The organism is Paraburkholderia sabiae, from assembly GCF_030412785.1.
In the GTDB taxonomy this organism is placed as follows: domain Bacteria; phylum Pseudomonadota; class Gammaproteobacteria; order Burkholderiales; family Burkholderiaceae; genus Paraburkholderia; species Paraburkholderia sabiae.
In genome coordinates this window covers 5,168,901-5,226,571 of sequence record NZ_CP125295.1, presented here as the reverse complement: position 1 = coordinate 5,226,571, position 57,671 = coordinate 5,168,901, and the positions used below count along the sequence as shown (strand labels likewise).

The window sequence follows — 57,671 nt, the reverse complement described above, 5'->3', positions numbered from 1 at the left end:
CTGATCGACGAAACGCCCGATGCGCCGCATACGCTCGCGCGTCTCGCGCAATTGTGCGGCCTGTCCGATTTCTACTTTTTGCGCACATTCGAGCGCGTCACGGGCGTGACGCCGCATCAATACGTGCTGCGCGCGCGGCTGCGTCACGCGGCGTTAGGTCTCGTCGATGAAGACGTGAAGATTGTCGATATCGCGCTCGATAGCGGCTTTAACGATGTGTCCAATTTCAATCACGCATTTCGCGCCGAATTCGGCATGAGCCCGCGCGCGTGGCGCACGCAGCGCGGCGCACGCCGTCGCGCGGTGCGCAACGCATGAGCCGGCACGTGCACCGCCTGCGCGCGGCGGCCATGTTGCCGCTGATCGTCTGCGCATGCGGCGCGGCGTCCATGCATGCGCAGGAACGCGTGGCGACCGACGACATTCCGCCGTCGACGATCGAGCGCGACGTCCATCTGTTCGTCGTGCAGAAGGACGGCTCGATCGAGGAGCACGACGACACGATCCTGCGCGCGAACACGACGAGCGGTGTCGACGATATCGCGCAACGCTACGTGTGGTTCAACAAGGACATCGAGCAGGTGCAGCTGCTCGCGGCGGAGACGATCGATCGCGACGGCGTCGCGCATCCTGTCGGGCCGGACGGCATCCGCGACGTGCAGGAGCCGCGCTCGGCGGGCGCGCCGACGTTTCAGGACGGCGTGCTGCGCACGGTGATCTTTCCGGGCGTCGAACCGGGATCGCGCGTGCATCTCGCGTTTCGCAAGACGCGCTCGATACCGCTGCAAGGCGGCACGTTTGCGTATTTCGTCGAGCCCACGCGCGGTCCTGTCGATATGCAGCAGCTGATTTTCGATCTGCCCGCCGACGTACCGCTTTATGCCGACGCACGCGGCTATGTCGCGTTGCCGCCCGTTACGGAGAATGGTCGCACGCGCTACACGTTCGAGTATCGGCATGGACCGTATGCGCCCATCGAAGCGGGGGCAGTCGGCTACGCGACGTGGGGCGACCGGCTGATGGTATCGACGACGCGCGATTTCGCGTCGTTTGCCGAGCGTTATCGCACGGCGGCGCAGGATCCGACGTGGCGCGATCCGGCGATCGCGCAGTTTGCGCAGGCGCTGACGGCGCACACCGACGACCCGCGCGAGAAGGCGCAGATTCTGTACGACTGGGTGCGCATGAACATCCGCTACGTCGCGCTGTTTCTCGGCGAGACGGCGGCTGTGCCGCACAAGGCCAGCGATATTCTGCGCAACCGTTATGGCGACTGCAAGGATCACGTCGCGCTGTTCGGCGCGATGCTCGCGGCCGTCGGCATCGACAGTCAGGCCGTGCTGCTCAATCTCGGGCCCATCTATACGCTGCCCGACGTGCCGGGCTACGGCGCAAGCGCGATCAATCACGCGATCACGTGGATTCCGTCGCTGAACCTGTACGCGGACACGACGGCGGGCGGTATCGGCTTCGGCTATCTGCCACCGAGCGCGATGGACCGTCCCGTGCTGCTCGTCGATGACGGCGTGCTCGCGCGCACGCCTCCCACTCAGGAGCGCGGCCGCAATGCGCGGCTGGCGATCGATATCGACGGGACGGGGACGGCGGCGTTCACGTATCGTGTGGAAGACGTGGGTGTGCCGGCTGAACTCGAGCGCAACGTGTTCCGACGTGCGACGCGGCAGCGCTGGCAGCAGATTGCCGCCGACCGGTTGCGGCAGACGGGGTTGCATGGGATTGCCCGGATGCAGCCGGGCGAGTTGACTTCGACTTCAGGGCCGTTTGCGATTGCGATGCAGGGGACGTTGGAGCATTTCACGTGGCCTGACGGGACGACCGCGTTGCCTGCGTTGACGAGTTTGTCGGGGGGGATTGCCACGCAGGTGCAGGCGTGGCTCGCTGAGCCGCAGCGGACGCAGCCGTGGGTTTGTATCGGGGGCGATTTCGATGAGACTTCGCAGATTACGCTACCCGATACCGTTCGCGTTACCGATATGCCTGTGGATGCTGTTGTGAAGGATCGGTTTTTTGACTATGCGTCGCATTATGTGTTTGATCCTTCTACTCGTGTTTTGCAGATTACGCGGCGGCTTCGCGCGCGGTTTGGGCATCAGGTTTGTAGCGTTGATGAGTTTGCGCAGGCGCAGGGTTCTCTTGTTCGGATTGAGCGCGATGCGTTGGCGCAGATCGTTGTGCGGGCTGGTTCTGCACGGTGACCTTTTTTTTCGCTGGCATCCGCGAATTCGTATCCGTGCTTCTTGCGTTGCCCCTGTGCGGGGCGGCACCTACTTTTCTTTGCAGCGGCAAAGAAAAGTAGGCAAAAGAAAGCCGCTTTTGAACCTCCGGTGCCCGCCAGGATAACGCTACGGCACACGGTCTTTGAGCTGTCGCGCAGCGACGCAAACACTCCGTAGAAAGCCCGCAGTCAGGCGCACGCGGCGCGAAAGATGACATCCACCTGGGGCACATTCGGTCAGCACGTTTTTTTGCCTTTGCCGTCGGTCTGATTACGGCGGTATGTGCTCCAAACTGTATGGGTTTTTCGCGCCGTGCGCGGTTGACTGCGGGCTTTCTACAGAGTGCGGACGTTGCTGCGCGATGGCTCAACTGCGGCATGCTGAAGCGCCATCCTGCCCGGCACCGGAGGTACAAAAGCGGCTTTCTTTTGCCTACTTTTCTTTGCCGCTGTGTAAAGACTGGAGACATAGCTGACAGGTGTACAGGGACATGGTTGACACTTTCGGGTAATCAAACGCCCGGATTCAACCATGCCCTGGGAAGCAAAAAACACCATGAATCTCCGCGAAGAATTCGTCAGCCTGGCCGCCACACAGGCTCTGTCATTCAGCGAGCTATGCCGGCGCTACCGGATCAGCCGCCAGACCGGCTACAAGTGGCTGGACCGTCACAAGGCCGAAGGCCCCGGCGGGCTGGCCGACCGCTCCCGACGCCCGCACCACAGCCCCCTGCGCTCACCTGAACACATCGAAGCGCGGGTGCTGGAACTGCGTCGCGAACATGGCTGGGGCGGACGCAAGATCGAACGGCGCCTGAAGGATCTGGGCGAGACTGAGGTGCCCGCGCCCGCCACGATCACCGAAATCCTGCGCCGCCACGGGCTCATCGATGAACAGGCGTCGCAGCAGCGCCAGCACTGGCAGCGCTTCGAGCACGCGCATCCGAACCTGCTGTGGCAGATGGACTTCAAGGGCGACGTCCAGACGCTGAAGGATGGGCGCTGCATGCCGCTGACGGTCATCGACGATCACTCGCGCTACAACCTCGTGCTCAGCGCCTGCTCGCGTACGACCACACAGGTCGTGCAGGCCGCGCTTGAGCGCGCGTTCCGCTGCTACGGGCTGCCTGCGCGCATCAACACCGACAACGGCGCGCCGTGGGGCTCGCCCAGCGCGCCGGGGCAGCTCACCGAACTCGCGGTCTGGCTGATCCGGCTGGGCATCCTGGTGAGCTACAGCCGGCCGTATCACCCGCAGACCAATGGCAAGGACGAACGGTTTCACCGCACGCTGAAGGCCGAAGTGCTGGACCGGCAGGCCTTCAGCACACATGCGCACATGCAGCAGGCACTGGATCGCTGGCGGCACGTGTACAACGTCGAACGTCCGCACGAGGCACTCGGGATGGCCACGCCCATTACCCGCTACGCGTGCAGCCTGCGCGCGATGCCCGGGCGGGTGCCCGAGCCCGAATACGGCTGTGGCGATGAAGTCTTACGGGTCAATGCCAGCGGCGTGGTGCGCCTGCGCGGCCAGAAACTGAAGCTGTCGATCGCGCTCAAGGGGCTGCAGGTAGCAGCCCGCATGAGCGAGAAGGAAGACGGGGTGATCGAGATCTGGTTCGCCCATCAGCGGGTCGCCAAACTTGACCTGAAGGCACCCAAACCCTGACCATCAGGTGTCAACGATGTCCCCGTACATGTGTCAACCATGTCTCCAGTCTGTACACCGCTGCAAAGAAAAGTAGGTGCCGCCCCGCACAGGGGCAACGCATGAAGCACCGCTACGAACTCGCGGATGCCAGCAAAACCACAAGGCAACTAAAAAGTCACTGCTCGCCCTGCATCCGCAGGATTTCATCCCTCAGCCGCAGCAACGGTTCCTTAACCTCTTCCTCGGCCCACGTATCGAGATCATCAATAGCCCGCTGACACCCATCAAGCACAACATCGAGATCAACAGGCACCCCATTCGCGATAGCGAACTGAATCGTCTCAGCAAACTGCTGACACTCATCCTCGCCATACGAGATATCGAGGTTATCGCCGATCACAACAGCGATATTGCTGCGCGCCTTATCGTCAGGCGTGACCATATCGATAATGCCTCGCGCGACAGCAGGCGAGTAATAAAGCGCGATATCGAGCCATTGCGCGGCGTCGAAGTCCGCTTCGCCGAATTGCGCTTCGAAGAATTCGATCGCTTCCTGCTCATGCGTCTCGTCTGCGTCGACGCTGATGCACAACTCTTCAAACTGCTCTTCACGTTCGCTGCGGATAGTGCCGTCCATCAATGCCTCTCTTGCCAGTGCCAGTAAAAATGCCGCGCAAAATACGCGCGGCAGGCATTATAGGACGTCGGGCTGACAGCGGCGCGCGACGCGCCGATCAAGCCGATTCCACCACCCACGCATCGAACCAGTCCCGCGGTCGCGCAATGTCGTCCTGCGCGGCGACGATCTCGAGTTCATAACGCCCCGCATCCCACGTCGCGCGCACGACGGCGTTGACGGCCGCGAGCGTGTGCTCGAACGCGCTGCGCACGGAATCGCCGAGCAACGTCCGGGCCACGAACACCGCGCTCGTCATGTCGCCGACACCCACCGGCTGACGCGCGAACGGATACAGCGGACGCTGTCCCATCCACGCTTCGCGCTGCGTCACGACGAGCATGTTGAAGCGGTCCGCGAGGCTGTTGCGATCGAGCAGATGCTTGACGAGCACCATCTTCGGTCCGCGTTCCATCAACTCGCGACACGCGGCGACAGCTTCCTCGACGGTCTCGATCTCGCGCCCGACCAGCCGTTGCAATTCGCTGTGATTCGGACACATCACGTCGGACACTTCGGGCATCGTCCGCACGAGAAATTCCTGGATCCCTGGCTCGACGCGGCAGCCCGTCGCGGTGCCCATCACGGGGTCGCAGATGTAACGCGCGTGCGGATTCGCGGCCTTCACGGCGCGCACGATTTCGATCACGGCCTGCGCCTGCTCGGGTGTGCCGAGGTAGCCCGACAGCACGGCGTCGCAGCGCGGCAGCATGCCGATCGCGCCGATGCCTTCGACGAGCGCGAGCATCTGCGACGCGTCGATCGCGCTGCCTTCCCAATGCCCATACTGCGTATGGTTCGAGAACTGCACCGTGTTGAGCGGCCACACGTTGACGCCGAGGCGCCGCATCGGAAACTCCGATGCGCCGTTGCCTGCGTGCCCGAATACGACGTGCGACTGGATGCTCAGAACGTTTTTCATGTCGAACCGATACGGCGCGGGAAGGGCGCCAGGAAAGAATGCGAAACGGATGCGCGCTTTTCGTGTGCGCTTTCGTTGGAACGCTGTGCCTGTCAGCGCGGCGCTTCGTGCACCGCTTTGGCGCGATGCGCGGCGGCTTGCCCGCCGGACGCATCACACTTGGTTCATCACAAGATACATGAGTTTTTGCGCCGCGGAACCGATCCGGCCCCGCCGTGTTGCGTCGAACCATCAAAGCGCACGCCGTCGATGCGCAGGATCAAGGGCGCGCAAGCCTGATCACACCAGCTCGCGATACAGCGCGAGATAGCGTTCCGCCGACGTGCCCCAGCCGAAGTCCTGCCGCATTGCGCGGCGCTGCGCGGCCTTCCAGTCGGTGCGCCGCGCGTACAGCGCAAACGCGCGGCGGATCGCGGCCGTCAGCGCTTCGGGTTCGAAGCGCTCGAACACGAAGCCCGTCGCGAGATCGTCGGCGATGTTTTCGAGCGATGCATCGACGACGGTATCGGCAAGGCCGCCGACGCGATGCACGAGCGGCAGCGAGCCATACGCGAGCGCATAAAGCTGCGTCAGCCCGCACGGCTCGAAGCGCGATGGCACGGCGATCACGTCGCTGCCCGCGACGATCTGATGCGCAAGCGTTTCGTCGAAACCGAGTTCGACGGCGACGCTCTCGGGATGCGACTGCGCGACGCGCTGCAAGCCGTTTTCAAGCGCCGGGTCGCCCGTGCCGAACACGACCAGCTGCCCGCCGCGCTTGATGATGTCGGGCAGCGCAGCGAGCAGCAGATCGAGGCCCTTCTGTTCCGTCAGCCGGCTCACCACGCCGAACAGCAGCGCATCGCTCTTCGGCGCGAGATGGAAGCGCTCCTGCAGCGCCGTTTTGCACGCACGCTTGCCGGCAAGACGCGTGTCGGTGTAGCGGCCGGCGATCAACTGATCGGTGGATGGCTGCCATACCGAGTAATCGACGCCGTTCAGAATGCCCGACAGATCGTGCGAACGCTGGCTCAGCAGTCCGTCGAGTCCACCGCCTTGCGCGAGCGTCTGGATTTCGCGTGCGTACGTCGGGCTCACCGTCGTGATGCGGTCACTGTAGAAGAGGCCTGCCTTCAGAAACGACATCTGTCCGTAGAACTCGACGCCGCTCATGTGGAAGAAGTCGGCGGGCAGGCCCAGCTGGCCGAACTGATGCGCGGGAAAGATGCCCTGGTAGGCGAGGTTATGGACCGTGAAGATCGTGCGCGCGGGCGGCTTGCCGTGCTCGCGCGCGGCCGCTTTCAGATAGGCGGGCGCGAGACCCGCGTGCCAGTCGTGTGCATGGACGATCTGCGGCGCCCACGCAGGGTCGAGATGCAGGGCGAGCTGCGCCGCTGTCCAGCCGAGCATCGCGAAGCGCTGCGCGTTGTCGCCGTACGGCACGTGCTCGGCGTCGAGATACGGATTGCCGCTGCGGTCATACAGCGATTCCGCGCGGATCACATACACGATGAGTCCGTTGGCGGCCAGCGTGCCGCGCTCCAGCGTGACGTCCGACGCGCCGAAGCGATCGCCGATCCGCGCCACCGGCTGCAGGTCCGACAGCCCGCCGACCACGGCGGGAAAGCCGGGCAGCAGCACGCGGACATCGGCGCCCAGTTCGATCAGCGCGGGCGGCAGCGCGCCCACGACGTCGGCGAGACCGCCCGTTTTCAGAAGGGGATACAGCTCGCTTGCGACATGCAGCGCGCGGATCGTCATGAGCCTCAGTCCTGTCGGTTAACTGCCGGTTATGGGTTGCCGCGGGTGGCGTGGCGTCCGCGTGTCGGGACGCATGGACCGTACAGAAGGCGCGCGGGCGGGCAACGCGTTTCCGCGCCCGCCGCGCTCTGCTTTAGCGTTTTCGTGCGCAGCCGTCCGCTAGCGCGCCGTCTGCCGCTTGAGCGCTTCCGCCGTCACCAGCACCACGCCGCTGTCCGTCCGATAGAAGCGTTCGCCGTCGCGCACCGGGTCTTCGCCGATCACGGTGCCGTCGGGAATCTGGCAGCCGCGGTCGATCACGACCTTGCGCAGGCGGCAACTCGCGCCGATCGTCACCTGCGGCAACAAGACTGCCTCAGCGATGTTACAGAACGAATTCACGACCACATTCGACGACAGCACCGAGCGCGAAATCTGCGAGCCGGAAATCACGCAGCCGCCGCACGCGATCAGATTGGTGCCCGAGCCTTGCAGCCCGTTCAGGTCGCGCACGAACTTGGCGGGCGGCAACTGTTCCTGATGCGTCCAGATCGGCCAGTTGCGGTCGTAGAGATCGAGCGCGGGAATCGTGGACGCGAGATCGAGATTTGCGGCCCAGTACGCGTCGATCGTGCCGACGTCGCGCCAGTACGGCTCGACGCTCGGATCCGACGACACGCACGACATGCTGAACGGATGCGCAATCGCATGTCCCGACGTGACCACGCGCGGAATGATGTCCTTGCCGAAGTCGTGATCGGTCGCGACGCTGGTGATGTTGTCTTCGAGCAGCGAGTACAGGTAATCGGCGCTGAACACGTAGATGCCCATGCTCGCGAGCGCGATGTCGGGGCGGCCGGGCATCGCGGGCGGATCGGCGGGTTTTTCGACGAAACCTGTCACGCGCCGCTGTTCGTCCACGTGCATCACGCCGAACGCGACGGCCTCCATGCGCGGCACCTCGATGCAACCGACCGTGCAATCCGCCTTCGACTCGACGTGATCCATCACCATCCGCGTGTAGTCCATCTTATAGATGTGGTCGCCCGCCAGCACGACGACGTATTTCGGGCGGATCGAACGGATGATGTCGAGGTTCTGGAACACGGCGTCGGCCGTGCCGCGATACCAGTGCGCGCCTTCGACGCGCTGCTGCGCCGGCCACAGGTCGATGAACTCGTTGAACTCGCCGCGCAGGAAGCCCCAGCCGCGCTGCACGTGCCGCAGCAGCGAGTGAGCCTTGTATTGCGTGACGACGGCGATGCGCCGGATGCCTGAATTCAGGCAGTTGGACAGTGCGAAATCGATGATCCGGTACTTGCCGCCGAAGTGCACGGCGGGCTTCACGCGCTTGTTCGTGAGCGGGCCGAGGCGCGTGCCGCGCCCGCCCGCGAGGACGATGGCGAGCGTGGTGTGTTGCAGATCGTTGAGGCTTGCCGGCGTATCCATGTGCGTCTCCATGTTATGGGTGAGCCCTGGTGGAAGCTTTCTTCGCCCCGGCGTTCGATTTTTGTCTGACGCTGTTCTTGTTATCGTTTTTTGTTGTGTGCGACGGCCTGATTTTCGTTCGGGCTGGAACCCGTCATGCACGTCGGATGCCAGCCAGCGGTTAGTCTGACCCATGCGCCACGCGCGCGCAACATGCCGCGTTCGCCATGCCACACTCGCGCGGGTGGCCGACGCATCGGGCCGCGCGCGCCAGGTAGAAAAGGGTGCTTCGCGGGGCATGACAGGACGCCGGCGGGCAATTTATGCCAGACGGTTGACCGATTGAAACGCCTGTTTGGCGTCCGCGTGCGCCCGTCGTCCGGGACCATTGCAAGCGGCGCTGCAAACCCGTCGCGACGCGGGCATCATGACGGGCCTGCCTGCTTCCATTGCCAGTCAACCCAACTGCTCATGAAACTGACATTGCGTTCATCGCTCGTTGCCGTTTCCCTTTCTGCCTGCGTCGCGTTGTCGGGCATCGATGCCCGCGCCGCCGTTGCTGCTAGTTCCGTCAGTTCTTCCGCGCCTTCGGCCGCACCCGCCGACGACGGTCCCGCCTATGGGCCGGAGTTGCAGGGCTTCAACTATCCGGCGCCCGTGCATCAGTTCGAGTTCAACTCGCAAGGCGAGGCGCTGCATATGGCTTACATGGACATTGCGCCTGAGCATCCGAACGGTCGCACGGTCGTGTTGCTGCACGGCAAGAATTTTTGCGGCGCGACATGGGAAGGTTCGATCGAACGATTGTCGGCGGCGGGGTATCGCGTGATCGCGCCGGATCAGATCGGCTTTTGCAAGTCGAGCAAGCCGCAGCGTTACCAGTTCAGCTTTCAGCAGCTCGCGCGCAACACGCATGCGCTGCTCGAATCGATCGGCGTGAAGAATGCGACGATCGTCGGTCATTCGACGGGCGGCATGCTCGCGGTCCGCTATGCGCTGATGTACCCGGGCGAGACTCAGCAGCTGGTGCTCGTCAATCCCATCGGACTCGAGGACTGGAAGGCGAAGGGCGTGCCGTCGCTGTCCGTCGACCAGTGGTACGAGCGCGAGCTGAAGACGACGGCGGACGGCATCCGCCGCTACGAGCAGGCGACCTACTATTCGGGCCAGTGGCGCAGCGATTTCGAGCCGTGGGTGCAGATGCTCGCGGGGATGTATCGCGGGCCGGGCAAGAAGGAAGTCGCGTGGGACTCGGCGCTGCTGTACGACATGATCTATACGCAGCCCGTCGTCTACGAACTCGGCTTGCTGAAGATGCCGACGTTGCTCTTGATCGGCGACAAGGATACGACGGCGATCGGCAAGGACGCTGCGCCGCCCGAGGTGCGCGCGAAGATCGGCCACTATCCGGAACTCGCGAAGCTGACGAAGCAGGCGATTCCGCACGCGACGCTCGTCGAGTTCGCCGAGCTTGGCCACGCGCCGCAGATGCAGGATCCCGTGGCGTTTCACAAGGCGTTGCTCGACGGGCTGGCGGCTTTGCCCGCGAGCCATTGATCGCGGGCAAAGCCGCCTGCTTCACGCGCGGGCGTGTTAGCTATCGAGCCTCAGCCGTTGGCAAGCTCGTCCCGCACCTGCGCGCCGATTTCGAACGAACGCAGCCGCGCCGCGTGATCGTAGATCTGCGCGGTCAGCATCAGCTCGCTCGCGCCCGTCTGCTCGATGATCGTGCGCAGGCCGTCGCGCACCGTCTCGCGATCGCCGACGACCGAGCAGGCCAGCGAATGCCGCACGCTGCTCATTTCCATCTCCGATGCCGCGACCTGATCGACGGGCGGCTGCAACTGCCCCGGCGTGCCCCGCCGCAGATTGATGAACTGCTGCTGCAGCGACGTGAAAAGGCGCTGCGCTTCGGCATCGGTATCGGCGGCAAAGAGGTTCACGCCGACCATCGCGTAGGGCTTCTCGAGCGTTTCCGAAGGGCGGAACTGCGCGCGATACACGTGCAGCGCCTGCATCATGTAGTCGGGTGCGAAGTGCGACGCGAACGCGAACGGCAGGCCGAGCGCCGCCGCCAGTTGCGCGCTGAACAGGCTCGACCCGAGCAGCCACAGCGGCACGTTCAGACCGGCGCCCGGCACGGCGCGCACGCGCTGACCCGGCACGGGATCGCCGAAATAGCGCTGCAACTCGACGACGTCGTCGGGAAACGAATCGGCGCTGCCGTGCAGGTCGCGGCGCAGTGCGCGCGCCGTGGTCTGGTCGGTGCCGGGTGCGCGGCCGAGGCCGAGATCGATCCGGCCCGGATACAGCGACGCGAGCGTGCCGAACTGCTCGGCGATCACGAGCGGCGCGTGATTCGGCAGCATCACGCCGCCCGAGCCGACGCGGATCGTCTTCGTGCCGCCCGCGACGTGCCCGATCACCACCGACGTCGCCGCACTCGCGATGCCCGTCATGTTGTGATGCTCGGCGAGCCAGTAGCGCTTGTAGCCCCATTGCTCGGCGTGCTGCGCGAGATCGAGCGTATTGCGAAACGCATCGGATGCGGTCGCGCCGGCCGTGATGGGGGAAAGATCGAGGACCGAAAAAGGAATCATGGCAAAAGATGTGCGGCCAACCATCGCCGTTTGCAAGGCGACATGCGGACCGTCTGGCGTGCGGAAAGTGGCGATTGTGCCAAAGGGCTTCCGTTCGTGCTGGCGGTCTGTTCATGTCCCTGACGGCAGCAGGGTTGGACGCTGCTGAATATGAACCAGGCGCGAATGTCGATGCAGAAATAGCCCCTGAAAACAGGGGCAAAATGCGTCGAAACGTGCTCCAGACGTATGCGGTGCGTGTGCCGTCGCACGGACGTTCGCGCGCGAACGCATTAACGTGCAAGCGTCGCCGCCATCGATGCGGATCTGCGCGACGCATATCCGTCCGACGAAGCGGCGGCCTCCACGGACCTCGACGCCGGTCGGCCCGTCACGTCACGCGTAGGTCGGCTACGCAGCGTACACCCGGACGAACCGGGTCGACCGGGTCAGCCGGGCGCAACGATGCAGCCCGTTGCGTCCGCGCGCCCGATTCGTCAGCCGATTCGGTGTAAACGCGCTCTCGCGCAATCGCCGGGCTGACGCTAGATTGTTTGCACTTGCGAGATAGTCGAGGGGCCAGCGGCTGCCGTCATGGCGGCCTATAGCGGTGAAAATTGCGTCGGCCAGAAGCACACGTGGCTTCTGGCCGAAACGCTAGCGGTTCTGGCGGCATGCGTTCGCATGGCCGTTTTCAGCAGGGCTCTCCCATTCCCGGTTTCTTCCTTGCACGCGAAATCTCGCGTAGCAATTCTTTAACTTTCCACACACATCTGCACGGCGTTCGTTCGCGAACGGGCCGCCGCGCGGGTTATGCTTGGTGTCGTTCATACGTTTGTGTTCCGCATGTCATCGAAGATGATTATCCGCACCTCGTTGCGCAACATGATGCTTTCCGTGGCCGTGGTGGGCGCGCTGTCCGCGCTCGCCGGCTGCGACGACCAGCAGAGCGACCAAGCCGTGCAAAAGCTCAAGGAATTTTTTAACGCCGTCAAACCGGATGCGCTGCTTCTGAAGGGCCTCACGCCCGGCGTCACCACAGAAGCGCAGATCCGCGACCAGATGGGCAAGCCCGAAACGGAGCGCACGTTCACCGACGGCTCGAAGCGCTTCGAATATCCGCGCGGCCCGCAGGGCCTCAACACGTACATGGTCGACATCGGACCCGACGGCACGCTGCAGTCGATCACACAGGTGCTGACGGCCGCGAACTTCGCGAAGATCCGCGTCGGCATGACGGAAGACGAAGTGCGGCGTCTGCTCGGCAAGCCGGGCGAAGTGGCCGTCTATCCGCTGAAGCCCGAAACGGTGTGGAGCTGGAAGTGGCGCGAAGGCGGTGTCACGCAAGAGGGCTTCTTCAACGTGCATTTCGACGTCAATCACATCGTCTACACGACCTCGCGCTCGGACGTGATCCGCGGGCATTGACGGCAGACTGACGAGGCGGGGGCGGGCAGGCGAGGGCGCACAGCACGTAAAACGAAAGCCCATTTCGCGTGTCCAACCATAAAACGCCTGTAAATAAAGGGGGAAAACAACAATGGCCATACGTCGGCGCTACAAGCGCATCGGCCTCGTGCTCGGCGGGGGAGCCGCGCGCGGCTGGGCGCACATCGGCGCGATTCGCGCGCTGCACGACGCGGGCATCAAGCCGGATATCGTCGCGGGCACGTCGATCGGCGCGCTGGTCGGTGCCGTCTATGCGAACGGCGATCTCGACTGGCTCGAAGAGTGGGTCACGCGGCTCACGTGGCAGTCGGTCGTGCGTCTGCTCGATCTGCGTCTTTCGGGCGGATTGCTCGGTGGCAAGAAAGTCATCCAGGTGTTTGCGAACCGCTTCAACGGCCGTTCGATCAGCGAGTTGCAGATGCCGTTCGCGGCCGTCGCGACGGAACTCGATTCCGGCCGCGAAACCTGGTTGCAGGATGGCGGCGTGGTGGATGCCGTGCGCGCGTCGATTGCGATTCCGGGCATTTTCACGCCGGTACTGCACGAGGGCGTGTGGCTCGTCGACGGCGGGCTGTCGAACCCTGTGCCCGTGTCGGCTGCGCGCGGCATGCGAGCCGACTGCGTGATCGCCGTCGATCTGAACAACGACATTCTCAACGGCCGTGATTTCGGCGGCGCGGTCGTCGACTTGCCGCCGATGCCGACGGAAGAACTCGTCGAAGCCGCCGTCGAAGGCGAGGCGCTGCCGCTCGATACCGAGGCGCCGCCGCCCGCCATCGCGACGCCTGCGCCGCCGATGCTGTTACGGCGCAACGGCAAGCCCTTCCCGAACTGGCTGCAGCCTTCGCCCGAAGAGTTGTCGCGCGATGTGCGCGTGCCGCCCGCGCCGAGCGCGCGCGTGCCATCCATGCTCAGTTCGATCGCGCAAAGCATCGACATCATGCAGGTGCGGATCACGCGCAGCCGTCTCGCGGGCGAGCCCGCCGACATTCTGATCCAGCCGCGCCTGGGCGGCATGGGCATCTTCGATTTTCACCGCGCGGGGCCCGCCATTGAAGAAGGGCGCGCGGCCGTCGAAGCGATGCTGCCCGCGATCCGCGCGTGCCTCGGCACCGAATGATCGCCGCGGCTTGAGGGCGCTCAGCCCTCGCTACGCTTCGCCGCGATAATGCGACACACGCGCTTGCCGGAACTCGCGCTCGTCGTGTCGTCGATGAACAGGATCACGCAATCGGTGAGGGCATCCGTGATCAGCGCGGGCTCGAACGCCGAGTAAAGGCGTCCGTCCGGCTGACGTGCGTCCGCGCCCTCCGTCACGCGCCACGACAGATACAGCATGCCGTTCGGCCGCAGGATGCGCACGAGGTTGTCGATCGCATCCGTCATCGAGTCGACGGGCAGATGCATCAGCACGGTTTCGCAGATCACGTTGTCGAACTGCTCGTCGATCTCGGCGAGCGACGGCAGCGTCGCCGTGCGAAACGCAATCTGCGGATAGAGCCGCCGCGCTTCGTCGAGCAAACCTTCCGACGCATCGAAACCCGTCACGCGATACCCATGCTCCGCGAGCCACGCGGCATCGCGCCCATTGCCGCAACCGATATCGGCCGTCTTGCCCGTCGGCAGCAGATGCGCTTCCCACAGCGCGTACATGTCGTCGGGCGGCGGCTGGTCGAGCCATTCGCGCGAATAGCGGGCGGCGTCGCGCGTGTAGGCGTCGAGCGTCGAGGCGTCGGGGTGAAGTGGCATGCGGCGATCCTGTGTGCAGAAGCGTCGTGTGGCGGAAGGGGATACCCAGTCTAACGCGTGAGTCATCGCGACGGCTTTTGCGGGGTCGTGCCTGACAGCATCGGGCGCCTGTGTCTTTCAGGGAAAGCCCCAATCGGCGCGGGTTTGCGGGCATGCCGACGGCTTGGCGCGTCTATCGAAAAAGCGACCCGAAACTTGCGAATTCGCGGCAGCCGCATCGCGTGTGCCATGCGCTTACAAACGGACAGACAAGCGGACAGCGCTTGAAACTGCGGGCGTCCAACGCGTGCGCCGCCATGCTATCGCGCATGTTGCATTGCACAAGAATCGCATGACCGCGTTTGAGCAAATCATTTTCGCTTGCGAGTATCCGCGCCATGCCGCTGCGGGTGCGGCTTCCGATCAACCTTCGCGCTTCGCTTCGACAGGAGACACACGTGTTCCTCTATGGCTTTGGCCCGGTGCTCCTCGACGGCACGATCAAGACGATCGAGCTGTCGGTTCTTTCGCTGGCGACGGCCGTCGTGCTCGGGCTGATCGGCGCGGCGGCGAAGCTGTCGTTCAACCGGCCGTTGCGCGCGATCGCGACGGGCTATACGACGCTGATCCGCTCGGTGCCCGATCTCGTGCTGATGCTGCTGCTGTTCTACAGCATTCAGATCGCCGTCAACAATCTGACCGACGCGCTCGACCTGCCGCAGTTCGACATCGATCCGTTCATCGCGGGCGTGCTGACGCTCGGCTTCATTTACGGCGCGTATTTCACCGAGACGTTTCGCGGCGCGTTTCTCGCTGTGCCGCGCGGCCAGCTCGAAGCGGGCGCCGCGTATGGGATGAGCGGCGCGCGCGTGTTCGCGCGCATCCTGTTTCCGCAGATGATGCGCTTCGCGCTGCCGGGCATCGGCAACAACTGGCAGGTGCTGGTGAAGGCGACGGCGCTCGTGTCGATCATCGGTCTCGCCGATGTCGTCAAGGCCGCGCAGGACGCAGGCAAGAGCACGTTCAACATGTTCTTCTTCATTCTCGTTGCCGCGCTGATCTATCTCGCGATCACGACCGTATCGAATCTCGTGCTGATCTGGCTGGAGAAGCGCTATTCGATTGGCGTGCGGCACGCCGAACTCTAACTCGCGCAGCATTCAGGCCATTCAGGCATTACGCAGGAGACGACGCTCATGATCGACATCCTCAACCAGTTCTGGAAAGCGTTCCTCTATTGGGACGGCCAGCGCATCTCTGGCCTTGCCGTGACGCTGTGGCTGCTGGTCGCCTCGATCGGCATCGGCTTCGTGACATCGATTCCGCTTGCCGTGGCGCGCGTATCGAAGAAGCGCTGGCTGTCGACGCCCGTGCGGCTCTACACCTACGTTTTTCGCGGCACGCCGCTGTACGTGCAGTTGCTGTTGATCTACACGGGCATCTACAGCCTTGAATTCGTGCGCTCGCATGCATTGCTCGATTCGTTCTTCCGCAGCGGCTTTCACTGCGCGATTCTTGCGTTTGCATTGAACACCTGCGCGTACACGACGGAGATCTTCGCGGGCGCGATTCGCGCGACGCCGCATGGCGAAGTCGAAGCCGCGCGTGCCTACGGGATGAGCTGGTTCACGATGTACAGGCGGATTGTGATACCGTCCGCGCTGCGCCGCGCGCTGCCGTTGTACAGTAACGAAGTGATCCTGATGCTGCACGCGACTACCGTTGCCTTCACGGCGACCGTGCCCGACGTGCTGAAGGTCGCGCGCGATGCGAACTCGGCGACCTACCGCTCGTTCGAGGCATTCGGCCTCGCGGCACTGATCTATCTTGTTGTATCGTTCGCGCTGGTTGCGCTGTTCCGGCGCGCCGAGCGTCACTGGCTCGCGTATCTGGCCGTGCGCCGCTGATTTTCACGCTTCGTTGCGCTACGTTGAGTAGCGTGCCGCAGCGCAATGAAGCATCGATCGCAGCAGCACGACTGCACCTCAGCATCCGTTTCACCCGTCTTCACTCTGGGAGAGCATCTTGCTCCACACGACTCAAATGGAAGCCTGCAAGCTCGCCGTGCAGGACATCCACAAGCGCTATGGCGACAACGAAGTGCTGAAGGGCGTCTCGCTGAATGCCAACAAGGGCGACGTGATCAGCATCATCGGTGCGAGCGGGTCGGGCAAGAGTACGTTCCTGCGCTGCATCAACTTTCTGGAGCGGCCGAACGCCGGGCAGATCGTCGTCGACGGCGAAGCGGTGCGTACGAAGACCGACCGCCACGGCAATTTCGAAGTCGCGGATCACAAGCAGTTGCAGCGCATCCGCACGAAGCTCGCGATGGTGTTTCAGCACTTCAACCTGTGGGCGCACATGAACGTGCTGGAGAACGTGGTCGAGGCGCCGATCCACGTGCTCGGCCTGCCGCGCAAGGAAGCGGAAGACCGCGCGCGCGAGTATCTGGAGAAGGTCGGCCTCGCGCCGCGTCTGGAGAAACAGTATCCGTCGCATCTGTCGGGCGGTCAGCAGCAGCGTGTGGCGATTGCGCGCGCACTGGCGATGAACCCCGACGTGATGCTGTTCGACGAACCGACCTCCGCGCTCGATCCTGAACTCGTCGGCGAAGTGCTGAAGGTGATGCAGAAGCTCGCCGAAGAGGGCCGCACGATGATCGTCGTGACGCACGAGATGGGTTTTGCGCGCAACGTGTCGAACCATGTGATGTTCCTGCATCAGGGACGCACGGAAGAAGAGGGCGTGCCGTCGGAAGTGCTGGTGACGCCGAAGAGCGAGCGCCTGAAGCAGTTCCTGTCCGGCAGTCTCAAGTAATCCCGCTTCCGGTCGTTTATCGCAATGGCGCGTCCGTCGTCCAGTCCTGCCCGCACGACCCAGGTCGCGATCGTCGCGTTGCCGCCTGTGTCGATGTCGGGCGTCGGGCCGATCGTCGACGCGCTGAATCTCGCCAATGAAATCGACGGGCGCGCGCTGTATCGCTGGCAAGTCGTGTCGTGGGACGGTCGCCCGGTGCCGCTCGCGGGCGGCGCATCGTGGCCTGCCGATGCCGCATTCGGCGATGCGATTGCGTGCGACTGGCTGATCATCGTCAGCGAGCGATTCCAGCAATTCGCGGACTATCGTCTTTTTCTCGCGAGCCTGTCGCGCGTCGGGCAGCGCACGCCGCTCGTGACGGGCATTCACCATGGCGTGTGGTGGCTCGCGATGGCGGGGCAGTTATCCGGCTATCGCGTGAGCGTGAACTGGGAGACGTATCAGCAGTTCACCGAACAGTTCGAGCGCTCCATCGTCACGCAGCAGATCTTCGAGATCGATCGCGATCGGGCGACGTGTGCCGGTGGTCAGGCGACCGTCGATTTCATGCTGGCGATGATCGGGCGCGAGCATGGGCCTGAACTCGCCGAGCGTATCGCCGATACGATGGGCGTCGGGACTTTGCGCTCCGGTCAGGAGCGGCAGCGCATACCGTTTGTGACCGCGCCTGGCGAGCGGCATCCACGGCTCAATGATGCGTTGCTGTTGATGGAAGCGAATATCGAGGATCCTCTTACCTCGGATGAGATTGCCGGGCTCGTTGGCGTGTCGCGACGGCAACTCGAGCGGCTGTTCCGGCAATATCTTGGGTCGATGCCCTCCAAGTATTACCTCGGGTTGAGGCTTGCTAAAGCAAGGACGCAGTTGCAGCGGACTAGCAAGTCTGTTGTGCAGATTAGTCTTGCATGTGGGTTTTCTTCTGCTGCGCATTTTTCTAATGCTTATAGGGAAAAATTTGGCGTGACGCCGCGGGAAGAAAGGAGGAACTGGATCGAGAAGCAGCGCGGGGATGAGCCCCGCGGGGCGGCTATGATTGAGCGGGCTTAGTGGTTTTTTTGTCTGCGACGCTAGTCGCTATTCTGGTTTTTGCTTTTTGTTTTTTTTGCTGCGCTGGCATCCGCGATTGCGTATCGGTTTATTAGCGTTGCCCCTGTGCGGGGCGGCACCTACTTTTCTTTGCAGCGGCAAAGAAAAGTAGGCAAAAGAAAGCCGCTTTTGAACCTCCAGTGCCCGCCAGGTTCGCACTACGGCATGCCGCAGTTGAGCTGTCGCGCAGCAACGTCCGCACCCCGTAGAAAGCCCGCAGTCAACCGCGTACAGCGCGAAAACCCATACAGTCTGGAGCACATAACGCCGCAATCAACTGACGGCAAATGCAAAAAAACGTGCTGACCGAATGTGCCCCAGGTGGATGTCATCTTTCGCGCCGCGCGCGCCTGACTGCGGGCTTTCTACGAAGTGTTTGCGTCGCTGCGCGACGGCTCAAGGAACGTGTGCCGTGGCGTTATCCACGGCAGGCACCGGAGGTTTGAAGCGGCTTTCTTTTGCCTACTTTTCTTTGCCGCTGCAAAGAAAAGTAGGTGCCGCCCCGCACAGGGGCGACGCGTGAAGCACCGATACGAAACCGCGGATGCCAGCGTAAAGCCCAGAATGAGCGACTGCGTCGCAGACAGAACCAAAAAGACCAGAATGGCGACTAGCGTCGCAGACAAAAAACCCCAGAACAACAAAAAAACGAGTCGCTTCCACGCAAGAACATCCCCCGCCTCTCACCTAAACTACAAACCACTACCCTGAACGAGCCTCGAGGCCCCACCATGAACGACCAGAATGTGACCCGCCAGACCTTCGATGAAGTCATGGTCCCCGTCTTCTCCCCCGCGTCCTTCGTGCCGGACCGCGGCGAGGGCTCCCGCGTCTGGGACACGCAAGGCAAGGACTACGTCGACTTCGCGGGCGGTATCGCCGTCACGGCGCTCGGTCACGCGCACCCCGAACTGATGAAGGTTCTGCACGATCAGGGCGCAAAACTCTGGCACATCGGTAACGGTTACACGAACGAACCCGTTCTGCGTCTCGCCAAGCGTCTGGAAGAGCTCACGTTCGCCGATCGCGCATTCTTCGCGAACTCCGGCGCGGAAGCCAATGAAGCGGCTCTGAAACTCGCGCGCCGCGTCGCCTTCGACCGCTTCGGCGCAGAAAAAGACGAAATCGTCTCGTTCACGCAGTCGTTCCACGGCCGCACGTTCTTCACGGTGAGCGTCGGCGGTCAGCCGAAGTACTCGGAAGGGTTCGGCCCCGTGCCCGCCGGCATCAAGCATCTGCCTTACAACGACATCGCCGCCGCGCGCGCGGCCATCGGTCCGAAGACCTGTGCGGTCATCGTCGAGCCGGTGCAGGGCGAAGGCGGCGTGATTCCCGCCGATCCCGCATTCCTCAAGGCGCTGCGCGAAGCCTGCGACCAGCACGGCGCACTGCTGATTTTCGACGAAGTGCAAACGGGCGTCGGCCGCACGGGCTTTTTCTATGCGTATCAGGACACGGGCGTCACGCCCGACATCCTCACGACGGCCAAGGCGCTCGGCAACGGCTTCCCGATCGGCGCCATGCTGACGACGAACGAACTCGCCGCGCACTTCAAGGTCGGCGTGCACGGCACGACGTACGGCGGCAATCCGCTCGCGACCGCGATCGCGCTGAAAGTGGTCGATCTCGTCAGCGACCCGAAAGTGCTCGAAGGCGTGCGCTCGCGCAGCGAACAGCTGAAGGCGACGCTCGCGAAGATCAACGAACGCTTCGGCATCTTCAAGGACGTGCGCGGCAAGGGCCTGCTGATCGGCGCCGAACTCACGGAAGCCTACGCGGGCCGCGCGAAAGACTTCGTGACGGCGGCAGGCAAGCACGGCGTGATCATGCTGATGGCGGGCCCGGACGTGCTGCGTTTCGCGCCGTCGCTGATCATTCCCGTCGACGTCATGAACGAAGGTCTCGCGCGCTTCGAAAAGGCGGTCGAGGAAGTCGTCGGTGCGACGGCGCTCGCCAAGTAACCGATCCATCTCAACTCACGAGAACACACGAGACCACGATGCTCTTCGTCCGCCCAGGCCGTCTGGCCGATCTCGACGCCTTGCAGCAGATGGCGCGCAACGCGCAGCCGGTGCTGCATTCGCTGCCGCACGACCGGCGCGCGCTGGAGGCGCGCGTCGCGTTGTCGGAAGACTCGTTTCGCGCGGAAGTCGATTTTCCGGGCGAGGAGTTCTATCTCTTCGTGCTGGAAGACAGCGAGACGGGCAAGCTGCACGGCACGGCGAGCATCGTCGCGGCAGCAGGTTACTCGGAGCCGTTCTACGTGTTCCGCAACGATGCCCTGATTCACGCATCGCGCGAACTGCATGTGAACCGCAAGATCCACGCGCTGACGATGTCGCATGAACTGACGGGCAAGAGCCGTCTCGCGGGTTTCTATATCGATCCCGAGATGCGGGGCGACGCCGCCGCGCATCTGATGTCGCGCGCGCGGATGATGTACATCGCCGCGAACCGTCAGCGCTTCACGTCGGAAGTGTTCTCGCTGCTGCTCGGCGTGACGGACGACGCAGGTGTGTCGCCGTTCTGGGAAGCCGTGGGGCGCAAATTCTTCGGCCGCAATTTCGCCGATATCGAGGTGCAGTCGGGCGGCCGCAGCAGCACGTTCATCGCCGAAGTGATGCCGAGCTATCCGATCTATGTGCCGCTCCTGCCCGAAGCCGCGCAGCGCGTACTCGGCGAGCCCGACGAAAAGGCGCTGCTCGCGTACGACATCCACATGGAAGAAGGTTTCGAAACGGACCGCTACGTCGATATCTTCGACGCGGGCCCCGTGCTGACGGCGCAGATCGATCGCGCCGCATGCGTGAAGCGCAACGAATCGCGCGCGGTGCGCGAAGCGTCGGCGCAGAACGGTGCGACGTATCTGATCGCGAGCAACAAGCCGGGCGAATTCCGCTGCGTGCTGGCCGATCTGCCCGCGCAAACGGAAGAGGGCGCGCCGCTGCCCGCCGCCGCGCGTCATGCGCTCGACGTGCGCGATGGCGACACGGTGCGCTGCGTGCCGCTGCATCAGCAGGAACCGAAACAGACTACGGGAGAAGCACAATGATCGTCGTTCGCGTCGTGCAGACGGGCGATGTGGACGCGCTCGTCGCGCTCGCTCAGGAGACGGGCCCCGGTCTCACGACTTTCAAGCCGGATCGCGATGCGCTCGCGGCGCGCATTGCGCGCGCGCGTCGCACGCTCGAGGACAAGGCCGCGCCGCACGAGAAGGGCTACTTCTTCGTGATGGAAGATTCGCAGACGAAGGACATCGCGGGCGTGTGCGGCATCGAAACGGCCGTCGGGCTGGAGCAGCCGTTCTATAACTATCGCGTGAGCACGGTGGTGCATGCGTCGCAGGATCTCGGCATCTGGACGCGCATGCGCGCGCTCAACATTTCGCACGATCTGACGGGTTACGCGGAAGTGTGTTCGCTGTTTTTGAGCCCGCGTTATCGAGCGCATGGCGTGGGCGGCTTGCTGTCGCGTTCGCGTTTCATGTTCATCGCGCAGTTTCGCGACCGCTTTCCGCAGCGCATCTGCGCGGAATTGCGCGGGCATTTCGACGCGGACGGCACGTCGCCGTTCTGGCGCGCGGTCGGCTCGCACTTCTATCAGATCGACTTCAACGCCGCAGATTACCTCAGTTCGCACGGACGCAAGTCGTTTCTGGCCGAGTTGATGCCGCGTTTCCCGGTGTATGTCGAGCTGCTGCCTGAAGAAGCGCAGCACGCGATCGCGCTGACGCACAGCGACACGCTGCCCGCCCGCAAGATGCTCGAAGCGGAAGGGCTGCGTTACGAGAATCACGTCGATATTTTCGACGCGGGCCCCGTACTCGAATGCCACGTCGCCGATTTGCGCACGGTGCGCGAGAGCGTCGTCGCGCCCGTCGAAATCGTCGCGCACGATGCGCAGGAAAACGGCCCGCGTTCGCTGGTCTCGAACACGTTGCTCGACGATTTCCGTACGGGTGTCGCGGCGGGCGTAGTCGAGAACGGCGTGTTCCGTCTGACGGCGGACGAAGCGGTGGCATTGAACGTGAAGGCAGGCGAGCCGGTGCGCGTGCTGCCCCTGAAACAGAAATAAGGACGAACATGAGCGAGCTTTTCATCGACGGCGAATGGATCGCCGGCACAGGACACGCATTCGCATCGCGCAACCCGGGCACGGGCGCGACGGTGTGGGAAGGCAATAGCGCGTCGGCGGAAGACGTCGACCGCGCCGTGATGAGCGCGCGCCGTGCGTTCGCGATGTGGTCGGCCGTGAGCCTCGACGAACGCATCGCCGTCGTGCGCCGTTTCGCTGCGCTGATCAACGAGCGCAAGGAATCGATCGCCGAAGCGATTGGCCGCGAGACGGGCAAGCCGTTGTGGGAAGCGCGCACGGAAGTCGCGTCGATGGCCGCGAAGGTCGACATCTCGATCCAGTCGTACAACGAGCGCACGGGCGAGCGGCGCACCGCGATGGCGGATGGCACGGCTGTGCTGCGTCATCGTCCGCATGGCGTCGTCGCCGTGTTCGGTCCGTACAACTTTCCGGGGCATTTGCCGAACGGACATATCGTGCCCGCATTGATCGCGGGGAACACGGTCGTATTCAAGCCTTCCGAACTGGCGCCCGGCGTCGCGCGCGCGACGGTCCAGGTGTGGCGCGACGCGGGCCTGCCTGCGGGCGTGCTGAATCTCGTGCAAGGCGAGAAGGACACGGGTATCGCGCTGGCGAATCACCGGCAGATCGACGGCCTCTTCTTCACGGGCAGTTCCGATACGGGCACGCTGCTGCACAAGCAGTTCGGCGGCCGTCCCGAGATCGTGCTCGCGCTGGAGATGGGCGGCAACAATCCGCTCGTGATCGCGCCCGTCGCCGATCTCGACGGCGCCGTGCATCACACGATTCAATCGGCGTTTCTGTCGGCGGGGCAGCGCTGCACGTGCGCGCGCCGCATCTTCGTGCCGAACGATGCATTCGGCGATCGCTTCGTCGAGCGTTTCGTCGAAGTGAGTTCGCGTATCGCGGTGGGCGAGTACAACGCCGATCCGCAACCGTACATGGGTGCCGTGATTTCGGCGCGCGCGGCGGCGCGTCTCGTCGAAGCACAGACGCGTCTGATCGCCGACGGCGCGAAGCCGTTGCTGACGATGGAACAGCGCGACCCGAAGCTCGGCTTCGTGTCGCCCGCGATTCTCGACGTCACGAACGTGCAGAACCTGCCCGACGAAGAGCATTTCGGGCCACTCGCGCAGATCGTCCGTTACGGCTCGTTCGATGAAGCAATCTCGGGCGCGAACGACACCGAGTTCGGTCTGTCGGCGGGCCTGCTCGCCGACGACGAAATGCTGTGGACGCACTTCCAGCGCACGATCCGCGCCGGCATCGTGAACTGGAACCGGCCGACTAACGGTGCGTCGTCGGCGGCGCCGTTCGGCGGCACGGGCCGCTCGGGCAACAACCGGCCGAGCGCGTACTACGCAGCCGATTACTGCGCGTATCCGATGGCCTCCGTCGAAAGCGCGCAACTGCAGATGCCCGCGAGCGTGTCGCCGGGTCTTCATTTCTAAGGATCGACGATGCAAGCCACTGAAGCCAATTTCGACGGACTCGTCGGACCGACTCACAACTATGCAGGGCTGTCGTTCGGCAACGTCGCGTCGCAGAGCAACGACAAGTCCATCGCGAATCCGAAGATGGCCGCGAAGCAGGGGTTGCGCAAGATGAAGCAGCTCGCGGACCTCGGTTTCAAACAGGGCGTGCTGCCGCCGCAGGAGCGTCCGTCGATGCGCCTGTTGCGCGAACTCGGCTTTTCCGGCGACGAAGCGAGCGTGATCGAACGCGTGGCGAAGAACGCGCCCGAACTGCTCGCGGCCGCGAGTTCCGCGTCGGCGATGTGGACGGCGAATGCGGCCACAGTGAGCCCTTCAGCGGACACGCAGGATGGCCGCGTGCACTTCACGCCCGCCAACCTGACAAGCAAGCTGCATCGCGCGATCGAGCATGAATCGACGCGCCGCACGTTGCGCGCGATGTTCGCGGACCCGTCGCACTTCGTCGTGCACGAGGCGCTGCCCGGCACGCCCGCACTCGGCGACGAAGGCGCGGCGAATCACACGCGTTTTTGCGCAGAGTATGGCGCGAAGGGCGTCGAGTTCTTCGTGTATGGACGCAGCGAATATCGGCGCGGACCGGAGCCGAAGCGTTATCCCGCGCGTCAGACGTTCGAGGCGAGCCGCGCCGTCGCGCATCGTCATGGCCTCTCCGACGAGGCAACCGTGTACGCGCAGCAGACGCCGGAAGTGATCGACGCAGGCGTGTTTCATAACGACGTGATCGCTGTCGGTAATGCGCGCACGCTGTTTTGTCATCAGTTGGCGTTTGTCGATCAGAAGGCCGTGTACGACGAACTGCGCGCGAAAATGGCGAAGCTCAACGGCGAGTTCAACGTGATCGAAGTACCGGACGCGCAGGTGAGTGTCGCCGATGCCGTGACGTCGTATCTGTTCAACAGCCAGCTGCTGTTGCGCGGCGACGGCAAGCAGGTGCTGGTCGTGCCGCAGGAGTGTCGCGAGAATCCGCGAGTGGCGGCGTACCTCGATGAACTTGCGCAAAGCACGGCGCCTATCGATGACGTGCTGGTTTTCGATCTGCGCGAGAGCATGAAGAACGGCGGCGGCCCGGCGTGCTTGCGGCTGCGCGTCGTGCTGAACGAGGCGGAGCGCGGCGCGGTGACGCCGGGCGTGTGGATCGACGACATGCTGTTCGCGCGGCTGGACGGATGGATCGAGACGCACTATCGCGATCGCCTCGCGCCTGCCGATCTCGCCGATCCGAAGTTGCTGAACGAGTCGCGCACGGCGCTCGATGAATTGACGCAGATTCTCGGCCTGGGTTCGCTGTATGACTTCCAGCGCTGATACGTCGATGATGCTCGACGATTTTCTCGGGTTCACGCTGGCTGGTAAGCAGCCAGCCGACGATGCGCGCGAGGGCGTGTGCGCGAACGGCGTGCGCTGGACGTGGATCGACGATGGCGTGTTGCAGTTCGAGCCTGCTTCTGAGCTTGCTTCTCCATCGCACGGCGAGGTGCGCAGCGTGCTCGCGTCGGCGGGTATTCATGGCGACGAAACGGCGCCCATCGAGCTGCTGTCGTTTCTCGTGCGGGACATCGCGAACGGGAGCGCTGCGCTTGCTTGCCGGTTGCTGGTGATTCTCGGCAACGTGCAGGCGATGCGCGACTCGTGCCGCTACATCGACGACGATCTGAACCGGCTGTTCAGCGGGCGTCATGCGCAGTTGCCTGCGAGCCATGAGGCGCCGCGGGCTGCGGCGCTGGAGCGGATCGCTGTGCGGTTCTTTGCCGATGCAGCGGATGCGCCGGGTGCGCGTTGGCATGTCGATATGCACACGGCGATCCGCGCGTCCGTGTTCGAACAGTTTGCGCTGCTGCCGCATACGGGTGAGCCGCTGTCGCGTGCGATGTTCGAGTGGTTGCGGGATGCGCGGATTGCGGCTGTTCTCTTGCATACTACGAAGGGCAACACGTATTCGCATTTCACCGCCGAGGCGTGTGGTGCCGATGCGTGCACGCTGGAACTCGGGAAAGTTCGTGCTTTTGGCGAGAACGACCTTTCGCGGTTTGCTTCGGCTGATTCTGCGTTGCGGCTTTTGATTGCCGACGGGCAGGGCGATGCTTCTCTGGCGTTGCCGCGCGTGTTTACCGTCATCGATCAGATCACCAAGCAGAGTGATTCGTTCGAGTTGCTGTTTGCTAATGATGTTGCCAATTTCACTGCTTTTGGGCGCGATACTGTTCTCGCACGGGACGGGGAGTATCGGTATGTCGTGCGGCATGATGAGGAGCGCATCGTGTTTCCTAATGCGACTGTGAAGCCTGGATTGCGGGCGGGGTTGCTTGTTGTTGAAACTACTGATGAGTGTCATCGGTCGTTGACGTAGTTTTTTTGTCTGCGACGCTAGTCGCCATGCTTTTTTTGCTGCGCTGGCATCCGCGAGTTCGTATCGGTGCTTCATGCGTTGCCCCTGTGCGGGGCGGCACCTACTTTTCTTTGCAGCGGCAAAGAAAAGTAGGCAAAAGAAAGCCGCGTTTGAACCTCCAGTGCCCGCCAGGTTCGCACTACGGCATGCCGCAGTTGAGCTGTCGCGCAGCGATGGCCGCACTCTGTAGAAAGCCCACAGTCAACCGCGCACGGCGCGAAAACCCAACACGGTCTCGAGCACATACCGCCGCAATTGGGCCGACGGCAAACGGACAAGACCAAGCCGACCGAATGTGCCCCAGGTGGATGTCATCTTTCGCGCCGCGCGCGCCTGACTGCGGGCTTTCTACGGAGTGTTTGCGTCACTGCGCGACAGCTCAAAGAACGTGTGCCGTAGCGTTATCCTGGCGGGCACCGGAGGTTTGAAGCGGCTTTCTTTTGCCTACTTTTCTTTGCCGCTGCAAAGAAAAGTAGGTGCCGCCCCGCACAGGGGCAACGTATGAAGACCCGATATGAATTCGCGGACGCCAGCGCAGCAAAAAAAACCGACCGATACGAATTCGCGGATGCCAGCACAGAAAAAAACCACCGACTGCGTCGCACGAAAAAACATTGTCCCTCTACGACAAAAACTTGCATCTTCGACGCTCGAAGCGAAAACAGGAATCACACTCAGAAGAGACGACCAAACCCCACCCCGCGGTAGCTAAATCAAAACACCCTGTAAAATCGCCGGCTTTGTGAAGCGCCTGGTGCGCCGCACCAAATCCACGAACGCTCTTTGAACGGCAATTTTGGCGTTGCAATGATCTTCCGCACGCCGGGGCGAATCAAACACCTCGCCCCATGTACTTCCTGAGGAAAGCAATAATGAAAATGAATTGGCAGAAGACGCTAACGCTCGCAGCACTGGCCGGCGCAGCCATAACAGCAACAACAACAGCAACAGCCTCCGAAATCAAGGAAATCCGCTTCGGCGTCGAAGCGTCCTACGCTCCCTTCGAATCGAAGTCGCCCGCCGGCGATCTGCAAGGCTTCGACATCGATATCGGCAACGCCGTCTGCGCCAAGCTCAAGACCCGATGCGTGTGGGTCGAGAATTCGTTCGACGGCCTCATCCCCGCGCTGCAAGCCCGCAAGTTCAGCGCGATCAACTCGGATATGTCGATCACCGATCAGCGCCGCGCCGTTATCGACTTCACCGATCCCATCTACGTGATTCCCAACCAGATGATCGCGAAGAAGGGCAGCGGCCTGCAGCCGACGCCCGCTTCGCTCAAGGGCAAGCACGTCGGCGTGCTGCAAGGCACGATCCAGGAAACCTACGCGAAAGCGAAGTGGGCGCCGAACGGCGTCGACGTGATCCCGTATCAGACGCAGGATCAGGTCTACGCGGACCTCGTCGCGGGTCGCCTCGATGCGTCGTTCCAGGATGCGGAAGCGGCATCGAAGGGCTTCCTCAAGAAGTCGCAAGGCGCAGGCTTCGAATTTGCCGGCCCGGCTGTCTCCGACGAGAAGCTGCTCGGTTCGGGCGTCGGCTTCGGTCTTCGCAAGGGCGACGCGCAGCTGAAGGGCGCCGTCAACCAGGCGCTCAAGGAACTGAAGGCGGACGGCACGATCGATCGCCTCGCCGCAAAGTACTTCGACGTGAAGGTCGTGCTCAAGTAATGCACACGGCATCCGGCGCGGATCATGCGCCGGATGCCGGATCGGCACGACAGCACGCCGCACCACAGACTGGCCGCCTTGCGCGGCCAGTTGCATTTTTGCCCTTGTTTTATAGTCTTTTTTCGCTTCGCCGTGCCCCTGTGCAAGTCTGCGTGCGCTAAAATCGGCGCACGGGGAACGACGGCTCGACAGGTCGGACAGAATCGTCGAGAAAACAATACCGAACAGACGAGAGCACGAAGCGCAACGCTTCGCCACAACTACTTGCACGGAATCCGGTTCGGCGCGCAAGCGCGAACCCGGGTCGACAGGGGACCGGGAATGACCACCACCGCAGTCGCAGACGAACGCCTGGCAGAAGGCGTTCCGGGCATTCAGCCAGGCATTCAACCAGGCACTACGCAGGACGCTCGCGCAAACGTTTCGTTTGCCCGTCAGCCCATCCTGAACCGCGACAACATGCTGTGCGCGTTCGAACTCAAGCTGTATCAAGCGCCAGTGGCTGAACCCGCCGAAGCCGCAGAAGACGGGGAAAGCGAGCAGCCGAAAGCCGGCCCGAGCGCCGCCGAACTCTTCATCAAGACGGTCTTGCAGCACGACGTGCGCGCGGCGCTCGCCAATCATCCGGGCTATCTTCCCATCACGCGTGAACTGCTATTCGACGAGGCCATCCGCAGTCTGCCCGCCGAGCGCTTCATGTTCCAGTTGTCGCCCGACATCGTCGCCGACGACACACTGATCGCGCGCCTTGTCGAGTTGCACGGCCGCCGTTATCGCTTCGTGATCGACAACGTCGCGCAAGCCGATGAAACCTTCGCGCGTCTGCTGCCATACGTCGATGCCGTGAAGATCGACATGAACCGCATCCCGCAGGCGATGCTGCCCAAGTTCGCGAGCGTGCTGAAGTCGGCGGGCAAGCTGCTGATCGCGATGGGCGTCGAGTCGCAGGAAGTGTTCGAACAGGCGCTCAGTCTCGGCTTCGACCGCTTTCAGGGTTATTACTTCGCGCATCCGCAGGGCGCCGCCGCCCGCAAGGTCAGCGCGCCGCGTCATGCGCTGCTGAACCTGCTGCAACTGCTCGGCGGCGAGCCGACCGTCGCGCAGCTCGAAGCGGAACTGAAGCTGAATCCGGTGCTCGTGATGCATCTGATGCGCCTCGCCAATTCGAGCGGTCTCGCGATGGGCCGCAAGGTCACGACGTTGCGCGAAGCGATCAACGCGACGGGCACGAACCGCATCGCGCGCTGGACGCAACTGCTGCTGTACGCGGACGGCCGCAAGGTCGCGCTCGAAGACGATCCGCTGCTGCAACTCGCCGCGACGCGCGCGCGTTTCATGGAACTGGCCGTCGAACATCTGCCCGAAGCCGGTCGCGACGAAGCCGATGCAGCCTTTCTGACAGGCGTGTTCTCGTTCGTCGATTCGGTGTTCGGCGGCTCGCTCGAACATACGCTCAATGTGCTGGCGCTGTCCAAGCCGATCCGCGATGCGATCCTGCTGCGCGAAGGCGCGCTCGGCAAGTTGCTCACGCTGATCGAAGCGCTCGAGCGCGGCGCATGGGCGGAAATTGAAAGCGCGTGTGCGCAGCTCGAAGGTCTGCAAGTCAGCGATATCGCGCAGATGGGGCTCGTCGCCGCCGCATGGGCCGGCATCGCCGATCGCAGCGCGGAGGCGACGGGGCTGGAGCGGATCGAAGACTGAAGCAGGTTGAAGCAAGACGATGCGCGGCTCGAATGCATGAGCCGCGCATGCGGATGGAAGAGGACGTCGCTACAAGCAAACCAGACAACCGGCGACGCGTCCAGCTTTAAAGCGTCTCCAGCTCGCTCACGGGCGCATAGGCAAAGAACCTGCCCAACTCGCGTGCCAGTTCGTTGAGCGCGGCCATTTCCCGCTGCGAAATGCGGCGCGGCAGATCGTGATGCGCCCAGTCTCCATAGAGCAGGGCGACCGTCGACTTGTTCTCCAGCACAACGGGCAACAGCACGAACGAATGCACGCCGTCGAACGCGCGGCGATACCAGTCCGGCAGACGCGCGTGCATTTTCGGATCGCGCGCGTTTTCGATGAAGATGCCGACGGAGTTCGCAATCGCGAGATGGAACACGTCGGGCTCGAAGGCCGTCGCGAAGCTCAGCTTGGGCAGCGCCGCATCGATCTTCGCGCCGAATCCCATCGATGCCTTGAAGATGCCGCTGCCATGTCGCACGAACACGACCGTGCGCTCGAACTGCAGCCCCGCGAGCACTGTTTCCGAGGCCATCGCGAGCGCGGGCGCGAGTCCGCTGTCGCTCGGCAAAGCCTGCAATTCGCGGACGCCCGCGCGGATGCACGATTCGGGATCGACCGACTCGCGCGCGATTGCATCGGCGTTCGCGCGCAGTTCGAAGATCTCGCGCATCAAGCCGTCGCGGGTTTCTTCTTCGGCGAGCGTGAGGCTCATGTCGACGAGCACGTCGGGATCGGTGTTGAGCGTGCGGCTGTAGCGCTGCGCGAGTTCCGCTATGCGCACGTCGCGCTGCGACTCGGGCAGATGCGGCTGCGTCAGCACGTTCGCGACTTCCGTCGAGTAGTTCGTGATCGCGCGCAGCCATTGCACCTGGCGCGGCTCGTCTTCCTGCAGCGGATCGAACTCGGTCATGCCGACGCGGATCAGTTCGGGCAGACGCCAGCGCGTCGCCGCTTCAAGACCGATTTCTTCGAACGTCACGCCGAGTACGCTCTCGCAGGCTTCGTTCTCGCCCATGCCCGTGTCGACCTGACGGCGAATCTGATCCCACTCGGCATCGAGATAGAACACGACGAGCAGTTTGCCGATCTGGCGCATCAGCGTGCAGACAACAGCTTCTTCGCCCTGGCGCAGATCGCCGCGCTCGGTGAGCTTGCGCGCGACGCAGCCGGACAGCATGGTGCGGTTGAGTTCGAGCTTCGCATCGATACGGCGCGGCGCGCTGTGATGAAAGTGATCGACGATCTTCAGGCCGACGACGAGGTGTCCGACGGCATCCATGCCGAGCACCATGAGCGCGCGCGAGACGGTGGTGATGTTGCCGCCGAACGCCATGTACATCGCCGAATTCGCGAGACGCAGTACCTTCTGGGTCAGCGCGAAGTCGGAGAGCACAATCTGGACGATCCCGCTGAAATCGAGGTCGTCATTGCTCATCGCGGCCATCGTTGTGCGAAGCGACTGCTGCAGCATCGGAAAATCGCCGCGCTCGTTCATGCGAGCCCAGAGCCGTTCAAGCAGCGCAGCCTTTAGCATGTAAGTCCCGCAAGAGGCATACAGTTTCCAGTGAGTGGCACGTCGTGACGTAGCCGGTGCACAGTGTCGTTACGCGTCATGTCCGTCACGCTTCACCATGCACGTGAAGCGCGCGCGACTCGAAACGCTGCGCGAGTTCTTCCGATGGCAGTGCCTTGCAGACGAGCCAGCCCTGAATGTGGTCGCAACCCATCTCGGTGAGCAGGTCGCGTTGTTCTTCCGTTTCGACGCCTTCGGCGACGAGTTCGAGGTCGAGCGTCTGCGCGAGACCTACGACGGCGCTGACGATCGCCTGATCGTTGCGCGAGGTTAGCAGATTCTCGACAAAACTCCGGTCGATTTTCAATTTGGCGAGCGGAAAGCGTTGCAGATACGCAAGACTCGAATAGCCGGTGCCGAAATCGTCGACGGCGAAGCGGATGCCTAGTCCCGTCAGTTCTTCGAGCAGCGTGGTCGCGTGCAGCGGGTCGTGCATCAGCAGGCTTTCCGTGATTTCGAACACGAGCCGGTGCGGATCGATGCCCGTCAGCGCAATCGCTTCGCGCACGCTTTCCTTGAAGCGCGGATCGCGGAACTGCTGCGGCGACACGTTGACGGCGACGTATTGCAGCCGGATGCCCTGGGTGTCCCAACGGATCAGCTGCATGCACGCGGCCTTCAGCACCCAGTTGCCCAGATAGTTGATGAGACCGACGGATTCGGCGAGCGGAATGAACATCGACGGCGGCACGAGTCCGTGCACGGGATGCTGCCAGCGGATCAGCGCCTCGACGCCCACCACGCCGCGCGTCTGGCTGCTCGTGATCGGCTGGAAGTGCAGCGAGAACTCGCCGTTGCGCACGCCGTCGTAGAGGTCCGATTCGAGCTTCAGGCGTTCGGCGTCGGCGGGGCTGTCGTCGGGCACGTAGAACGCGAGCGTGTTGCCGCCCGCGTTTTTCGCGCGCGACAGCGCATGGTCGGCCCAGCGCAGCAGCTGACTGTCGCGCGACGCGCCATCGGACGACTCGCCCGCGTGCTGCGTGTCGGGATACAGCGCAATGCCGACGCTCGCCGACAGATGCACGGGCTGCCGGTTGAACGTATATGGCTGCTGGATGGCCGTCAGCAGACGACGCGCGAGCGCTTCGGCCGCCAGCGCGGTATCGGCGCGCCCGTGAACGGGAGGCAGCAGGATCGCGAATTCGTCGCTCGAAATACGCGCGATCACTTCGCCTTGCGTCGTCATGTTCGACAGGCGGCGCGCGGTGTCGCGCAGCATCTCGTCGCCGGCGTCGTAGCCGAGCGCGCGGTTCACGCGCTGATAGTCGTCGATATCGAGCAGCAGCAGGGCGGCCGACTTGCCCGTCGTATCCGCTTTCTGCTGTGCGTTGCGCATTTCTTCGACGAGAGCGGGCACGTTTGCGAGGCCCGTCAGATTGTCGTGATGCAGCTGATGCTTGAGGCTCGCTTCCGTGGCGCGCCAGCTCGACACGTCGAAGCCCGCAATCGAATAGCCTTCGATGCCGTCGTGGCAGTTGCGCGCGATGCGCAGCTCGACGGGCACGGGATAGGTCAGCGACTTGATCAGGTCCAGCGTGACTTTTTCGACGGCGCCGCTTTCGTCGGCGCGGCGCAGTGCGGCATCGAGCCGCGCGACGTCGTTGGGCGCGACGAGTTCGTGCAGCGTGACCGTTTCCAGATACTCGCGGTGATAGCCGATGAAGCGCAGGCTCGCCTCGGAAACATAGAGGAAGGTGAGATTGCGCGCCACGTGCGCGAGGAAGTCGACGGCGCCTGCGGCCTGTTCGAGCCCATGCGCAATGCCTGGTGTGCCTGGCGCAACCGTCGCGCGGGCGGGCTGGCGGACCGCGCGGAATCGGTCGATCGCCGTGCGCAGCAAGCCCCGGCGGGCTGGGGTGATCCTGGTCGCTTCCATGTGTATCGCTGACTACCCGGTTCGTCTTGAGGCTGGACGTCGCTGCGGTGCCCGTCGGCGGACCGATCGGGGCAGACGCGAGGCCGTCCATCAGAACGGGTTATCGACGTTTGCGGCGGAATCTTTAGCCGTTAGACATAAAAGGCGCCATAACATATGGTAAGGAACTGAAACCTGCCGGCTGCCTGTACATGGGCGGAGGGATTCCGCTAAAGTGGCGGCCATAGCGCTCCGTTATTGGACAAGCGAGGGACAAGAGAGTGATCCCGATGAGCCCGCCGGACGGCACGTAGCGTTCGAGCCCCAGCATGCAAGCCGTTTTCCGAATTCAAGCCGCTGTGAAAAATGCCTGATCCGTATCAAGACACCGACGAAGCCGGCCGCCCCCAAACGTTTGCGCAAGCAGGCGAAGAGGACGAAGCGATCTCCTCGGCGCAGTTCGTCTATGTCGGGCGTCAGCCGATCCTCGACCGCGATGGCGCGTTGCATGCTTACGAACTGCTGTTTCGCGCCAGCGCGGAGAATTACGCGCAAGTGTCCGACGACGCACAGGCCACCGCGCAGGTGGTGGTGCGCACGATCGGCAGCATCGGCGTGCCGTCCGTGCTTGGCACACATCGCGGCTTCGTGAACATCGGCCGCGATCTGCTGTTCGACGACATCGTGCATCTGATGGAACCCGAGCGCTTCGTGCTCGAAATCCTCGAGACGGTCGAGTTCGACGAGCGCCTTATTGCCCGCATCGCCGAATTGCGTCGCGCGGGCTTTCGCGTCGCGCTCGACGATGTGTGCGAACTGTCGCCGAATCTGTATGCCGCGCTGCCGTATGCGGATATCGTCAAGGTCGACTTCCTCGAAACCGACCGCGCTCAGCTGGCGAGTCTCACGCAGGCGCTCGCCAGGCACGGCAAGACGCTGATCGCCGAAAAGGTCGAGACGCGCGAAGACTTCGCGTTGGCTCGCGAGCTGGGCTTCGATCTGTTTCAGGGTTACTTCTTTGCGCGGCCTCAAGTGCTGTCGTCGCGCCGCACGCGTTCGTCGCGCACGTCGCTGCTGCGGCTGCTGGCGCTGCTTGCGCGCGATGCGGGCATCGTCGAACTCGAAGCCGAGCTGAAGCGCAATCCGAATGTCGTGATGCAGCTGTTGCGCCTCGTCAATTCGAGCGCGTTCGGTCTGGGGCGCAATATCGCGTCGCTGCGCGAGGCGATCATCGCGACGGGCACGCGACAGATCGCGCGCTGGGCGCAGTTGCTGCTGTACGCGGGCGGCGGCGAGTTGCCGTGGCGCTCGGATCCCCTCGTGCAGCTGGCGGGCACGCGCGCCCGCTTCATGGAACTGGCCGCGCGCTGGATTCAACCGAACGACGAGGCATTCGCCGACGCCGCGTTCCTGACGGGCGTGTTCTCGCTCGTGCACGTGCTCGTCGATTCGACGCCGGACGCGACGCTCGATCCGCTCGATCTTTCGCCGCTGATTCGCGATGCGATCGTCGAGCGGGCAGGGCCGATGGGCGCGCTGCTGAGCATCGCGGAAGCAGCGGGCGAGGCACAGGATGCCGCGGCGATTGCGAGTGCGCAGTCGCTGGAAGAGTTCGGGGCGCTCACGCCGATCGTGCTTGCCGAGCTGAATCTGTCGGCGGCTGCGTGGTTCGGCGCGCATCTCGGGGATTGAGCCACACGCCGACGCGTAATCGTCAAACGTGATCCAATAGGGGCGGAAGATCAGGCTCGCGATGCCGCTTCTGTCCGGTTGGCGTCGCGCAGGCGTCGCACGATAATTGTGCGCTCACGATTCGAGGACTCGACATGAAGCAAAAGATTGTGCCGTTCGCGCTGGCGGCTGTGCTGTGCGCGGGTTTGTCGCTGCATGCGCTGACGGCTTCCGCGACGCTCAAGCGGGGCGACAGTGCGCCTGACTTCACGACACAGGCATCGCTGGGCGGCAAGACGTACACATACGCGCTCGCCGATGCATTGAAGAAGGGCCCTGTCGTTCTGTACTTCTATCCGGCCGCCTTCACGAAGGGCTGCACGATCGAAGCGCACGAATTCGCGGAAGCCGTCGATGAGTACAAGAAGTACGGCGCGACTGTGATCGGCGTGTCGCACGACAACATCGATACGCTGACGAAGTTCTCCGTCAGCGAATGCCGCAGCAAATTCCCGGTTGCCGCCGATCCCGACTCGAAGGTCATCAACGCGTACGACGCGGGGCTGCCGATGCATGCATCGATGGCGAACCGCGTGTCCTACGTGATTACGCCTGACGGCAAGATCATTTACGAATACACCAGTCTGTCGCCCGACAAGCACGTCGAAAACACGCTGCAGGCGCTGAAGGAGTGGGCGGCTACGCATAAGTAGTCCTGACTCGCTTTTCCTTGCGGTTCCTTCCGATGTAGCGACATTGCGGATACCTGCCATGCCTATCGTCGTCGCGCTGTTGGTTCTGATTGGCTTGATCTACGGCTGTGTGCAGGCGTTTCATGCGCTGTCCGCGCATTTTGGTCTCGGCGTTGCCGTGGGTGTGGCGATTCTGTTTGCCGCGCTCGTGCTGGCTGCGCTGGCCTGGTGGTGGCGGCGTCGGAAAGAGGTCGCTGCCAATATTCGCGACGGTGACTGGACTCATGAACTCAAAGGTGAGTGGGGCGAGGTGAGGTTGGCGGCCGGCAAGCGGTTGTGTGATGTGCGGGTTGCCGGTGCGCGCGGGTCTTATATTTTTGCCGATTTGCGCGGCGCGCAGCCTGTGAGGGATGGTGAGCGCTGGCAGGTTGCTCTTCAGGTTAAGGATGCCGCACATCCTGAATGGCGTGTGCCCGTGAAGTCCGAGCGCGAGGCTCGGCAGTGGGCCAGGATTTTTGTTCTGGCCATGGGGCAGAAGCTTTGATGTTGGTTTTGGTTTGCTTGTTGTTTGCGACGCTAGTCGCTCATTCTGGTTTTTTTGGTTTTTGGTTTTTGGTTTTTGCTGCGCGGGCATCCGCGTTGTCGTATCGGTTTGCCAGCGTTGCCCCTGTGCGGGGCGGCACCTACTTTTCTTTGCAGCGGCAAAGAAAAGTAGGCAAAAGAAAGCCGCTTTTGAACCTCCGGTGCCCCGCCAGGATAGCGCCGCGCCATGCTGCAGCTGAGCCGTCGCGCAGCGACGCTGCACTCTGTAGAAAGCCCGCAGTCAACCGCGCACGGCGCGAAAACCCCGCACACAGTCTGGAGCACATAACGCCGCAATCAGACCGACGGCAAACGCACAAAGAACAAGCCGACCGAATGTGCCCCAGGTGGATGTCATCTTTCGCGCCGCGCGCGCGTGACTGCGGGCTTTCTACGGAGTGTTGGCGTCACTGCGCGACCGCTCAAAGACCGTGTGCCGTGGCGTTATTCTGGCAGGCACCGGAGGTTTGAAGCGGCTTTCTTTTGCCTACTTTTCTTTGCCGCTGCAAAGAAAAGTAGGTGCCGCCCCGCACAGGGGCGACGCATGAAGCACCGATACGAAACCGCGGATGCCACCGCAGCAAAAAATCAAAAAAACCAGAATGGCGACGAGCGTCGCAGACAAAATCAAACAGCATCAGCCGACCGCGAGCGCCGCGAGCGCCTCTCTTCCCATCTAACCCGAATCCGATCCATATAAAGATAAACCACGGGAGTGGTATAGAGAGTGAGCATCTGGCTCACGATAAGCCCACCCACAATAGCGAGCCCGAGCGGAGCTCGGAGTTCAGCGCCTTCACCGCGCCCAAACGCCAGTGGCAAAGCCCCAAGCAACGCAGCGCAAGTGGTCATCATGATCGGCCGAAACCGCAGCAGACAAGCCTGCTCAATAGCATCACGCGAAGACAAACCCTGCCGCGAAGCGTCGATAGCAAAATCCACCATCATGATCGCGTTCTTCTTGACGATACCGATCAGCAGAATCACAGCAATCAGCGCAATGATGCTGAACTCAGTATTGAAGAGCAGCAGGGCCAATAGCGCGCCAACCCCCGCCGACGGCAGCGTCGAGAGAATCGTCAAAGGATGGATATAGCTCTCGTACAAGATCCCGAGCACGATATAAACCGCCGCCAGCGCCGCGAGAATCAAAATCGGTTGATCGGACATCGACTGCTGGAACGCCTGCGCCGTGCCCTGGAAGCTGCCGTGTATCGTGCCCGGCATGCCGATCTCGGCCATCGTCTGGTAGATGATCTGCGTCGCGTCGGATAACGACTTGCCCGGCGGCAAGTTGAACGAGATTGTCGACGCGACGAACTGGCTCTGGTGATTCACCGCAAGCGGCGTCGTGCCCGGCCCGAAGCTCGCGATCGCGGAAAGGGGAATCATCGTCTCCTTCGACGTCGACACGGCCGCGCCCGTCGATGCGCTCGACTTGCCGCTCGCCGCAATCGAGTTGTTCGCCAGATTGCGCGCAGCATCCGACGCGATGGCTGCCGCGCTCGACGCCGTCGTGCCCGCCGTGCCGCCCGTGGTCGCCCGCGTCGTTGCCGCCGACGTCACCGTGCCCGCCGTCGCGTTGGTCGACTGCGCGCCGCTCGCGCTGCCGCCCGACGTGCTGATCCAGACCTGGCTCAAGATGTCCGGGCTCTGCCAGTACTTCGGCGCGACTTCCATCACGACGTGATACTGGTTCAGCGGGTTATAAATCGTCGACACCTGTCGCTGGCCGAACGCGTCGTACAACGTGTTGTCGATCTGCGCGGGCTTGATGTTCAGACGCGCAGCCGTCGCGCGGTCGATCGTCACCATCGCTTCGAGACCGCCTTGCTGCTGGTCCGAATTCACGTCCGCGAGTTCGGGACGCTTTTGCAGCGCTTCCGTCAGACGCGGCGTCCATTTGTACAAGTCGGACGTCGTGTCGGAAAGCAGTGTGAACTGATACTGCGCGTTCGATTGCCGGCCGCCGACGCGAATGTCCTGCACCGCCTGCAGGAACGTGCGCGCGCCCGCGACATCGGACAGCGGCACGCGCAGTTGCTGGATCACCTGATCGGCGGAAATCTTGCGCTCGGATTTCGGCTTGAGCGACACGAACATGAAGCCCGAGTTGGTCTGCCGTCCGCCTGTGAAACCGACCACGCTGTCCACGGCAGGGTTCGCCTGGACGATCTTCATCATCTCGGAGAACTTCACTTTCATCGCCTGGAACGACGTCGACTGATCGGCCTGAATGCCGCCGACGAGACGCCCCGTGTCCTGCTGCGGGAAAAAGCCCTTCGGCACGATGATGTACAGCCAGACGTTCAGCGCGATGGTGAGCAGCAGCACCATCAGGATCAGCAACGGATGGCGCAGCGACCAGCCGAGCGTGCGCGCATAGCCGCGCTGCATCCAGTCGAAGCCGCACTCCAGCGCGCGCGCGAAACGACCTTCTTCCTTCTTTTCGTGCGGCTCGAACAGGAGGCGCGAGCACATCATCGGCGTGAGCGTCAGCGACACCATCAGCGACACGCCGATCGCCAGCGACAGCGTCAGCGCGAACTCGCGGAACAGCCGCCCGACGATGCCGCCCATCAGCAGAATGGGCAGGAACACGGCGACGAGCGAAATGCTGATCGACATCACCGTGAAGCCGACTTCGCGCGCGCCGACGAAGGCCGCCTTCATGCGCGGCATGCCGTTTTCGATGTGCCGCTCAATGTTCTCCAGCACCACGATGGCGTCGTCGACCACGAAACCCGTCGCGATAGTCAACGCCATCAGCGACAGGTTGTCGATCGAAAAGCCGAGCAGGTACATCGCCGCGAACGTGCCGATGATCGAAATCGGCACGGCAACGCTCGGAATCAATGTGGCGCGCCAGTTGCGCAGGAACAGGAACACGACCATCACGACGAGCGCGACGGCGATCATCAGCGTGTATTGCGTGTCCTTCAGCGACGCGCGGATCGTGGTCGAGCGGTCGGCTGTCGGCGTGACTTCGACGGCGGCGGGCAGCGACGCCTTCAGCTGCGGAATCATCGCCTTCACGCGGTCGATCGTCTCGATGATGTTCGCGCCCGGCTGCCGGTACAGAATGACGAGCACCGAGCGCTCGTTGTTCATCAGGCCGAGGTTGCGCAGGTCTTCGACGGAATCGACCACTTCCGAGACATCCGACAGATGCACGGCGGCGCCATCGCGATACGCGATCACGAGATCCTTGTATTGCGACGCCTTCTTCGCCTGGTCGTTTGTATAGAGCTGGACGCGGTTCGGGCCGAATTCGATCGAACCCTTCGGACTGTTCGCATTCGCAGACGCCAGCGCCGCGCGCACGTCCTCCAGGCCGATGCCGTAGTGGAAGAGCGCTTGCGGTTCCAGTTCGACGCGCACGGCGGGATTCGCCGAGCCGCTCACGTCGACTTCGCCGACGCCGTCCACCTGTGACAGCGACTGCTGCAGCACCGTCGCCGCCGAGTCGTACAGCTGGCCCGCAGTCATCGTCTTCGATGTGAGCGCGAGAATCAGGATCGGCGCGTCGGCGGGATTGACCTTGTGGTAGGTCGGGTTCGAGCGCAGGCTCGCGGGCAGGTCGGCGCGCGCTGCGTTGATGGCCGCCTGCACGTCGCGCGCGGCGCCGTCGATGTTGCGGTTCAGGCCGAACTGCATCGTGATGCGCGCGGAGCCGACGGAACTCGACGAGGTCATCTCCGTGACATCGGCGATCGTGCCCAGATGCCTTTCGAGCGGACTCGCCACGCTGGTCGCAACCGTCTCCGGGCTCGCGCCAGGCAGGCTCGCCTGAATCGAGATGGTCGGGAAGTCGACCTGCGGCAGCGGCGCGACGGGCAGCTTCGCGAACGCGAACAGACCCGACAGCGCGATGCCGATGGCGAGCAGCGTCGTGGCGACCGGGCGCTGAATGAAGGGACGCGACAGATTCATCGTTTCGGCCTCTTCACTCAGACGTCGCTGTCCGTGACGGGCGGACGCGTGGGGCCGTTGCCCGAGCCGTCGCCGTGTTCGTCACGATGGAAGCGCGCGCGTAGTCGCCGCGCAATCGAGTCGAAGCCGAGATAGATCACGGGCGTCGTGAATAGCGTCAGCAACTGGCTCACGATCAGACCGCCCGCAATCGCGGTACCGAGCGGACGGCGCAGTTCCGAACCCGCGCCCGTGCCGAGCATCAGCGGCAGTGCGCCGAGCAGCGCCGCCATCGTCGTCATCAGAATGGGGCGGAATCGCAGCAGACAGGCCTGATAGATCGCTTCGCGCGGCGGTTTGCCGTGTTCACGCTCGGCTTCGAGCGCGAAGTCGATCATCATGATCGCGTTCTTCTTCACGATACCGATCAGCAGCACGATACCGATGATGCCGATGATGTCGAGATCGTGGCCCGTCACCAGCAGCGCAAGCAGCGCGCCGACGCCCGCGGACGGCAGCGTCGACAGGATCGTGATGGGATGCACGAAGCTCTCGTACAGCACGCCGAGCACGATATACATCGTGACGATGGCCGCGAGGATCAGGAACAGTTCGTTCGACAGCGACGCCTGAAACGCCAGCGCCGCGCCCTGGAAGCGCGTCTGGAACGAGGCGGGCAGGTTGATGTCCTTTTCCGCCTGCTCGATGGCCTTCACCGCTTCGCCAAGCGACGCGCCCGGCGCGAGATTGAACGACACGGTCGTGGCCGGGAACTGGCTCAGATGCGTGACGAGCAGCGGGGCGGGCTTTTCGTGGAAGCTCGCGATCGAGTTGAGCGGCACCTGGCCGCCCGACGACGTCGACGACGGCAGATAGATCGAGTTCAGCGACTCCGTGTAGTGCTGCATCTGCGGCTGCGCTTCGAGAATCACGCGGTACTGGTTCGACTGCGTGAAGATCGTCGAGATGATGCGCTGGCCGAACGCGTCGTAGAGCGCGTTGTCGACGGTGGCGGGCGTGATGCCGTAACGTGCCGCCGACGCCCGGTCGATTTCCACGTACACCGACTGGCCGTTGTTCTGCAGGTCAGTGGCGACGTCGACGATTTCAGGCGACTGCTCCAGGCGCTCGACCAGCTTCGGCACCCATGTCGAAAATTCGTCGATGTTCGGATCCGTCAGCATGAACTGATACTGCGTCGGGCTCACCGTCGAGTCGATGGTCAGATCCTGCACCGGCTGCATGTAGAGCGTCGCGCCCGGAATGTGCGAGGTGTCGCGCTGCAGCTGGCGGATCACCTGGCTCGCCGTCGCGTCGCGATCGTCGCGCGGTTTCAGGTTGATCAGCATGCGGCCGCTGTTCAGCGTGATGTTGCTGCCGTCCACGCCGATGAACGACGTGAGGCTCTCGACGTTCGGATTCTTCAGGATTTCGGCTGCAAGCTGCTGCTGGCGCTCGGCCATCGACGCGTACGACACCGACTGCGGCGCCTGCGTGATCGCCTGGATCACGCCCGTGTCCTGCACGGGAAAGAAGCCCTTCGGAATGAAGACGTACAGCACGCCTGTCAGCACGAGCGTGAGCAGGGCGACGACGAGCGTCGAGCGCTGGCGGTTCAGCACCCATTCGAGCGCGACTGCGTAACGCGCGATTACCCAGTCGATCGCGGCATGTGCGCGCGCTTCGAAGCGGTGGCTTTCTTTCGGCGGCGTGTGGCGCAGGAGCTTCGCGCACATCATCGGCACGAGCGTCAGCGACACGATGGCCGAAATCACGATCGTCACCGCGAGCGTGATCGCGAACTCGTGGAACAGACGCCCAACCACATCGCCCATGAAGAGCAGCGGAATCAGCACGGCGATCAGCGAAACCGTCAGCGAGATGATGGTGAAGCCGATCTGCTTCGAGCCTTTCAGCGCGGCTTCGAGCGGCGGGTCGCCTTCCTCGACGTAGCGCGCGATGTTTTCGATCATCACGATCGCGTCGTCGACCACGAAACCGGTCGCGATGGTCAGCGCCATCAGCGAGAGGTTGTCGAGCGAGAAGCCGCACAGGTACATCACGGCGAGCGTGCCGATCAGCGACAGCGGCACCGACAGGCTCGGAATGATGGTCGCGTAGATGTTCGCGAGGAACAGGTACATCACCAGCACGACCAGTACGACCGACATCAGCAGTTCGAACTGCACGTCGCGCACCGACGCACGGATCGTCGTGGTGCGGTCGGTGACGACCTGCACGTCGAGCGCAGCGGGCAGCGACTGTTGCAACGCGGGCAGCAGCTTCTTGATGCTGTCGACGACCTGGATCACGTTCGCGCCCGGCTGGCGCTGCACGTTGAGAATGATCGCGGGCGTGCCGTCGACCCACGCGCCGAGCTTCGTGTTCTCCGCGCCGGCCACGATGGTCGCGACGTCCGTCAGCATCACCGGGCGGCCGTTCTTGTACGCGACTACGGCCGTCTTGTACGCGTCGGCGTCCGTCAGCTGGTCGTTCGCGTTGATCGTGTACGCGCGCGACGGGCCGTCGAAGTTGCCCTTCGGCGTGTTGACGTTGAGGTTCGAAATGGTGGTGCGCAGATCGTCGAGATTCAGCCCGTACGATGCGAGCGCGCGCGGATTAGCCTGGATGCGCACGGCAGGGCGCTGACCGCCCGACAGGCTCACGAGACCGACGCCCGCGACCTGCGAGATTTTCTGCGCGAGACGCGTGTCGGCGATGTCCTGCACCTGCGTAAGCGGTAGCGTTTTCGACGTGATCGCGAGCGTGATGATGGGCGCGTCGGCGGGATTGACCTTTGCGTAAATCGGGGGCGCGGGCAGGTCCGACGGCAGCAGGTTGCCCGCCGCATTGATGGCCGCCTGGACTTCCTGCTCGGCGACGTCGAGCGGCAGGTCGAGACTGAACTGCAGCGTGATGATCGATGAACCGGCCGAGCTTTGCGACGACATCTGATTCAGCGAAGGCATCTGCCCGAACTGACGCTCGAGCGGCGCCGTCACCGACGAGGTCATCACGTCAGGACTCGCGCCGGGATAGAACGTCTGCACCTGGATGGTCGGATAGTCGACTTCGGGCAGCGCGGACAGCGGCAGAAAACGCAGAGCGACAAGCCCGACCAGCATGATCGCCGCCATCAGAAGGGCGGTGCCGACCGGGCGCAGGATAAAGGCGCGGGATGGATTCATGCGGTCAGCCGTGCCTTATTCCGCGGACGTCTGCGACGCGTGCTTGTGACGACGCGCGCCCGACGCTGCCAGCGCAGCGGATGCGCCCGATGCCGCATGCGCCGCCGATGCACCCGACGCACCTGATGCACCTGATGCACCTGATGCGCCGCGCGGACGGTCGGCGGGAATCGTGATCTTCGCGCCTTCCTTCAGCCGGTCCGATCCGTCGATCACGACGCGCTCGCCGACCTCCAGCCCCGACGCGATACTGGTGCGCTCGCCATCGACTGGACCGACCTTCACCTTGCGCACCGTCACCGTGTTGTCGGGCTTGACGACATACACGAACGCGCCCATCGATCCGTTCAGCACCGACGAGGTCGGCACGATCACCGCGTTCTTCACCACGTTCACGAGCAGGCGCGTATTGACGAACTGGTTCGGGAACAGCAGGCCGCCGTTGTTCTGGAACGTCGCGCGCAGCTTGACGGTGCCCGTCGTCGTGTCGATCTGGTTGTCGAGCGTTTCCAGGTAGCCCGCTTCGAGCGACGTCGTGTTGCTGCGGTCGTACGCCGTCACGGACATCTTCTGGCCCGCGTGGTACTGCTTGAGAATGGCGGGCAGGTTGTCTTCGGAGGTCGTGAAAATCACGCTGATCGGCTGCAACTGCGTGATCACGACGACACCGTTCGTGTCGCCCGGCGTCACGTAGTTGCCGGCATCGACCTGACGCAGACCGACGCGACCCGCGACGGGCGCCGTGATGCGCGCGTAGTTGAGATCGAGTTTGAAGGTGTCGATGTTCGCCTGATCCGCCTTCACCTGGCCTTCGTACTGCTTGACGAGCGACGCCTGCGTGTCCACCTGCTGGCTGGCGATCGAGTCTTGTGAGAGCAGTGTCTGATAGCGCTTCAGATCGAGACGGGCGGTTTGCAGAAGCGCCTGGTCCTTCGCGAGCGTGCCTTGCGCATTCTCAAGACTGATCTGATACGGACGCGGATCGACCTGTGCGAGCAGATCGCCTTTCTTGACCATCTGGCCTTCCTGGAACGCGACCGTTTGCAGCACGCCCGACAACTGCGTGCGCACGGTGACGTTCGCGAGCGGCGTGACCGTGCCGAGCGCGTTCAGCACGACAGGCATTTCGCCTTGCGTCGCCGACGCCACATGAACGGGCTGCGGCTGGTCCATGCCGCCCGCACCCGCACCGCGACGGCCGCCTGTGCGGCCCGCATGCGCGCCGCTGGCGCCCGTGGCCGTGCTCGCGCCACTGGCGCTCTTGTTCCACGGATGCCAGCGCACCAGCACGATCCCCGCGACCAGCACGACGGCGACGATCAGCGCGATCGTGCGTCCGCGATGCCGCTTGACGGCGCCGGGCCCCGGTTCGCGCCCGGGAGGCGGGCTGGCGGGTTCGGGGTGGCGTGTTGATTCAGGCTGCTTTTTTTGTTCGTCCATCGGTTCGATCAGGTGGCTGGCTTGAAATGAAGCAAACGTGCATGAAGCAAACAGGCGATACGCGCGCGCGGCAGTGGTTCGCCGCATGCCGTAGTCCGTTGCTCGCGCATGCCTGCGCGATGCTAATGGATGCGTCGCTCATCGAGATGACCGTGACGTGACGGCGGCCGCGATGGCGGCAGACGCGTTGTCGGCATGGTTGACGGCTCCTCCCTGTTGGCCGTACTGATGCCCGCGCTGCTGCGTCCCGTTGTCTTTTGCGCTGCCGACGCCGACGCGCCGGCGGGGCGCGCAGCAGGCGGCTGCAGCTTTCCCGGGCGCGCGGGAAAGCATGATGCTACGTCCCGGGCCGAGTTACAGTCCAGCGGCGTATTTTTCGGCGGATTACGACCGTTACAAGAAATTTGCGCGCCTGAAAGGCGTGCGTCAGCGACGAGTCACGCGCGCGCGTGGCATCGTGCGCTTGCGAATCGCGCCGGACGCGCTCAGTTGTCGAGCCGGCGTCCGGGCGTGCCGCCGATCTCGTGGACGATCCTGTCGATGGTTTCGAGCAGCGCGGGTGCCGCCCGCGACACCAGCCAGTCGCGCGGACATTGATGTGCGGAGCCGCCGCAGTTGACTGCGTAGCGCTCGCCCGATGGCCCGATGAAACCGGCGGCGATCGCGTTGAGCCCTTCGTACCATTCGCCCGTCGCGATCGCGAAACCTTGCGCGGTCGTTTCACGCAGTGCCACGTCGAGGCGCGGGCTGATGTTGCCCCAGTCGTCGCCCGTCGCGGCCTGCAGGCCGATCAACAGGTTTTGCCGGTCGGTTTCGGAGAGCGCCGCCAGGTAGGCGCGGCCGACAGCCGTGCGGCTCAGATCCATCCGCGAACCGACGTCGAGACGCGATACCAGCACGGCGGAGCGCGGCTTGATGGCGTCGATGACGACCATGTCGAGCCGGTCGCGCACGGCGAGGTGCACGGACAGCGACGTGCGTTCGGCGAGTTCGATCAGGAAGGGGCGCGAGCGGGCGCGAATATCGAAGTTGCGCAGAAAGCCGTTGCTCAGTTCGAGTACCGACGACGTCAGCACGAAACGCTCGCTGTCGGGCAAACGGAATAGAAAGCCCGCGCTGACGAGCGTCGCGGTGATCCGCGAGACGGTCGGTTTCGGAATGCCCGTCAGTTCCGTCAGCTCGCGGTTGGACAGCGGGGCGTCGGCGGCTGCAATCCTGCGCAGCACCGTCAAGCCGCGTGCGAGCGCGGTGACCTCGTCGCCCGAGCCGTCTTTTTCCTTCGCGGCATCGCTGGCGGACGGGCGCATCGATGACTGGTTCATGTGGTTTTTATGAAACGCTATTTCAATTTTGCGGAACGCGCTCAGCGGTACAGACTCGTCTGAAACGCCCTCAGACCTTCTCTCAGCAAGGCCTAAGTCCCTTTTTTCCTACGACGATTCATTGTATAGGAATGTAATTTATGGGCCTCGGGCAGCGATTAAATTTTGCTTGACTTAGTCAGCATTACCATAAAAAATGGAACCATATTTCGAAAGTGCGCCGTAATCACAGGTAAAAACGACACGTTCGAGCGCGCGTTTATTCGCAGCGGATAGAACGGTCAACTCAAAGCGCTGATTTTCGGAACCACTCCTTCAGCATCACTTTCAGTACCGTCTCTCAGGTTCTAGCACGGCCCTCGGAATGGCTAGAACTTTTTGAAGGCGCCACGGTAACGTGGCGCCTTTTTTTTCGTCCGTCCGGTCGGTTTGTTCACCGGGTTCATGCGTTGAAGCGGGCGGTAGGGAAGCGTGCGGAATCGATACGCGAACGGAAATGCCGGCGTCAAAGCCCGCATGTTACGCGCAGCCGTCAAATGAAGCGCGGCGGCCGCCAGATGCCGACGGCCGCCTGCAAGTTGTTTCTGTGTCGATGAAGAAGGGATCAGCCGCGCGACGCGTGCGCGTGCGCGGCGTTGTCGATCAGGTCGCCGATCAGAGGTCCCGGTCGCGCACGGCGGGATCGACGGAGGTCGACATCCAGTACGGATCGCGGTTGTAGTACTGATGCATCTGCGTGCCCCACGTTTCGTCGGCCATCGAAGGCCAGTGATCCTTGTCGAAGCCCGGTTCGTCCTTGATGCGCTGCGCGGTGAGATCGACGCGGAACACCTTCTCGTCGGTATCGAGTGTCAGCGCGCTCCATGGGATCGCGTGCAGGTTGCTGCCCATGCCGAGGAAACCGCCTTCCGACAGCACCGCATACGCGATGCGTCCGCTGCGCACGTCGAGCATGATGTCCGAGATCTTGCCGACATGTTCGCCATCCGACGAGACGACCTTGTTGCCGTCCAGCGTTGCCGCGGCCATCACTTCAGGCCCCGGACCTTCGCCCACGCCACCGCCGACGATCCCTGCGCCGGCACGTGCCGGGTTCATTTTCGGGTCAAGTGTGGTCATGATTTCCTCCTTTGGAAGTCCACGGGATGCGTAGTGCATCCGGCGTGCCCGTGAGTGTGAGCAAGGCGCGTCGTATGTGCCCGCATCGATTCGTCGTGAGGCGTTATGCAGATGGCGTAGTTCTCGCTGTGCAGGGTAAACGGCGCGCGTCGATTGCGATCGGCGCACGGCGAGGCGAACCCCCGAACCGGGAGCGAACATGGATACCCTGAACCTCCGAGAGCCCGATTCCACGACAACGAATCGGCATGTGTCGGCGACGCGCAAGACGGTCGAATATCTGTATGTGACGAGTGCGCTCGGCGTGCGCATTACGCACGGCGATGCCTTCGCTTTCGATCCGTCGTTGCGCTGGTGCCTGCTCGAATTCCGGACGGATGACGACGACATCGGCCGCGAGTTGTCGCGCTACTTTTCGCTGAGCGCGCCGAAGGCGATCATCGAGGCGCGCCGCGCGCTCGCCGACGCGAAAGCGGTGCATCTGAACGACGTGGGCTCGCTGGAATTCGACCTTGACGATGCCGAGCAGCGCTGGACGCATGCGTGCAGGCAAAAACTTCAAGCACTACGCGTCAAGCTGACAGAGATGCGCGCACACACGGCGCCCGATGCGCACGAACTCGCCTTGCACGAAGCGCGTGCAGGCAGCGAAACGGTTGACGTCATCACGAATACGCAAACGACGAGTGCGCAAAGTCTCGCGCCGCACTATTTCATCTACCTCGCGCCGGACGTTCGCGCGGCCGGCAGTGAGTCCGTCGACGCTGCGAATATTTCTCAGCGGCCGCAGTTTGCACAGCGGCGTTTGCGCGCGCGCAACTACCTCGGCGGGTGGCTCCTCGAAGAGAACGTGGAAGTGGAAGCGTCGGCCGTCGCGCGCCGTGGGTGGCCGTTGCCCGCATTCCGGCGCTGGGTTCAGGGCGTCGTCGCATTGCGCCGCAAGCCGCCGCGCGACGAAGCGCCGATGCTTGCCGGCGACTGCGTGCTGGCAGCGGGGCAGGATTGCTGTCTCGTGATGGATCTCGCGACCTTCGCCCGGGAGACGTTGCCGCAGGACAAATAGGCGCAGCACCGGGATTCACGATTTTTGTCCAATGTGGGAAGCGTATGATGTGTCGTGCATCGCTCGATGCACCGCATGGCATCCTGTTGTCGCTCCCGATACGAGTCCCGATACGAGGGCCCCATGAAATTCGACGATCGCCCGCACGACGTCGCAGCACTGGGTGACGGGGCGCAAGCGGAATCGACGTTCGCTGCGCTGGCGGCGCCGCTCGTCGACGAAGCGCTTGCGCAGAACGCATCCATCCACGCTGACGCGACTCCCGAATCTCTACATCAACTGCGCGTCGCGCTGCGGCGTTTGCGTTCGTTATGGTGGGCGTACCGGCCGCTGCTCGACAAGGCCGAAAACACACGCCAGCGCGCGCTGTATCGCTTTCTCGCCGACGCAGCGGGCCGCACGCGCGACTGGGACATTCTGCTCGAACTGCTGTCCGGCTCAAACGATGAAGCCGACGCGAGCGATCGCGCGCGCGACGTGCCCGCGAGCCTGCGCGAAGCGCGAGAACGCGCACTCGCCACGAGCCGCGAAACGCTCATCAACGCCGACATCCGCAACGTGCTGCACGACGCGCTGGCAAGCACATCGAAGGAACTGAACACGGCGCCCGAACGCCACGCGTTGCAGAAGTTCGCGGCAAAGCGCGTGCGTATTGCCGAGCAATCGCTGCGCAAGCGCATGCGCAAGGCGGCGCGTGCAAAACGCGCCGACTACGAATCGCTGCATGACGTGCGCAAGGCAGGCAAGCGGGTCCGCTATCTGATCGAGTTCTTCGGTCCCGCGCTCGCCGACATCCGGCACGATCGCACGATCAGGCGCCTCAAGAATCTGCAGCAGTGCTTCGGCGAACTCAACGATGTGATCGCCAGCATTGCTCTGCTGCGCGACAACATGAACCTGTTTCCCAGCGATGACGAAGCGCGCGGGGCGCTCGCGTTTTTGAAAGAGCGTCGCAGGCAGCGTCGGCGCGAGGCGGTTCGTCTGCTGCAAAAAGCGTAGCGCCGCACGCGGCATCATGCGACGGGATTTGTCATCCGAAAAACCGTATATACTGTTTATACCGTTAACGAGGGATCGACATGAGCACGCCACGAATCAAGGAACCGACCAAGAAGGCTTTCCACTTCCCGAAGAGTGCGAAGGAACCTGCCGCAGAAGCGAAGAAGCCGTCCGCGAAGGCAGCGCGGACAGCGGAGGCGAAGCCAGCAGCGCCCGCCGCCGAAGCCACGGCGAGCGCGCCCGAAGCCGCGAACGCTACGCCGAAGGCAGCAAAAACCACGAAGACGACGAAGACGACGAAGACGGCCAGCGCCGCGAAGAAGAGCGCGCGCACCGTGAAGACGGAAAAGGCGGCGAGGCCCGCGGTCAGCGCGAAACCGGCGTCGGCTGCGAAGCCGGTCAAAGCCGCCAAGCCGCCGAAGGAAGCGAAGGCCGTGAAGACCACGAAGGCGGCGCCTGCTGCCGCTGAAGAGAAAAAGCCGCGCGCGAAGAAAGAGAAGGAAAAGGTGGTGCGCGACAGTTTCACGATGCCGAAGTCCGACTACGCGAAGATCGCCGAACTCAAGCAGCGTTGCCTCGACGCAGGCCTCTCGGTCAAGAAGAGCGAGTTGCTGCGCGCGGGTCTGAACCTGCTCGCCGTCTCGCCCGCCAAGCGCCTGATCGCGGCCGTGCAGGAACTCGAAGCGGTGAAGACGGGGCGTCCTGCCAAGTCGTAAGTCGAATGCCGCGCCCGCTGTTCGCCGCGCCTAACCGGCGCGGCGCGGGTAGCGCCCGGCGAAATCCGTGTGCATGCGCTTGAGCAGCGCGATATACGGGAGCGCTTGCGAGGTCATCATCGTCGATGCGGCAAGCGCGTTCGTTTCATCCCACAGGCGCTCGAACTTGTCGTGGGCGATGTCGGCGGGAATGCCGGACATCATCAGATCCAGAAAGTCCTTTTCGATCTCGTCGGCGGAGCGGGGCGGCCGCGCTTGCGCGGTGGTCTGCTGGTCGACGGGCTGATCGGAGGACACGGTCGTCTGGCCCGCTAGTTCATCGATCTCAGGAACCGCCAGCGCTGATCCATGCTCTGCAGCAGCGCGATGTACGAGAAGGCGGCATCGCTATCGACGCACGACTGCGCGGCGTCGTTCACTTCGTTCCACAGGTTTTCGAAACGCGCGGCCGCTTCCGGCCGGCTGAGCGGTTGCGCGAGCAGTTCAGAAAACGCAAACGACAGTTCCTCTGCACTGCGCTGCAGCGGAAGACACGAACGACGCGAAAGATATCTGTACTTCAAAAGGTCCCCGGCTGGCTTGCATGGCATGCGTACGAAGCGGGCGCTGCGCCCGCCGCGTATCGGCAAATCTGGAGCGGCGCGTTGCGTGATGGTCTTCACGATGCCCGCCGCATATGACGTCGATGATACAGCCACGCACGATGCGCGCGGCAGCCTTCGGCCATGATCTTTTAATGAACGGCGGGTGTCAGTCATCGTCACGCGCCGTGCATGTGAGCGCTGACGCGTTGCCGCGGTCAGCGCGCCGCGAGCGCGACCGTCGCGATGCCGAGCACCGTGGCGATGACGGATGCCGTCACGTGAATCGCGATCTCGCCCGCCGCCCAGTTGAGCCGGCCTTGCTGCAAGTGCTGGACGACTTCGGCAGAGAATGTGGAGAACGTCGACAGCCCGCCCATCAGACCCGTGATGATGAAGAGGCGCCATTCGGGCGCGATCTGCGGATTGCGCCCGAAGTACGCGACGGCCACGCCGATGATGTAACCGGCGATCACGTTGGCCGCGAGCGTGCCGAGCGGCAGCGACGGGAACACCGCGTTGAGGCGCAGACCGAGAAACCAGCGGAACAGCGAACCGAGTGCGCCGCCGATACCGACGGCAAGAATGGAGAGATACATGAGCAAGCCTGGAAAGCCGAACATCGACGAACCGGGCTGCGGCGTGGCGTGACTCTGCAACGTCCGCAGCTTCCGGGCGAAGCAGGCATCATCAGCCACGAGGGCGGTTTAGGAGAATGCCATCTCCGGCGCGCGCAAGTCTAACACCGGCGCGCGCGATTGTATGAGGAATGGGCGGTTCAGCATTGCGGTGCGCCGGTTCCTGAAAAGCGAGGTTACACCAGCCGGCGCGGCGCTGCAGTGATGCACGAGTTGCGGGGCGCCACGTCCGTCAGCCGACCGTTTCGCGCTCCGGCGTCGACGTGATCTTGTGGATCGACAGGTCGGCGCCGTTGTACTCGTTTTCCTGGTCGATGCGCAGGCCGACCGTCATCCGGATCGCGCCGTAGACGATCGTGCCGCCGAGCGTCGCGAACACGACGCCGCCGACCGTGCCGATCAGCTGCGCCGCGAACGACACGCCGCCGAGCCCGCCCAGCGCATGCTGGCCGAAGATGCCCGCCGCGATGCCGCCCCACGCGCCGCACAGTCCGTGCAGCGGCCACACGCCGAGCACGTCGTCGATGCGCCAGCGGTTCTGCACGATCGTGAACATGTAGACGAACAGCACGCCCGCGACGGCGCCCGTCATCAGCGCGCCGAGGGGATGCATCACGTCCGAGCCCGCGCACACCGCGACGAGTCCCGCGAGCGGGCCGTTGTACGTGAAGCCCGGGTCGTTGCGGCCCGCGAGCCACGCAGTCAGCGTGCCGCCGACCATCGCCATCAGCGAGTTGACGGCGACGAGGCCGCTGATCTTGTCGATCGTCTGCGCGCTCATCACGTTGAAGCCGAACCAGCCGACGGCCAGCACCCACGCGCCGAGCGCGAGGAACGGAATGTTCGACGGCGGATGCGCGGCGATGCGTCCGTCGCGCGTGTAACGGCCGTGGCGCGCGCCGAGCAGCATCACGGCAGGCAGCGCGACCCAGCCGCCGAACGCGTGCACCACGACGGAACCCGCGAAGTCATGGAACGGCGCGCCGAACGCGTGCGCAATCCACGCCTGGATGCCGAAGCGCTCGTTCCACGCGATGCCTTCGAAGAACGGATAGATGAAGCCGACCAGCACGAAGGTCGCGAACAGCTGCGGGTTGAACTTCGAGCGCTCGGCGATGCCGCCCGACACGATCGCGGGAATCGCAGCCGCGAAGGTCAGCAGGAAGAAGAAGCGCACCAGCGCATAGCCGTTGTGCTGCGCGAGCGTCTCGGCGCTGCCGTAGAACTGCACGCCATAGGCGATCGTGTAGCCGATGAAGAAATACGCGATGGTCGACACCGAAAAATCGACCAGGATCTTGACGAGTGCGTTGACCTGATTTTTCTTGCGGACCGTACCCAGCTCGAGAAACGCGAAGCCCGCGTGCATCGCGAGGACCATCGCTGCGCCGAGCAGGAGGAAGAGGGTATCGGTGCCGGTTTTGAGACTGTCCATCCGTGTGGGATCCTGCGATGCTCGAAAAGCGGGCATCGAACGCAAGAAGTGGGCCAAATGGAGGCGGCCACGCGTTCCGGCGGTGCGAAGCTGCACTGGAATGGGTTCTTCGGGCGTCGGGCGGTGTGATCCCGGAATCGCTTGCGGGGCGCACAGCGGGCAAGGCGCACCGTCTATGTGCATGTGTGCCGCGTTGGGGCATCACGTAATCCCAAAAATGGGCATATCCCTGTGATTTGCTTAATGTTTTCCTACGAATAGATAACGCGCGGCCCGACGCGGCGGGAGTAGCGAAGTTTAGGCGTCGCCCTGTGCACCAGCTTGGCGGGGCGCGCGCCCGAACCGTCTTTGTCATCGGCCGCAATCGCCGACATAATGTGCCGTCCCGGCGCGACCCGCCGGCTTCCGACTTCCCCGGCGCACGCATGAGACTGACGACCAAAGGCCTGCTTCTGATTGCGATACCCGCCGTATTCGAACTCGCATTGCTGTCGGGGCTGGTCAAGGCGCAGGCGGATGCCGAGCAGGCCGAGCGCTGGAGCATGCACAGCGAAGACGTGCTGCGGCAGACGGCCAATATTCTCGCGCCCGTCCTGCTCGAATCCGTGCGCTTGCGTGGCACGGTGGTGAGCGGCACGCGCGACGTCGCCACACCCGTCGCGTTCTGGGTGGACGTCGACCGCCGCATCGACCGGCTCGCCGAACTGGTCGCCGACAATCCCACGCAAGTAGAGCGCGCTGCGCAGATCCGCCAATCCGTGCAGGCTTACCGGCAATGGTCGGATCGCGTGCAGGATCTGATCCGCTCGGGTCGGCGGCGCGACGTCTTGCAGCGTTTTCGCGATCTCGCGGGAACGGACGTGCTCGACAGTTTTCGCGCGCAGATCGCCGCGTTTCAGGCGCAGGAACGGCTGCTCGACTCGGTGCGCTCGGCGGAAGCCGCGGCAGCGCGGGAGCGGCAGCAATCGTTGATCGTCGCGGCCGTGACCGGCTCGCTGGTGTTCGTCGCGATCGCGTTCTGGATGTTCGCGCGCGGCGTGCGCGGCCGGCTGGCGCTGCTGTCGGACAACGCGAGCCGGCTCGCGAGCAACGAGCCGCTCGCGCCCTTGACGCGCGGTAACGATGAAATCGCGCGGCTCGATCTGACGCTGCATGTCGCGAGCCGCCGCCTGCTCGAAGCGGAGCGTCAGCAGGCGCGCTTCCAGTCCGATCTGGGTCGTCACGCGGCCGACCTCGCGCAGACCAACGAAACCTTGCGCCAGCAGACCCAGGAAAACGAAACCTTCATCTACAGCGTGTCGCACGATTTGCGTTCGCCGCTCGTCAATCTGCAAGGCTTTTCGAAAGAGCTGATCCACGCCTGCGACGATCTGCGCGCGGCCATCCGGCAGTCGTCGCTGACGGCGCAGCAGCGGCAGCATGTCGAACGGCTGATCGACGAAGACATCGGCGAAGCGCTGCATTTTCTACAGACGGCCGTATTGCGCGCGTCGCATATCATCGACGCACTGTTGCGGCTATCGCGCGTCGGCCGCGTCGAGTACCGCCGCCAGCAGGTCGATGTGCGCGACATCGTGCAGCGTGTGATCGACGCGATGCAGGCGACCATCCGCGACCGCGGCGCGCGCGTGATCGTCCAGTCGCTGCCGCCCGTGTGGGGCGATCCGACAGCGCTCGAACAGGTGTTCGCGAATCTGATCGGCAATGCGATCAATTATCTGAGCCCGGAGCGCACGGGCATCGTCGAAATCGGCACGGCGCCCGCGCCGCCCGGCGTGCAGACGCTGCGCATTTTCTATGTGAAGGACAACGGCCTCGGCATTCCGGACGTCGCGATGCCGCGCCTGTTCAATGCGTTTCAGCGGCTGCACGGCAATGTGGCGTCGGGCGAGGGGATCGGTCTGGCGCTCGTGCGGCGTATGATCGAGCGGCACGGCGGGCGGGTGTGGGCCGAATCGACGCAAGATGTGGGCACGACGTTCTATCTGTCGTTGCCCGATGCGTTGGCGTCGCTGGAAGAAGAGCGCGATCTGGCGACGACGGCAGGCGAGCAGCCGTTGCGTGCCGACGCGCGTTAGCGGATTCGCGCGGGCGAAATGCTCAGGGTGCGGAGAACAGGCGGCGCGGCTTGAGGAGCTTGCTGCCGCGGATCGACCAGTAGCAGCTTGCGACGATCAGAAGCAGGGCGCCCGCGAGGACGAGTTGGGGCGCGACATGAAACGTGCGTGCGCCCAGTGCGAAAAGGCCGCGCACGACGATCAGCAGCGCGCTCCAGAACGACAGGACCGCTTGCGCCAGCAGACGCATGCCGGTGAAGCGCCGCGCGCGGTTTTCGATCGACCAGCCGGCCGGTGCGCGCGAACAGAAAAAGGTCAACGAGATCAGCGCGACAGCGAGAATGATCACCCAGTTAGTGAAATCCATAGTAGAGCCTCCCGAAAGTCAACCCGCGACTCTAGAAGGCCCTATGCATGCGTGAAATCGGAAAAATCTCAAACTGGGCGGCTGGCGCTCGGACGTGTCACAACTCGATGCGCGTGCCCAGCACGACGAGGAACTGGCGCAGCCATTCGGGATGCGCGGGCCACGCAGGCGCCGTGACGAAGTTCCCATCGGTGACGGCGGCATCGACGGGAATGTCCGCGTAGTCGCCGCCCGCCAGTTTCACTTCGGGCGCGCAGGCGGGATAGGCTGAAATGCGTTTGCCGCGGATCACGTCGGCGGCGGCGAGCAGCTGCGCGGCGTGACAGATGGCCGCGATCGGCTTGGAGGCTTCGGCGAACTGGCGCACGACGTCGATGACCTTGGCGTCGAGCCGCAGATACTCCGGCGCGCGGCCGCCTGCGATCGCGAGCGCGTCATATTGCGACGGAACGATCTCGTCGAACGTCGCGTTCAGCGTGAAGAAATGGCCGGGCTTTTCGGTGTACGTCTGGTCGCCTTCGAAATCGTGAATCGCCGTCTTCACGCGCTCGCCCGCGCGCTTGCCGGGACAGACGGCATCGACGATATGGCCGACTGCCTGCAGCGCCTGAAACGGCACCATCGTTTCGTAATCCTCGGCGAAGTCGCCTGTCAGGAACAGAATCTTCTTTGCTGCCATCGCATGCCTCCAGTGGTTGAGGGAACACGTCGAACGTCGGGAGTCTACTCCCGCTTTGTTGACAGCATCGCGAAGGGCGCGACGCGCAACAGCGTATCATTGAGGCGTTTTCGCAAGACGAAGCCGCTCGCTGCGGCTCAATCACAAGCATGAAACCACTCTCACGCCATCCGCTGATCCGCTCGACGATCTTCGCTACCGCGCTGCTCGCGGGCCTCGCCGCCTGCCAGAAGAACGATGCGTCGGCGGGGCAGACGACGCCGAAGCTCGACGACATCGCGCAGCAGGCCAGCCAGAAGCTCGATCAGGCCGCGAGCTACGTCGGCCAGCAGGTCGACGCCGCGAAGACGACCGCGCAGCAGAATCTCGATACGGCTGCGTCGGGCCCGACGATCGATCTCAGCCCGAGCAATCTCGCCTCGCAGGCGCAGGCCAATCTGCAAGGCGCCGCCAGCGCGACGAACGCCGCCGTCAACAAGGCGATGAATTCGACGGGCGCCGGGCTCGAAACGGCCGGGCGCAAGCTGCAGCAATGGTCGAGCGACGCATCGGCGAGTTCGCAGTCGACGTCGTCCGAATCCAGCGACGCCCAGAAGCAGATGGACAAATAAGCGCGCTTGACTGGCGTGCCAAGTGTAACTATGATGATTACACATCGTCGCCGGGATGTAGCGTGCGTTTCATGCGTATCGGATGATCTAGCGCTGTGAATACGAGTAGCCGATTTGCCTTTGCGGTTCATGTGCTCGCCTTGCTGTCGTTGCAGGAAGGCGTGCCGCTCTCGTCGGAGATGATTGCGGGAAGCGTGAACACGAATCCCGTGCTGATCCGGCGTCTGCTGGCGATGCTCGCGGAAGCCGGTTTGACCACGTCGCAGCTCGGCGCGGGCGGCGGCGCGCTGCTGGCGCGCGAACCGGAAGACATCACGCTGCTCGACATTTACCGTGCCGTCGACGACGCGCAGCTGTTCGCGATGCATCGCGAAACGCCGAACCCGGCGTGCATGGTCGGGCGCAACATCCAGACGGTGCTGACGGGCATCATCGGCGATGCGCAGCAGGCGCTCGAAGCGTCGCTGGCGTCGCGCACGCTGGCGGACGCGACGGCGGATGTGGTACGCGCCGAGCGTTCGCGCGAACGCAAGCGTAAAGCGGCAGCAGCCGACGGCTGAGCGAAGTAAAAACTCGAAGTGAAAAGCAGAAGCACGGGGCGACGCCCCGATTTTTTTAACGAAATATGTAATCAACAAAGTTACATTTAAGCGAAAGGAACATTGTCATGAGCAAAGCACTGAAGATCGCGCTGTTCGGCGCAACGGGCATGATCGGATCGCGGGTCGCGGCTGAAGCGGCGCGCCGCGGGCATCAGGTGACGGCGTTCTCGCGCAATCCCGAGCGCGTGCCGGCCGATATCGCGAACGTGACGGCGGCGCAGGCTGACGTGACGGATGCCGCGAGCGTTGCAGCGGGTGCACGCGGACACGACGTCGTCGCGAGCGCGTATGCGCCGCCGATGGACAACGTTGCGCTGATCGAGAAGGCGACGCGCGCGCTCGTCGAAGGCACGCGTTCGGCGGGCGTGAAGCGCCTCGTCGTGGTGGGCGGCGCGGGATCGCTGGAAGTGGCGCCTGGCAAACAGCTCGTCGATACGGAAGGCTTTCCGCAAGCGTACAAGGCGATTGCGCTCGCGCACCGCGATGCGCTGCCCATCCTTCGCGCAGCAAACGATCTCGACTGGACGTTCTTCGCGCCCGCCGCGCTGATCGCACCGGGCGAGCGCAAGGGCACGTTCCGCACGGGCGCGGGCTCGCTGATCGTCGACGCGCAGGGCAACAGCAGCATTTCGGCGGAAGACTACGCGATCGCGTTCGTCGACGAGCTGGAGCAGGGCCGTTTCGTTCATCAGCTCGCGACAGTCGCCTACTGAACGGGCCGAACGCCGTCCGGCGCGCGTGCCAGCACCGCGCGCCGCGCCGGAGCGGCTCTCACGCCGCTGCGCAAGTGCACTAACATTCGGTTACGCATCGGGGAGTTTTCCCTCGACGACACCCGCTAAACTTGGCGTCTCCCGTCCCACGCAACCTGCACAGTTGCAGCACAGTCACGGATTG

At 63.6% G+C, this 57,671-nt stretch carries 47 protein-coding genes and 1 riboswitch (1 of these 48 only partly in view); of the genes, 28 read left to right on the top strand and 19 right to left on the bottom strand.

What is annotated here, in order from left to right; genetic code table 11:
• From QEN71_RS23455 to QEN71_RS23445, 3 genes are all read left to right on the top strand, one after another.
• Positions 1-318 carry the 3' portion of a helix-turn-helix transcriptional regulator gene (locus tag QEN71_RS23455; RefSeq protein WP_201662057.1) on the top strand. It extends 603 nt beyond the left edge of the window, so the window shows 318 of its 921 coding nt (coding positions 604-921); its start codon lies beyond the left edge, outside the window; its stop codon occupies positions 316-318.
• Complete coding sequence (locus QEN71_RS23450; protein WP_201662053.1) at positions 315-2,216, top strand: DUF3857 domain-containing transglutaminase family protein; 1,902 nt, start codon at positions 315-317, stop codon at positions 2,214-2,216. The genes QEN71_RS23455 and QEN71_RS23450 overlap by 4 nt, the downstream gene beginning before the upstream one ends.
• 552 nt (positions 2,217-2,768) lie before the next feature.
• Positions 2,769-3,908, top strand: coding sequence for an IS481 family transposase (locus tag QEN71_RS23445; RefSeq protein ID WP_201654201.1), 1,140 nt, complete (start codon positions 2,769-2,771; stop codon positions 3,906-3,908).
• Between the two features lie 157 nt (positions 3,909-4,065).
• Here the strand turns inward: QEN71_RS23445 and QEN71_RS23440 are convergent, their stop codons facing one another.
• From QEN71_RS23440 to glgC, 4 genes are all read right to left on the bottom strand, one after another.
• A complete protein-coding gene (locus QEN71_RS23440) occupies positions 4,066-4,527 on the bottom strand; it encodes a hypothetical protein (protein WP_201657513.1) in 462 nt (153 codons plus the stop codon).
• A gap of 97 nt (positions 4,528-4,624) precedes the next feature.
• Positions 4,625-5,488, bottom strand: coding sequence for a pyridoxal kinase PdxY (gene pdxY, locus QEN71_RS23435; protein ID WP_201657510.1), 864 nt, complete (start codon positions 5,486-5,488; stop codon positions 4,625-4,627).
• 279 nt (positions 5,489-5,767) lie between these two features.
• On the bottom strand, positions 5,768-7,228 hold the full coding sequence (gene glgA / locus QEN71_RS23430) for a glycogen synthase GlgA (RefSeq protein ID WP_201657507.1): 1,461 nt from the start codon (positions 7,226-7,228) through the stop codon (positions 5,768-5,770).
• A gap of 159 nt (positions 7,229-7,387) precedes the next feature.
• The gene (glgC, locus tag QEN71_RS23425; RefSeq protein WP_201657504.1) at positions 7,388-8,656 is read right to left on the bottom strand and encodes a glucose-1-phosphate adenylyltransferase; all 1,269 of its coding nucleotides are present in this window, start codon (positions 8,654-8,656) and stop codon (positions 7,388-7,390) included.
• Positions 8,657-9,106: 450 nt separating this feature from the next.
• Between glgC and QEN71_RS23420 the strand changes: the two genes are divergently transcribed.
• Entirely contained in the window at positions 9,107-10,192 is a 1,086-nt protein-coding gene (locus QEN71_RS23420) for an alpha/beta fold hydrolase (RefSeq protein ID WP_233472043.1), read from the top strand.
• A 50-nt stretch (positions 10,193-10,242) separates the two neighbouring features.
• On the opposite strand, the gene QEN71_RS23415 is transcribed toward QEN71_RS23420, so the two are convergent.
• Positions 10,243-11,235 (bottom strand): LLM class flavin-dependent oxidoreductase, encoded by a 993-nt coding sequence (locus QEN71_RS23415; protein ID WP_201657501.1) that lies wholly within the window; start codon positions 11,233-11,235, stop codon positions 10,243-10,245.
• 864 nt (positions 11,236-12,099) lie between these two features.
• Between QEN71_RS23415 and QEN71_RS23410 the strand changes: the two genes are divergently transcribed.
• Both QEN71_RS23410 and QEN71_RS23405 read left to right on the top strand, forming a co-directional pair.
• Positions 12,100-12,642: a hypothetical protein gene (locus QEN71_RS23410; protein WP_201657525.1), complete on the top strand. Its 543-nt coding sequence runs from the start codon at positions 12,100-12,102 to the stop codon at positions 12,640-12,642.
• A gap of 112 nt (positions 12,643-12,754) precedes the next feature.
• Positions 12,755-13,783 (top strand): patatin-like phospholipase family protein, encoded by a 1,029-nt coding sequence (locus QEN71_RS23405; protein WP_201657498.1) that lies wholly within the window; start codon positions 12,755-12,757, stop codon positions 13,781-13,783.
• Between the two features lie 20 nt (positions 13,784-13,803).
• On the opposite strand, the gene QEN71_RS23400 is transcribed toward QEN71_RS23405, so the two are convergent.
• On the bottom strand, positions 13,804-14,412 hold the full coding sequence (locus tag QEN71_RS23400) for a class I SAM-dependent methyltransferase (protein ID WP_201657495.1): 609 nt from the start codon (positions 14,410-14,412) through the stop codon (positions 13,804-13,806).
• Positions 14,413-14,849: 437 nt separating this feature from the next.
• Here QEN71_RS23400 and QEN71_RS23395 point away from each other — a divergent pair, with 437 nt between their 5' ends.
• From QEN71_RS23395 to QEN71_RS23340, 12 genes are all read left to right on the top strand, one after another.
• Positions 14,850-15,539: an ABC transporter permease gene (locus QEN71_RS23395; protein ID WP_201657492.1), complete on the top strand. Its 690-nt coding sequence runs from the start codon at positions 14,850-14,852 to the stop codon at positions 15,537-15,539.
• A gap of 48 nt (positions 15,540-15,587) precedes the next feature.
• Positions 15,588-16,298, top strand: coding sequence for an ABC transporter permease (locus QEN71_RS23390; RefSeq protein WP_201657489.1), 711 nt, complete (start codon positions 15,588-15,590; stop codon positions 16,296-16,298).
• A 136-nt stretch (positions 16,299-16,434) separates the two neighbouring features.
• On the top strand, positions 16,435-17,208 hold the full coding sequence (locus tag QEN71_RS23385; RefSeq protein WP_201657522.1) for an ABC transporter ATP-binding protein: 774 nt from the start codon (positions 16,435-16,437) through the stop codon (positions 17,206-17,208).
• Between the two features lie 24 nt (positions 17,209-17,232).
• The gene (locus tag QEN71_RS23380) at positions 17,233-18,255 is read left to right on the top strand and encodes a GlxA family transcriptional regulator (RefSeq protein WP_201657486.1); all 1,023 of its coding nucleotides are present in this window, start codon (positions 17,233-17,235) and stop codon (positions 18,253-18,255) included.
• Positions 18,256-19,025: 770 nt separating this feature from the next.
• Complete coding sequence (locus QEN71_RS23375; protein WP_201657483.1) at positions 19,026-20,255, top strand: aspartate aminotransferase family protein; 1,230 nt, start codon at positions 19,026-19,028, stop codon at positions 20,253-20,255.
• A gap of 38 nt (positions 20,256-20,293) precedes the next feature.
• Positions 20,294-21,346 (top strand): arginine/ornithine succinyltransferase subunit alpha, encoded by a 1,053-nt coding sequence (gene aruF / locus QEN71_RS23370; protein WP_201657480.1) that lies wholly within the window; start codon positions 20,294-20,296, stop codon positions 21,344-21,346.
• Complete coding sequence (gene astA, locus QEN71_RS23365; RefSeq protein ID WP_201657477.1) at positions 21,343-22,368, top strand: arginine N-succinyltransferase; 1,026 nt, start codon at positions 21,343-21,345, stop codon at positions 22,366-22,368. The genes aruF and astA overlap by 4 nt, the downstream gene beginning before the upstream one ends.
• 8 nt (positions 22,369-22,376) lie before the next feature.
• On the top strand, positions 22,377-23,840 hold the full coding sequence (astD, locus tag QEN71_RS23360) for a succinylglutamate-semialdehyde dehydrogenase (RefSeq protein ID WP_201657473.1): 1,464 nt from the start codon (positions 22,377-22,379) through the stop codon (positions 23,838-23,840).
• Positions 23,841-23,849: 9 nt separating this feature from the next.
• Positions 23,850-25,190, top strand: coding sequence for an N-succinylarginine dihydrolase (gene astB, locus QEN71_RS23355; RefSeq protein WP_201657471.1), 1,341 nt, complete (start codon positions 23,850-23,852; stop codon positions 25,188-25,190).
• Complete coding sequence (astE, locus tag QEN71_RS23350) at positions 25,174-26,232, top strand: succinylglutamate desuccinylase (RefSeq protein ID WP_201657468.1); 1,059 nt, start codon at positions 25,174-25,176, stop codon at positions 26,230-26,232. The genes astB and astE overlap by 17 nt, the downstream gene beginning before the upstream one ends.
• Positions 26,233-27,143: 911 nt before the next feature.
• Complete coding sequence (locus QEN71_RS23345; protein ID WP_201657465.1) at positions 27,144-27,941, top strand: ABC transporter substrate-binding protein; 798 nt, start codon at positions 27,144-27,146, stop codon at positions 27,939-27,941.
• A 321-nt stretch (positions 27,942-28,262) separates the two neighbouring features.
• Complete coding sequence (locus QEN71_RS23340) at positions 28,263-29,642, top strand: EAL and HDOD domain-containing protein (RefSeq protein ID WP_201657463.1); 1,380 nt, start codon at positions 28,263-28,265, stop codon at positions 29,640-29,642.
• A 106-nt stretch (positions 29,643-29,748) separates the two neighbouring features.
• Here the strand turns inward: QEN71_RS23340 and QEN71_RS23335 are convergent, their stop codons facing one another.
• Positions 29,749-31,206: an HDOD domain-containing protein gene (locus QEN71_RS23335; protein WP_201657460.1), complete on the bottom strand. Its 1,458-nt coding sequence runs from the start codon at positions 31,204-31,206 to the stop codon at positions 29,749-29,751.
• 85 nt (positions 31,207-31,291) lie between these two features.
• Positions 31,292-33,121 (bottom strand): putative bifunctional diguanylate cyclase/phosphodiesterase, encoded by a 1,830-nt coding sequence (locus tag QEN71_RS23330; protein ID WP_233472042.1) that lies wholly within the window; start codon positions 33,119-33,121, stop codon positions 31,292-31,294.
• A 345-nt stretch (positions 33,122-33,466) separates the two neighbouring features.
• Here QEN71_RS23330 and QEN71_RS23325 point away from each other — a divergent pair, with 345 nt between their 5' ends.
• The 3 genes from QEN71_RS23325 (at position 33,467) to QEN71_RS23315 (ending at position 36,007) form a co-directional block, all read left to right on the top strand.
• Positions 33,467-34,792 (top strand): EAL and HDOD domain-containing protein, encoded by a 1,326-nt coding sequence (locus QEN71_RS23325; RefSeq protein WP_201657457.1) that lies wholly within the window; start codon positions 33,467-33,469, stop codon positions 34,790-34,792.
• 134 nt (positions 34,793-34,926) lie between these two features.
• Complete coding sequence (locus QEN71_RS23320; RefSeq protein WP_201657454.1) at positions 34,927-35,484, top strand: peroxiredoxin; 558 nt, start codon at positions 34,927-34,929, stop codon at positions 35,482-35,484.
• Positions 35,485-35,542: 58 nt separating this feature from the next.
• Positions 35,543-36,007, top strand: a complete 465-nt coding sequence (locus QEN71_RS23315; protein WP_201657451.1) for a hypothetical protein — start codon at positions 35,543-35,545, stop codon at positions 36,005-36,007.
• Positions 36,008-36,672: 665 nt separating this feature from the next.
• Here QEN71_RS23315 and QEN71_RS23310 read toward each other — a convergent pair.
• The 5 genes from QEN71_RS23310 to QEN71_RS23290 all read right to left on the bottom strand — a co-directional run bounded on the left by QEN71_RS23310 (position 36,673) and on the right by QEN71_RS23290 (position 47,026).
• Entirely contained in the window at positions 36,673-39,978 is a 3,306-nt protein-coding gene (locus tag QEN71_RS23310; protein WP_201657448.1) for an efflux RND transporter permease subunit, read from the bottom strand.
• A 17-nt stretch (positions 39,979-39,995) separates the two neighbouring features.
• Positions 39,996-43,145 (bottom strand): MdtB/MuxB family multidrug efflux RND transporter permease subunit, encoded by a 3,150-nt coding sequence (locus QEN71_RS23305; protein WP_201657445.1) that lies wholly within the window; start codon positions 43,143-43,145, stop codon positions 39,996-39,998.
• 15 nt (positions 43,146-43,160) lie between these two features.
• Positions 43,161-44,585, bottom strand: a complete 1,425-nt coding sequence (locus QEN71_RS23300) for an MdtA/MuxA family multidrug efflux RND transporter periplasmic adaptor subunit (RefSeq protein ID WP_201657442.1) — start codon at positions 44,583-44,585, stop codon at positions 43,161-43,163.
• 485 nt (positions 44,586-45,070) lie between these two features.
• Positions 45,071-45,907 (bottom strand): IclR family transcriptional regulator, encoded by an 837-nt coding sequence (locus tag QEN71_RS23295; protein WP_201657440.1) that lies wholly within the window; start codon positions 45,905-45,907, stop codon positions 45,071-45,073.
• Between the two features lie 654 nt (positions 45,908-46,561).
• A complete protein-coding gene (locus tag QEN71_RS23290) occupies positions 46,562-47,026 on the bottom strand; it encodes a PRC-barrel domain-containing protein (protein WP_201657438.1) in 465 nt (154 codons plus the stop codon).
• Between the two features lie 199 nt (positions 47,027-47,225).
• Here QEN71_RS23290 and QEN71_RS23285 point away from each other — a divergent pair, with 199 nt between their 5' ends.
• From QEN71_RS23285 to QEN71_RS44690, 3 genes are all read left to right on the top strand, one after another.
• Positions 47,226-48,089 carry a hypothetical protein gene (locus tag QEN71_RS23285; RefSeq protein ID WP_201657436.1) on the top strand — a complete coding sequence of 288 codons (864 nt, stop codon included), beginning with the start codon at positions 47,226-47,228 and terminating at the stop codon, positions 48,087-48,089.
• Between the two features lie 123 nt (positions 48,090-48,212).
• Positions 48,213-49,088 carry a CHAD domain-containing protein gene (locus QEN71_RS23280; RefSeq protein ID WP_201657434.1) on the top strand — a complete coding sequence of 292 codons (876 nt, stop codon included), beginning with the start codon at positions 48,213-48,215 and terminating at the stop codon, positions 49,086-49,088.
• Between the two features lie 80 nt (positions 49,089-49,168).
• A complete protein-coding gene (locus QEN71_RS44690; RefSeq protein ID WP_201657432.1) occupies positions 49,169-49,804 on the top strand; it encodes a hypothetical protein in 636 nt (211 codons plus the stop codon).
• Positions 49,805-49,834: 30 nt separating this feature from the next.
• Here QEN71_RS44690 and QEN71_RS23270 read toward each other — a convergent pair whose 3' ends face one another.
• The 4 genes from QEN71_RS23270 to QEN71_RS23255 all read right to left on the bottom strand — a co-directional run bounded on the left by QEN71_RS23270 (position 49,835) and on the right by QEN71_RS23255 (position 52,458).
• Entirely contained in the window at positions 49,835-50,101 is a 267-nt protein-coding gene (locus QEN71_RS23270; RefSeq protein WP_201657430.1) for a hypothetical protein, read from the bottom strand.
• A gap of 14 nt (positions 50,102-50,115) precedes the next feature.
• A complete protein-coding gene (locus QEN71_RS23265) occupies positions 50,116-50,367 on the bottom strand; it encodes a hypothetical protein (RefSeq protein WP_201657428.1) in 252 nt (83 codons plus the stop codon).
• A gap of 236 nt (positions 50,368-50,603) precedes the next feature.
• The gene (crcB, locus tag QEN71_RS23260) at positions 50,604-50,984 is read right to left on the bottom strand and encodes a fluoride efflux transporter CrcB (protein ID WP_201657425.1); all 381 of its coding nucleotides are present in this window, start codon (positions 50,982-50,984) and stop codon (positions 50,604-50,606) included.
• Between the two features lie 75 nt (positions 50,985-51,059).
• A riboswitch (Fluoride riboswitch) is annotated at positions 51,060-51,120 on the bottom strand.
• 135 nt (positions 51,121-51,255) lie between these two features.
• Complete coding sequence (locus tag QEN71_RS23255; RefSeq protein WP_201657423.1) at positions 51,256-52,458, bottom strand: ammonium transporter; 1,203 nt, start codon at positions 52,456-52,458, stop codon at positions 51,256-51,258.
• Positions 52,459-52,883: 425 nt separating this feature from the next.
• On the opposite strand from QEN71_RS23255, the gene QEN71_RS23250 reads away from it, so the two are divergent.
• On the top strand, positions 52,884-54,536 hold the full coding sequence (locus QEN71_RS23250; protein ID WP_201657421.1) for a sensor histidine kinase: 1,653 nt from the start codon (positions 52,884-52,886) through the stop codon (positions 54,534-54,536).
• Between the two features lie 22 nt (positions 54,537-54,558).
• On the opposite strand, the gene QEN71_RS23245 is transcribed toward QEN71_RS23250, so the two are convergent.
• Positions 54,559-54,882 (bottom strand): hypothetical protein, encoded by a 324-nt coding sequence (locus tag QEN71_RS23245; protein WP_201657419.1) that lies wholly within the window; start codon positions 54,880-54,882, stop codon positions 54,559-54,561.
• Between the two features lie 97 nt (positions 54,883-54,979).
• The gene (locus tag QEN71_RS23240) at positions 54,980-55,561 is read right to left on the bottom strand and encodes a DJ-1/PfpI family protein (RefSeq protein WP_201657417.1); all 582 of its coding nucleotides are present in this window, start codon (positions 55,559-55,561) and stop codon (positions 54,980-54,982) included.
• A gap of 149 nt (positions 55,562-55,710) precedes the next feature.
• On the opposite strand from QEN71_RS23240, the gene QEN71_RS23235 reads away from it, so the two are divergent.
• The 3 genes from QEN71_RS23235 (at position 55,711) to QEN71_RS23225 (ending at position 57,487) form a co-directional block, all read left to right on the top strand.
• Positions 55,711-56,172, top strand: coding sequence for a hypothetical protein (locus QEN71_RS23235; RefSeq protein ID WP_201657415.1), 462 nt, complete (start codon positions 55,711-55,713; stop codon positions 56,170-56,172).
• 95 nt (positions 56,173-56,267) lie between these two features.
• Complete coding sequence (locus QEN71_RS23230; protein WP_201657413.1) at positions 56,268-56,732, top strand: Rrf2 family transcriptional regulator; 465 nt, start codon at positions 56,268-56,270, stop codon at positions 56,730-56,732.
• 107 nt (positions 56,733-56,839) lie between these two features.
• The gene (locus tag QEN71_RS23225) at positions 56,840-57,487 is read left to right on the top strand and encodes an NAD(P)-dependent oxidoreductase (RefSeq protein WP_201657411.1); all 648 of its coding nucleotides are present in this window, start codon (positions 56,840-56,842) and stop codon (positions 57,485-57,487) included.
• Positions 57,488-57,671: the final 184 nt, after the last annotated feature.

What these genes read in the sequence shown, in the direction of transcription:
- QEN71_RS23450 (WP_201662053.1), top strand. Translation starts at nt 315, where the DNA reads ATGAGCCGGCACGTGCACCGCCTGCGCGCGGCGGCCATGTTGCCGCTG.
- QEN71_RS23445 (WP_201654201.1), top strand. Translation starts at nt 2,769, where the DNA reads ATGCCCTGGGAAGCAAAAAACACCATGAATCTCCGCGAAGAATTCGTC.
- QEN71_RS23440 (WP_201657513.1), bottom strand. Translation starts at nt 4,527, where the DNA reads ATGGACGGCACTATCCGCAGCGAACGTGAAGAGCAGTTTGAAGAGTTG.
- pdxY (WP_201657510.1), bottom strand. Translation starts at nt 5,488, where the DNA reads ATGAAAAACGTTCTGAGCATCCAGTCGCACGTCGTATTCGGGCACGCA.
- glgA (WP_201657507.1), bottom strand. Translation starts at nt 7,228, where the DNA reads ATGACGATCCGCGCGCTGCATGTCGCAAGCGAGCTGTATCCCCTTCTG.
- glgC (WP_201657504.1), bottom strand. Translation starts at nt 8,656, where the DNA reads ATGGATACGCCGGCAAGCCTCAACGATCTGCAACACACCACGCTCGCC.
- QEN71_RS23420 (WP_233472043.1), top strand. Translation starts at nt 9,107, where the DNA reads ATGAAACTGACATTGCGTTCATCGCTCGTTGCCGTTTCCCTTTCTGCC.
- QEN71_RS23415 (WP_201657501.1), bottom strand. Translation starts at nt 11,235, where the DNA reads ATGATTCCTTTTTCGGTCCTCGATCTTTCCCCCATCACGGCCGGCGCG.
- QEN71_RS23410 (WP_201657525.1), top strand. Translation starts at nt 12,100, where the DNA reads ATGATGCTTTCCGTGGCCGTGGTGGGCGCGCTGTCCGCGCTCGCCGGC.
- QEN71_RS23405 (WP_201657498.1), top strand. Translation starts at nt 12,755, where the DNA reads ATGGCCATACGTCGGCGCTACAAGCGCATCGGCCTCGTGCTCGGCGGG.
- QEN71_RS23400 (WP_201657495.1), bottom strand. Translation starts at nt 14,412, where the DNA reads ATGCCACTTCACCCCGACGCCTCGACGCTCGACGCCTACACGCGCGAC.
- QEN71_RS23390 (WP_201657489.1), top strand. Translation starts at nt 15,588, where the DNA reads ATGATCGACATCCTCAACCAGTTCTGGAAAGCGTTCCTCTATTGGGAC.
- QEN71_RS23385 (WP_201657522.1), top strand. Translation starts at nt 16,435, where the DNA reads ATGGAAGCCTGCAAGCTCGCCGTGCAGGACATCCACAAGCGCTATGGC.
- QEN71_RS23380 (WP_201657486.1), top strand. Translation starts at nt 17,233, where the DNA reads ATGGCGCGTCCGTCGTCCAGTCCTGCCCGCACGACCCAGGTCGCGATC.
- QEN71_RS23375 (WP_201657483.1), top strand. Translation starts at nt 19,026, where the DNA reads ATGAACGACCAGAATGTGACCCGCCAGACCTTCGATGAAGTCATGGTC.
- aruF (WP_201657480.1), top strand. Translation starts at nt 20,294, where the DNA reads ATGCTCTTCGTCCGCCCAGGCCGTCTGGCCGATCTCGACGCCTTGCAG.
- astA (WP_201657477.1), top strand. Translation starts at nt 21,343, where the DNA reads ATGATCGTCGTTCGCGTCGTGCAGACGGGCGATGTGGACGCGCTCGTC.
- astD (WP_201657473.1), top strand. Translation starts at nt 22,377, where the DNA reads ATGAGCGAGCTTTTCATCGACGGCGAATGGATCGCCGGCACAGGACAC.
- astB (WP_201657471.1), top strand. Translation starts at nt 23,850, where the DNA reads ATGCAAGCCACTGAAGCCAATTTCGACGGACTCGTCGGACCGACTCAC.
- astE (WP_201657468.1), top strand. Translation starts at nt 25,174, where the DNA reads ATGACTTCCAGCGCTGATACGTCGATGATGCTCGACGATTTTCTCGGG.
- QEN71_RS23345 (WP_201657465.1), top strand. Translation starts at nt 27,144, where the DNA reads ATGAAAATGAATTGGCAGAAGACGCTAACGCTCGCAGCACTGGCCGGC.
- QEN71_RS23340 (WP_201657463.1), top strand. Translation starts at nt 28,263, where the DNA reads ATGACCACCACCGCAGTCGCAGACGAACGCCTGGCAGAAGGCGTTCCG.
- QEN71_RS23335 (WP_201657460.1), bottom strand. Translation starts at nt 31,206, where the DNA reads ATGCTAAAGGCTGCGCTGCTTGAACGGCTCTGGGCTCGCATGAACGAG.
- QEN71_RS23330 (WP_233472042.1), bottom strand. Translation starts at nt 33,121, where the DNA reads ATGGAAGCGACCAGGATCACCCCAGCCCGCCGGGGCTTGCTGCGCACG.
- QEN71_RS23325 (WP_201657457.1), top strand. Translation starts at nt 33,467, where the DNA reads ATGCCTGATCCGTATCAAGACACCGACGAAGCCGGCCGCCCCCAAACG.
- QEN71_RS23320 (WP_201657454.1), top strand. Translation starts at nt 34,927, where the DNA reads ATGAAGCAAAAGATTGTGCCGTTCGCGCTGGCGGCTGTGCTGTGCGCG.
- QEN71_RS23315 (WP_201657451.1), top strand. Translation starts at nt 35,543, where the DNA reads ATGCCTATCGTCGTCGCGCTGTTGGTTCTGATTGGCTTGATCTACGGC.
- QEN71_RS23310 (WP_201657448.1), bottom strand. Translation starts at nt 39,978, where the DNA reads ATGAATCTGTCGCGTCCCTTCATTCAGCGCCCGGTCGCCACGACGCTG.
- QEN71_RS23305 (WP_201657445.1), bottom strand. Translation starts at nt 43,145, where the DNA reads ATGAATCCATCCCGCGCCTTTATCCTGCGCCCGGTCGGCACCGCCCTT.
- QEN71_RS23300 (WP_201657442.1), bottom strand. Translation starts at nt 44,585, where the DNA reads ATGGACGAACAAAAAAAGCAGCCTGAATCAACACGCCACCCCGAACCC.
- QEN71_RS23295 (WP_201657440.1), bottom strand. Translation starts at nt 45,907, where the DNA reads ATGAACCAGTCATCGATGCGCCCGTCCGCCAGCGATGCCGCGAAGGAA.
- QEN71_RS23290 (WP_201657438.1), bottom strand. Translation starts at nt 47,026, where the DNA reads ATGACCACACTTGACCCGAAAATGAACCCGGCACGTGCCGGCGCAGGG.
- QEN71_RS23285 (WP_201657436.1), top strand. Translation starts at nt 47,226, where the DNA reads ATGGATACCCTGAACCTCCGAGAGCCCGATTCCACGACAACGAATCGG.
- QEN71_RS23280 (WP_201657434.1), top strand. Translation starts at nt 48,213, where the DNA reads ATGAAATTCGACGATCGCCCGCACGACGTCGCAGCACTGGGTGACGGG.
- QEN71_RS44690 (WP_201657432.1), top strand. Translation starts at nt 49,169, where the DNA reads ATGAGCACGCCACGAATCAAGGAACCGACCAAGAAGGCTTTCCACTTC.
- crcB (WP_201657425.1), bottom strand. Translation starts at nt 50,984, where the DNA reads ATGTATCTCTCCATTCTTGCCGTCGGTATCGGCGGCGCACTCGGTTCG.
- QEN71_RS23255 (WP_201657423.1), bottom strand. Translation starts at nt 52,458, where the DNA reads ATGGACAGTCTCAAAACCGGCACCGATACCCTCTTCCTCCTGCTCGGC.
- QEN71_RS23250 (WP_201657421.1), top strand. Translation starts at nt 52,884, where the DNA reads ATGAGACTGACGACCAAAGGCCTGCTTCTGATTGCGATACCCGCCGTA.
- QEN71_RS23245 (WP_201657419.1), bottom strand. Translation starts at nt 54,882, where the DNA reads ATGGATTTCACTAACTGGGTGATCATTCTCGCTGTCGCGCTGATCTCG.
- QEN71_RS23240 (WP_201657417.1), bottom strand. Translation starts at nt 55,561, where the DNA reads ATGGCAGCAAAGAAGATTCTGTTCCTGACAGGCGACTTCGCCGAGGAT.
- QEN71_RS23235 (WP_201657415.1), top strand. Translation starts at nt 55,711, where the DNA reads ATGAAACCACTCTCACGCCATCCGCTGATCCGCTCGACGATCTTCGCT.
- QEN71_RS23225 (WP_201657411.1), top strand. Translation starts at nt 56,840, where the DNA reads ATGAGCAAAGCACTGAAGATCGCGCTGTTCGGCGCAACGGGCATGATC.